This is a genomic window from Paenibacillus qinlingensis (assembly GCF_031455095.1).
GTDB lineage: Bacteria > Bacillota > Bacilli > Paenibacillales > NBRC-103111 > Paenibacillus_E > Paenibacillus_E qinlingensis_A.
The window spans coordinates 1,268,227-1,325,897 of record NZ_JAVDSB010000001.1 but is presented as its reverse complement, the minus strand read 5'-3'; the positions used below and the strand labels follow the sequence as shown (position 1 = coordinate 1,325,897).

Genomic DNA, 57,671 nt, shown 5'->3' with positions numbered 1-57,671 from the left:
ATCGAAATAGCGCGATACCCGATGCTTCAAGAACCTGTCGTTTTTCCTCATAGATAGGATCCTTATGCAGAAAGGCCGTATCATCATGATGCGAGAAGAAAGCTCCCTCGTGAGCAACGATGAGATTCGCCCCTCGCGCTTTAGCTTGCTCGATAACATATTGTGTAGGCATGAAGGCCGTAACGATGCCCGTCACCTCTGTGTCCGGATGGCCGAATTTCAACGTATCTACGGTCTGATCGAGCCTTCCTACTGGGGCAATTAACGATTCGATAACGGTTTGTATTTGAACACGCATGGATTGTCCCTCATTTATCTTGTATTTGCCGCATCGCACCAAGAACTAAATTGTACCCGTCTGGATCTTGTATGTAGGCATTTTTGAACTCCCAATTTCCATGTGCCCCCGTAAAGGGCTCCGTTGCAATCCTTCCACCTTTGCCACGCACTTCTTCAATCAACGCGTCCAAATCTTCCCAAGTTACATGAATAAAGGTATCCCATGCCTGGTCCGGGCCTTCCCATTCAGTCGGATAATCGGAACGCTTTTGCGATACACGATTTGGCTGCACATCTTCGATAGAAACGGCTTGTTGTAAAAGAAAGCACATATGATCGCGCTCAGCATGGCCCCATTCGTCAATCTTGCAACCCAGAACATCCCTGTAGTAGGCTTGCGATCTCCCTAAGTTGGAGACCAATCTAACCTGAATGGTTTGACCGAATTTCGCTCTCTGATTTACTGCAATCTGTTGTTCAAACATTGTCGAGTTCTCCCTTCGTTCTCAAAGTAAGTCGTAGCATAGTATATTCTGACTCATACCATAATTCCCCTTTTTAATCATAGATCCATGCTGCGATACAACTCCAAAAAAGTGGTTTATCCTGGTAATTACGATGCAACCCTCTGAAAACTGCAAACGAACAAGAATACTATACAGACGTGAATACCACCTCCAAGCTGCGCCTTACTACAATCTAAGGAGGAATAAGTAATGTTCAAACAGTTCGATAAATTATATGGGATTGATTTAGGTACTTCTAACACTGTTATTTTTGAAAAAGGAAAAGGTATTGTGCTCAACGAGCCATCCGTCGTCGCTTTTAACCTACAAACGGGTGAATTACTAGCGGCAGGAACGGAAGCACAAGCGATGATTGGTCGAGCACCTGCTCATGTGGAGATCACGTACCCTTTAATCAATGGCGTCATTGCTAATTTTGACAAGACAAGCATCATGTTGAAATATTTCATTAAAAAAATTCAAGGCAGATCCTCGTTTTTGCGCAGTTCACAGATTTACATCACAGTTCCTTGTGGTATAACAAACGTCCAGAAGCGTGCAATTGAAGAAACCATTGTTCACAAGGGAGCTAAGAAAGCGATCGCAGTTGAGGAGCCGCTTGCCGCAGCGCTTGGAGCTGGACTTATGCTCGAGGAACCCATTGGCCATTTGGTACTCGATATCGGTGGAGGCACCTGTCAAGTAGCCGTTTTGTCCCTTGGAGGTATTGTCGCAAGTCATACGATTAACCAGGGGGGGCTCTCGATCGATCGTGACATCATGGATTATGTGAAGCGGCAGTATAACCTAGAAATTGGAGAACGAACCGCTGAACAGATTAAAATGGAAATTGGAACTGCCAGCACTTCAACGGAGGAGCGAACGTTAGATATTCGTGGTCGTGATCTAGTTGATGGATTACCCCGTTCCATTCGATTGGTCTCCAGTGAAATTTACACCGTCGTCAATGAATTCTTAGGGTCACTTATTGAAGCGATTCGAGCTACCTTGGAGCTCTGCCCACCGGAGCTTGCGGGTGATGTCATGGAGCAAGGGATATTGCTTTGTGGTGGTGGCGCCTTGTTGGAAGGGATCGATGAACGGATTCGTGCCGAGACTGGCGTTGCCGTGCATATCGCGGATCAACCGCTCATCTGTACAGCTTTGGGGACAGGTCAGATGCTTGGCGTATACAAATCCAAAAGCAGACCCCTCACACATGAACGTGAACCTGAAGAAAAGATAGCGGTCAGTCAATAGAAAAAGCTTAGTCTGGAGGCATCTGCCTGTGGACTAAGCTTTTTTTGTTAATTACGACTTCCCATCCATAGTTTCTCCCGTCCAGAGTGGGATAATCACATTGATCTCGTACCTAGAAGTTGAGTTAACCCTTCATTCCTAATTTGGCAAGATTGTTATAGCTAATCTCCAAGCTTTCGAAAGGATTACGGTCATAACAGTCATCCTGCTCTACTGCTGCCCACTCTACGCCAATTTCCTCGCAAGCTTGAATAATGCCTTTGAAATTCATGTTTCCTTCACCAATCTCAGCAAAACGTTGCTTGCGATCATGGGTGATCATCATATCTTTGAAATGCACGACTTTCATTCGTCCATCCACTTTGCGGATCCACTCGATCGGATCTGCGCCGCCTGCTTGCACCCAATAGACATCTAATTCAAAATCCACAGCTTGTGGATCAGACTCTTCTAATAAAATATCCATGCCTGTTTTCCCATCATATTTGGCGAATTCGAAATCATGATTATGATAAATAAACTGTAAACCTGCACTTTTCAACTGTCTGCCAAATTCAGAGGCTTGCGTAGCAAATGTTGCGTAACCTTGTCTATTTTCCCGAAATTCCGTAGGTAAACCGCCTAACCCTACGTATTTGCAATCCCACGCCAAATGCTTCTCAATAACGGAATCCATATCATGTAACAAATCATTGTAACCGATGTGAGTTGCACAAATGGTCAGGCCTGCCTGATCCGTAAGCGCTTTAAATTCATGAATACCGATGGGACCAACACCTGATGCTTGTACGGAATTGTACCCCATTTGCTTTACTTTCTTCAAGCTCTCACTAATGGTCTCTGGTGTTTGTAGAAAGCTGCGAAGCGTATACAGTTGTGTTGCGATTTTCATTTCTCTCACTCCATTCAATTAATTTAGTTCTCTACATATATATCATGGAATGAGAGGAAGGGCTATATAAATCTATTAACTTTTTTAATTTACATATTCCTGCGGTACTGCCCTCCTATTTCATATAATGTTGCTGTAATCTGTCCTAACGAAGCAACTTTAACCGTTTCCATTAGTTCTTCAAAAAGGTTCCCCTGTTGACACGCTGCTAGCTTTAATCGTTCTAGTGCAGCCGGGCAGAACGATTGGTGTTGCTCCTTGAAAGCTTGCAAGCCGAGAATCTGTGACTCTTTCTCCTCCATCGTTGAGCGTGCGAGTTCAATTTCAACTGCAGAACTATCCAAATGAGGTTTTACGAATGTGTTTACGCCAATTATCGGCAACTCTCCAGAATGTTTCTTGTGTTCATAGGTGAGCGATTCATCTTGAATTTTACCACGTTGATAGTGTGTTTCCATGGCACCAAGCACACCGCCACGAGCATGTATGCGCTCAAATTCAGCTAAAACGGCTTCCTCCACGAGATCGGTCAAATCTTCTACAAGATAGGCTCCTTGCAGCGGATTCTCATTCTTCGTTAATCCAAACTCCTTATTAATGATCAATTGGATTGCCATGGCTCTGCGGACTGAATTCTCAGTAGGCGTCGTAATCGCTTCATCATAGGCATTCGTATGCAAAGAGTTGCAATTATCGTAGATGGCAATGAGTGCCTGTAGACTTGTTCGTATATCATTAAAATCCATTTCTTGCGCATGCAAAGAGCGTCCAGATGTTTGAATATGGTATTTCAGCTTCTGACTTCTTTCATTGCCGCCATAACGATATCGAACGACAATTGACCATATGCGACGCGCGACTCTCCCCATGACCGTATATTCAGGATCAAGACCATTACTGAAAAAATAAGAAAGATTCGGCGCAAAATCGTCAATTCGCATGCCACGGCTCAAATAATATTCCAAATAGGTAAAGCCATTGGCCAATGTAAAAGCTAACTGTGTGATGGGGTTCGCCCCTGCTTCCGCAATATGATAGCCGCTTATGCTTACAGAGTAGTAGTTGCGCACATGATGATCAATGAAATATTGCTGCATATCACCCATCATTTTCAAGGCAAACTCAGTTGAAAAAAGGCACGTATTCTGACCTTGGTCTTCTTTTAAAATATCGGCCTGGACAGTCCCTCGAACCGTTTGGAGTGTCCACGCTTTGATTTGCGCATACTCCTCGTCACTTGGTTGACTACCCTTATGTTGAACAAACTTCTCCACTTGCTGCCCAATCGCCGTATTCAAGTACATGGCCAAAATTATGGGCGCCGGTCCATTGATGGTCATTGATACGCTTGTAGATTGATGGCACAAGTCGAATCCATCGAACAGCTTTTGCATATCCGGTAACGTGCAGACATTTACACCGCTATTTCCGATTTTCCCATAAATATCAGGGCGGTAGTCCGGATCTTGGCCATATAATGTTACACTATCAAAAGCCGTTGATAATCGTTTCGCCTCCTCATTTTGGCATAAATAGTGGAATCGACGATTGGTGCGCTCAGGCGTACCTTCTCCGGCAAATTGGCGTTTTGGATCCTCACTCGTCCGTTTAAATGGAAATACACCAGCTGTATAAGGAAAGTAGCCTGGCAGATTTTCCATCAACAGCCATCGAAGGAGATCCCCGTCATCTGCGTACCGAGGTAAACTGACTTTTGGAATCTTTGTTCCGGAGAGTGACTCGGTATACATCGGTACTTTCAGCTCTCGGTCGCCAACCTTGCTGATTCGTTCATCTTGCTGATAGGATTGTCGAATTTGCGGCCATTCTTGAAGCAGCTTGTTGCAAGCAGGATCCATCAGGCTTGTATAATGAGCAATGCGTTCCTCCAGCATGTTCATGAACAGCAGTGAATCTACTTCTTTTCCTATAAGATCAGACATTAGTACGTCTTTTGTTCCACGCAGCTGGTAGAGCTTTCGGGCTACTTTCGTCTGCTCATCTGTGAACTTTTTATATTGTCGGATCGATTGCACAATCTCGCTGAGGTAGCCGGCGCGGTCTGACGGTATGATAACATTCTGTGTAGTAGCAGGCTGCCTATTCGTAATTTCGGTCACTGGCCAATCGCCGCTTGTTTTACTAGAGATGACCTTCATGAGTTTGGCAAATAACCTATGTGTACCAGGATCGTTAAATTGACTAGCAATCGTACCGAATACAGGAAGTTCATGGGCGGGTGTGTGAAATAACCCATGGCTGCGCTGAAACTGCTTGCGAACATCGCGCATAGCATCTTCCGAGCCGCGACGGTCGAACTTATTGATGACAATGATATCTGCGAAATCGATCATGTCTATTTTTTCCAACTGCGTTGCGGCGCCAAATTCACTCGTCATTACATAGAGTGACACATCGCATAGCTCAACGATTGCTGAATCGCCTTGCCCGATGCCGCTCGTTTCCACCATCACCATATGGTAACCGGCAGCCTGGAGGACTTGTATGGCTTCTTTCGTAGCTAGACTTAATTCTGACTTAGCCCCCCGAGTTGCTAAGCTTCGCATATAGACCCGTGGGCTGTTGATGGCATTCATTCGGATTCGATCACCAAGAAGAGCGCCGCCCGTTTTCATTTTCGAAGGATCAATAGAGATGATCGCAATGCTTTTATCCGGGTATTGCTGCAGATAGCGCCTTACCAGCTCATCCGTTAATGTACTTTTGCCTGCTCCACCTGTCCCCGTAATCCCGATAACAGGAGCGATAGCGGCTGACGTTTGTAAGTTGCTTAAAATAGGTAACATTGGCGCTATGGGTCCACTTCCAGCGCCTTTTTCAGCTGCCGTAATGGCACTGGCCATGACTGCCCATAAACTTTCTAAGGGTATCGGGAGTTCCTCCGGAAGTTGCCTTGGTGTTAGCTTGTCTACGGCTAGAATCATGTAATTGATCATGCCTTGTAATCCCATTTCCCGGCCATCATCTGGTGAAAAAATTTTAGCAATCCCATATTGCTCTAAGAATCGGATCTCAGAGGGAACAATGACACCTCCGCCACCTGCAAAAACTTGAATATGGCTTGCACCCTTTTGCTGAAGAAGATCATACATATACGTCAAATATTCCATATGTCCGCCTTGATATGTGCTAATTGCGATCCCTTGCACATCTTCTTGAATCGCAGCGTGGACAACCTCATCAACCGATCGATTATGACCTAGATGAATCACTTCAACGCCTGATGCTTGCAAAATCCTTCGAATAATATGAATGGTAGCATCATGTCCATCAAACAAAGCCGCCGCCGTAACAAACCTTACTGGATTCTTGGGCCGATAAACGTGTGTGTTCACAGGAAACCCACCTTCTCAGTGTGACGTCGTAGTCTTCTAGATTATGTTTTATCCGATTTCTATGCAGTTTACCTAAGATTCATGTGCTTACTTACTACCACGGGCAAGCAAATCTCTTGTTCGTTCAAGGTCATTTTTCTTGGTCACCACTCATAAGCTGTTAATTGAACCACGGAACCACTCTTCATGAGGCGGGTGAACATAATGTCCAAGCATGATGATCATGGTGCGAAGTATTTTGAGAATATGTTGAATATCATTGATGTCGGTGTTCATCTGATTGATAACAAGGGAATCACTATTTTTTATAATGAGAAAATGGCTGAAACGGATGGTTTTAAGCGTGAACAAGTTGTGGGGAAGAACGTCTTTGACCTCTTTCCCTCACTCACGAATGAAACGAGCACTTTTATGAAAGTACTGCAAACTGGCATTGAAATACGGGAGAAAATTCAAACGTACGTGAGTGTAACAGGGAAACGAATCACAACCATTAACAGTACGTATCCGATCATCGAGAACGAAGAAATCATTGGTGCCTTAGAAGTGGCCAAGGATATCACCAGCATTGTCCATTTGCACGATCAGATCCTAGATCTCAGGCATCAAATTTACGAATCCCCGTCCAAAGATAAGAAAACCACGAGTTCTGCTCGCTACCATTTCAGTGACTTAATCGGCACAAGTGACTCCTTCCAGCAAACCATTGCTTTTGCCAAAAAAGCTTCCCGTACTAGCTCACCTGTGCTCCTGTCGGGACCTACTGGCACGGGGAAGGAATTGTTCGCTCAGAGCATACACAATGCCGGTGCCCGTCGCAGCAAACTGTTTATTGCTCAGAACTGTGCTGCAGTTCCAAATGAACTGATGGAAGGTATTATGTTCGGCACAGCTAGAGGCGCATTTACTGGCGCTATCGATCGTGCGGGATTATTTGAACAAGCGAACGGTGGCACGCTTTTCCTCGATGAGTTGAATAGTCTTGATTTATTCCTGCAAGCCAAATTATTGCGTGTTCTGCAAGACGGGCTCGTTCGCAGGGTTGGTGGAAGTCATGAACAACAAGTTGATGTCCGTATCATCACAGCCATGAATATTGACCCTAAAGAAGCGTTAACCAAAGGATTACTAAGAAGCGATCTTTATTATCGGCTCAATGTCGTCAATTTGCAGCTCCCTCCACTCTTGCATAGAAAAGATGACATTCCACTACTCACTTCACATTTTATCGAAAAATTTAATGGGTTATTTGGCATGAAAATAAGTGGTATTTCCCCATCCGCATTGGCTCGCTTAATGAACTATCATTGGCCAGGCAATATACGGGAACTTAGTCATGCCATTGAATCCACCTACAATATGATGGAACTGGAATGTGAATGGATTGAAGAAGGGCACCTCCCTGCCTACCTCATGGGAAATGCTAGCTTAACCACAACGCTTTCCCTACCTGCCACGATGTGGCGTAATGAACCAGATGCTATCGCAACGGGCCGATTAACGGATAAAGTGAAGCAAATGGAAAAGGAGACCATTGCGGATGCGCTAGCTTTTCATCAATACAACATCACACTAACCGCGCAAGCGCTAGGTATAAAACGGCAAGCCTTACAGTATAAATTGAACCGTTATGGTATTGTGAGGAAACCTTCATTGGGAAACTGAATAGGAAGAATCTATGAAATTGCACAATGAATTAAGAAGAATATACGAAATTGCACAATGAATTAAGAAGAATCTATGAATCTACCAATCTTCTTCAAAAAAAATGCAAAACGACAACGATTTTCGAGCAACATCACTCTTCAAATCCTTTACGATATTAAAAAGGGATTCATAGAGAGACTAGATACTCTTGAAATCCATTCGTTAAAGGAGGAAGTAACGTGGCAACCAAAGTAATCAGTGATGAAGAATTGATGCTTCTGTTATCCCCCATTTGCCAAACCACTGCCAACGAATTACAAAAAAAGCCAAAACTTACAATGAAATTATTATATGAACTTATTAAAAAACTCAAAGAAGAAAACATGATCCTCACAGATCGTTTGACTGAATATGAACACAAAATCGATCTGTTGCTGGATAGTAAAAGCGAAGTTGCTGCCAGCCTAGCGTTGCCGCTTCTGGAAGAGCGTGGCACGGCAATTGAGATCAGCTCTCAACCTATTTCCGTACCACCGTCGAGTTATCTCGTCCCTCGTTCCATTCGTCACCCAGAGAAGAAAAAAACACCCATGTGGTTTTTATTTGTGAAATCGTCTGTTCGGTTTCTGTTTCGGCGACGGAGGGGCGTTCTTTTTTAGACATGTTGGCATAAAAGTATTGAACTCAAGTCAATGGGCTTGAGTTTTTTTTCATTTTCCCCGTGTTTCGTGGAAAGTTGGCATCCTTCTTGCATCTTACTCTACGTGAGAAGATATCCATGCTGGAGGTGCAATAATGGAACAACGACGTGACTGGAAGCACATTGCATTATGGCAGAACGTAACAGATGAACAATGGAATGATTGGCTTTGGCAGCTGACGCATACCATTCGCACGTTAGATGATTTGAAAAAAGTCGTCCATCTAACCCCTGAGGAAGAAGAAGGCGTTCGCATTTCGACGCAAACGATTCCTTTAAATATTACGCCTTACTACGCCTCTTTAATGAATCCGAATGACCCGCGATGCCCGATTCGCATGCAATCCGTCCCTATTTCCGCTGAATTATTGAAAACGAAATATGATCTTGAGGATCCACTTTTTGAGGATGAAGATTCCCCTACTCCAGGACTTACACATCGCTACCCTGATCGGGTGCTATTCTTGGTAACGAATCAATGTTCGATGTACTGCAGATATTGCACGCGTCGCCGCTTCTCCGGCCAAGTGGGGATGGGAGTACCCAAGAAGCAATTGGACGATGCGATCGCTTATATTCGCAATACGCCAGAAGTGAGAGATGTTCTGCTTTCAGGCGGGGACGGATTGTTAATTAATGACAATATTTTAGAGTATATTTTGAAAAATTTGCGGGCGATTCCCCATGTGGAAATCATTCGAATTGGCACTCGGGCTCCTGTCGTATTCCCGCAACGAATTACAGAAAATTTGTGTAACATCATTAAGAAATATCACCCTGTATGGTTGAATACACATTTTAATCATCCACTGGAAATTACGGAAGAAGCCAAAAAGTCCTGCGAAATGCTAGCCAACGCCGGCGTTCCGCTAGGGAATCAATCCGTGATTTTAGCTGGTATCAACGACAGCACCTATATTATGAAGAAACTTATGCATGATTTGGTCAAAATGCGAGTGCGCCCGTATTACATCTACCAATGTGATTTGTCCGAAGGTATCGGTCATTTCCGAGCTCCTGTTTCGAAGGGCCTTGAAATTATTGAAGCTCTCCGCGGCCATACTTCCGGGTATGCTGTGCCAACCTTATGTTTTATTTGACGCGTGAATGTCAAAAGAAAAAGCAACGGTTTTTAGTTGACCCGTTGCCCCGATTTATAAAGGTTTATAAGTGCTTGTGCAAATAGCTGATAGTTCGGTGTATTAATCTCTCTGACCGTTCCCTTGGGTCTCTGCTTGTTCATGATGCCACTCCCTTTCAAGGTTGGTAATATATGATATGAATTCAACAGTTTGTCTGATCACGCACCTTTGCATTTAGGACACTTCTTATCTTTCGCAGTCTTCTTATATGAGCAGAAATCCACCAGTTTCACTTGTACGTTTGCATTCATGTCGTCCCGCTCCCTCTGTCGTTTTGTCCCTCTATACAAACAATCACGACGAGAAAGGGATTTTCACAAAAGCAATGCGAAAAAAGCCCCTCTCCACAATGGGAAATAGGCTCTTCGAAAACTAAAAAGTTCTAATTCAATGAACTGTGTTAAAATGGAAATATTGTGACAGTAATTGGAGGATTTTCTTATGTACAAAAAACAACATTGGATTCCTCGCTGCTACCTTGAAGCTTGGTGTGATAGCGATATTCCTGACGGTTATGCCCCTTACGTATGGCTTTATTCTAGAGACTGGAATAGTTCAAAAAAGAAAGCACCAGAAAATATCTTCACCGAAAATGACATGTATACGATAAAGTTAGAAAACGGCGAACGCAATTTATCGATTGAACACGGACTCTCTGGTTTAGAAACTGAATTCGCAAAAGTAATCCAAAATAAAGTCTTAAGGAACCAACCACTCAACCTAGATGAACGTATGATTCTGTGTGCCTTTGTGTCAGCTACTCACGAACGAACCCCTTCAAAAAGGGATCATTTACAGAATCAGTGGCAAAAAGTACAAAATAAAATGGAAATCATTAAAAAGGGTTTCGAACAAGCCACTCCAGATCAAAAAAATGCAATGATGCAATTTGGGCGAGCAACTGATGGACCAAGTTACTCGATGGATGATGTTATAAGAATAGCAGAACATCCCCTTCAAGAGATGATGGTGCCAACAATACAAGCACAAACCTCGATATTGATGAGAATGAATTTGACTATTTTACATTCAATCAGCAAAGCCAGATTTTTAACGTCAGATAATCCATGCGTATTTTTTGATGCCGAGGCTAAAAATCGACCATTAATGTATAGAGGTGTGGGCTTAGGATATGAAACAGTAGAGATAACTTTGCCTGTAACTCCTCAACATGCTTTATTGCTTAGCTGGAGAGATATCCCCCAGAATGTAGAATTTACGAGGAAGAAAGTCGAAAGCTTAAATCAAAGAACTTGGCATTATGCCTCTGAATTTGTTGTATCTAATTCGTATTTACACAAACCCGAATGGATTGCTGAGGAATTAGGCATTTGACTGCTCAAACCTGACCCTAAATGGTTGGGATCTTTTTCATTATGCAATTGAGAATAATTCTCACAATTTGCGATTAAGGGAATTCTTTTTGAACGGGGTACAGAGTGCGGTGGTGGAATAGCCCCCCCTCTTTCGATATGAGGTGTAGGGGGGATGAAAGGCAAGTCACTCACTAATAGTAAGTGCCTGTCATCTTATGTGACATGCTTGACCCGATCATTTCTATGACTGTGTAAGGATTGCCAAGAGAAGCATGATCATAGCAGGACACTTTGTTAATGTGTAGACCCACTATTCCCATGCCCCTCCCAGTACCTTTGATCGTAACGACATTGTTCACATCACCTGTCTAGGTATTGGTATAGGTCAGTACTCCCCCTATACCCTACCTCGTACCACCTTATCAATTGCTCTACAGATAGCTTGCTTCTCAAGTTCTGTATCATGTTCCATAGCCATCCACGTCAACAGGGATGTCAAGCAGACAATAAGGATCCAAGTTATTACCATGCCCCATCCCACCCGCTCTCTTGATCGTCATATCTGTGCCTATCTTCCTCGTCAAAATCTGGCTTGTCTTCATCGTGATAGTAGTCACGGTTCACTTCTTGCTTATTCTCCTTTTCAAAAGCTAATTTCTCAAAAGCTAATCTCTCGAATATTAATCTTTCACTTATCAAATACTTTACATTGATCGTCATTGCCACGAACTCTCTAGCCATCGATACCACCCCTTTTTTGTGTTTTAAAACCCTTGCCACCCCTTGGAAGGGGATTGTGCCTATCTGGTCAAAAGTGATTTGAAAGTGCCGTATAAGTGCCCTCTAGAGGATGTTAAAATTTTCGCCAATGACCAGACCATCTTGTGCAAGGATCTTGACAATCTCTAGACAGCCCGCGTCAAAGGTCTGGGCAGTTGGATAAAAGTGGTGGATCTTACTTGTGCTGAAAATTAGAACCGATATCATCATTACTGTTGACCTCCGTTGATCAGAATTGTGAAGCCAGTTACAAAAAGTTTTTAAAACAAGTAGCACCCGAACCACGCTCTGGGCAAGGGATTGGGGCATATATGTTACTGATTACCAAAAGGAAGTATACTTTTAAATAAATAATATATTATAGGGGAGCGGAATACGGGAACGCTCTATAGAGACTCTCCAGACCTTTGTACTTCCTTTTTGTGAAATAGTTACAGAATCCTTGAAAGCCTTGTGGCAGTAGGTCTGTAGCCTGTTACCACCTTTGAAAACGAGTAAAAAGTATGCTGTAAATCACGATCTAACACTTGCCACAATGACATTGGAACAAGATGCTCTTGACCATTGAATACGGTGACAGGTAGTGTTCTTGACCGTGCGGGCAAGTGAACAGGTACTTCTCTTTCAAACCTTTCAAGATGCCCTTGCTGAAGTCCAATGGTTCTTCTTGTTTCAGCTTGTGACGTTTGACCTCTCTGTCAAAATCCTTGACCATTTGCTCATGTCCGTGGAGTCTCAACAGATGACATGTTTTGCATCCTGCTTTCTTGCTCACAAAGTCATTTGGTTTGATCTCAATGTCATGAGCATTTTTACACGTTCCTTTGATCTTCTGGGACGTTGAATGGTATGCGCCCACTAATATGAACCCAGTCTCTTCAAGACGATCACACAGTTTGTCAACAGCTTTCCTGACACCTTGATTGGTCATGTCAACAGAATTGACCAGTTTGATACCTCGATGATGAATCATAATCTCGTTCTCTCCTTTGATTTTGAATTGGCTGTCAGATGCCCTCAGATCAACGAAGTTGATGAAACGGGCACTAGGCTTACTTTTAAAAAGATAATCGATTGTAGGTCAACTCCCCATCGGAGAAGGTAGTATTCAAGAGCATTCAAGAGAATTCGGAAGTTAAAAATGCCGTTTTTCGGCTCACTCTCCACGGAGATGGGTCACTTTTTCGGCTTTTTCTCAGCTTGCGCTTTGGCATACTCTTCACGGGTCAAATTACCGTTGATCTTGGTTGCTTGGCTCATCTCTTGATCCTCCTCTGACTGTCTATTTCGGCTTGAACACAATTGATGCAGATCCCCTGCCTATAGCTGTCCATGTACTTCAATCTGTGTGTTCCATTGCAATGGAAACAGAACTCGCCTTTTATGGGATCCACTCCCCACCAACCATTTTTCCACTCGTCCTCGTGACGTTCCAGTTTGCTGACACTCATTGCTCAGAACCTCCAAGTAGTGCCTTGAGACGTGTATGTCTTTTCAAGATATACCCAACGTGCCCCTGAGTGACCCCGAACTCTTTGCCAAGTGCTGTCTGACTCTCACCCTTGTGACCCCGTGCGTAAATTTCTCTTACCTGCTCGTCTGTGATTTTGCAATTTCCGTGCAGTTTTTTTGCGTCCTGCCTTTTCGTCATTATCGTATCTCCTCTGTATGGATATCTTTGATTTTTGTGAAAATAAAGAGTCGACCCGTTGAAGGATCGACCCAGTGTGGAAATTACTTACCCAAAAGAACAGCAAACTTGGAAGGATCCCCGACCACGCTGTCTAGTTCTTGGAAGCACACGACACCCGTTTGGTAGCTATCCGCGTAACGCTCTTGAAGAACTTTCACTTGAACGTCAGTTGTGAACTTCACGTCAAGACCAGAGAAATCACCGTAGTAGATTCCGCGGGCATTTAGTGCCAATGTTGCAGGCATTTGGTCACTAAGCATGACGGGTTTCCCAAATAGGCGAAGACCACCATCTTCTGCAATACCGCTGTCATCACCACTGATCAGAAGCTGACCAGATGCACCTGTAAGGGAACGAATCGCAGTCCACACTTGCGGGGACATTAACCATGCGCTATTGGCTTGATGGATCTGAGGAACTTTCATTTGAAGACCGATCAAATCTGTGACAGTCTTTGCATCGATCACCGCTGTTGTGCTGTTGGTAGAAGTAGCTGTTACAGTAACACCACTCTTCAAGCCCTTCAGCTTTGCACCAGTCTCTTGGATGATCTCTTTTTCAAGAAATAGAGCCAATGATAAACCGATTTGACGGATGATGATCGGGACAACATCTAAATCTGTACGATTGATTAGGCTGTTCGAAACCTTTGTCAAAGCACCTAGAATGTAGTTTGTCAGCTTCGGCCCAGTGAATTGACCGCCTGTGTCATTTACTGGAGTACCTTCCTGAACGTACTCGAACACATGTGCAGTGTAGTCGTATGCAGGAAGCTGAAGATCACCCTTCACGTTCCAGATCGTAGCTTTTGCCAAGATCGGGGACACGTTCTTTGCTACTTCGATGATTCGATTTGCAACGGAAACAGGAATTACTGAACCATTAGTCCCTGCCGTCAATGCACGACCTTCTACCGCGTCTGTACGGTTCTTCTTAACCAATGCTAGGAATGCTTGGTCATCCAATTTACGTGCTTCTAGTTCTGCGTTCTGTGCTACATCTTTGACTACTGTCATGATTTCAAAACCCCTTTTCTCATCTTCGATTTGTAATTTGATTTCGATTTGTTCAACCGTTTCTAACAAGTCATTGCGACGTTCGTGTAATTCTTTGGCACTCATTTCTTCAATGTCTTTCATTTCCTTAACCTCCGTTGTTCTGATTTCGAGATCGTCCGAGCCATCTCGCTGCTCAATTGTGGTGCCGTAATATGCAGGAGTTACGTCCAAGATCGATACCTCGACCAAGTCCAAATCCTTCACATATCGGCGGTTAGGAGTAGAATTTTGCCATTCTGAATCCTTGGCGTGGAAGCCAAACGACCAACCTGTCAATTTCCCATCCTTTGCTCTCTGTACGACTTCCTCGTCTGTGACAGTGGCTTCGGCTCGTAGTCCGATCACGTCCTCGTAAAGTTCAAGAGAACCCTCCTGAGTGCTTCCTAATCGCCTATCCTGTTTATGGTTAAACAGTAGATCAACATTGGATGCTCTACTCAATGCTTGGTCAAATGCTTTGGGCATAATTTGCTCAATGAATTTCCCACGCTTTTCATCGCTCAATGTACGGCTGTCTCTCTGAGTTACATTGACGTAACCGGAAATCTTGACCGAATCATTTCTGATTTCTAATTTCACTTGCTCACCCCCGTGGTTCTATTTGCCGTGCTATTCGATTTTTTGTTTGCGATTGTCGGTTGAAATTGTATAGCGGTCTTTATCCGCTCCGTAACGGCACGACACTCTAATAGATTTGTCATGAATCGTTAGTGCAGAGGACAAATGCAGAAAGAACCCAATCCAATAAGGAATGAGTTTACAGAATTGCGTTTAAAAGAAATGACCCTCCAATGAATCCGAAGCACTGGAGAGCCGTACCTATTACTAGGCGATGAAAGTGGATGGTACGTTTTTATGACAAGGTGTACCAGACCTCAGGCATGTAAGCTTTCAAATATGGGAACATGCACTCAGAAAACCACCGTACGGGTCAGTAGGTGACGCCCGTCTGCCATCCGAACTAGGTGTCGGCTACCTGAGAGTTTTACTAAACACGGAAGACTCACAACATGTCCTACTATCGTGTAGGCAACGCTAATAGAAAAGACGCAACGCCTTTGACGAGATGGAAGACCGAGCGTAACTCAATACGCAGTCGGTATCCTTTCTGCTTCACTCTGTGATCTAGTCACATGTAGAGGTATCAGCGTAATCATCGAACAAAACCTAGTGGCGTACAAAGGTGGTGGATTCATGCCCACCATGGGTAAGCACCTTGGATCAGATGCTGACCTAGCTGGGGACAAATCTTTGAAAAGAACAAATTCACCCTTGAAGGTGGTGCAATGACAAGTCACACCCTACAAGACACCAGAAACTGATGTCCTGTTAGCTGAACGTCATTGTTTAGATCTCAGGAGCACCGTGTTCCCGTTGGTGGTCATTGATCACTCTAAGAAGATGTTCCAATCGATCGTACTTGTATGAAGCAATTGCATCGATCACTACTGCTCGAATGAAAGATGGAAAGTCAATGTATTGGTGCTTTATAAGGAACTCATCTATAAGAGCTTGGTCTTGCTCGGTCACTGCTCTGAACGTATATCGTTTACTGTTTGCCACGTTTATCACCTCGTATGTTGTTTGGTCATCCTATAATTTGTTATCGAACTAAATAGTCCATTTTTGCTTGAAAACCAGAAAATATTTAAAACTTTTTTCAATTCTCATATTTGAACTCGGTATCATTGGTCAGAAGATTCAATTTGCTACCAAAGAAATCAGCCTCACGCTTGTTAATAACGGTTCTCATAAACTTGACAAAAGGCTGATACGATCTGTCCAAGTCTGGGAACTCCTTATCATTGACTTTCCCGATCCATTTCCCGCGGTCAACATCACCGTTCAGCCACCTGACCAGTTCTTTGACAACTTTTGCCCGTAGATAGTAAGACATGGCAATATCGTTAAAATATCCGTTCTGATACTGACGAGTGGTGACTTTCAATTCATAACCATCTCGTATGGTTTCACCAAAGTATGTTGGTTCGAATTTGCCATGAACAATTCGCTTAGACTTGTGTACTGCACCTATATCCCGTTTAAATGCACGATCCTCAACACGCTTGTCTATCAGCTTTAAAGTTTCGTTGACACATGTAGCAATATAGAGATTACCGTCTATTGGCTTGACATCGACTAGTATGCAACGCATGAACTCCTCAGTCTCGAAACTACTCCGTTGCATGATGCTTCTTTGTTCCCGTTCACGTTCCCATAGTGGGATGCTCCACCATCCAATACGTCCTGTACTTGGTCTGCCTACTTTATTTTTCATGCTTGTTTCCCCCTCAGTTTAGTTTTGGTTCACTTGGTGATACCACTGCACTTATGCCTCTAGTGATAGCACTTTTGGGCAATATCCGAGCAATCTGCAAAAATAAAGTGAAAAAGTTGTCACAAATGTAACAGACCTGTGAACATCATTGGACAGGATCTGGACATTGACTTGTCGCGGCAATTAACAGATCTGTATACATTCCTCCTCCACTCAACTTAACACCCTCCTCTCCCGAGTAAATTTTATACACTGACCGCTCAACGTCGAGATAGAGAAGAGTGTTAACGTGTCAGGGGATTGGGCAGGATGGGACAAGGGGATCATCCTCTCGTGTATGTATCTACACAGACAATCACCACTGCTGCCCGATTTTCACAATGCTACCAAGGGAAATCAGGAAAGTAGCAAAAAGGTAAACACAAAAGCCAGATACACCAAGGGCTGTTACTTAATTACCTTGTTACTACTTTTTTATAAATGTATATATATTATATAAGGGTATATAAAGGGGTATATATAGAGAGAAAGGGGGAGCCAAATGGGGTAACAATGCCCGAATCGTCCAATCCCTTGCCCAGTGCGGGATACAGCCGTTTCCGAGTGCTTCCTGCTACTTTCGGAAATACGGTAACAGCCCTATTTTGACCCAATTGAAGGGTATTTTCCACCATTTTGATATTGTCCAGATCCCATTCTGACCCCTGCCTAGATCCGTGAAGGGGTGGTTTGTGACTGTCTCTGGTTAGTCTGTGGCTTCAGCCAATGTCAAAACTCTGTCAATGCCATGCTGAACCCCCTGTGAGATCCTCTCAAATCGATCCAATATTCCTGACCCGTACCATTACAAACCCCCGTTCGTCCTGTGACAGCATGTGAGCCACTCTGGGACATTACGCGTGCAATACATTGTATTACAGCACAAAAGAAAAAAACGACTTAAAATTGATTCTGAAGCGTCTCACGGTGTACGCCTAATTTTTCAGCAGCATGTATGATCGATTCTGTATATCGAATAAAGCCCCTATATGGCATTCACAGACCCTTGACAGCGTAGAGAGGTGAAACACCTTACCGCGCCTTACAAGGTCAGAAACATGCCATTAAAAGGGGTCTCAGGGAATGCAAAAAGGATGCCCCTCGCGGACACCCCTCTTGACTAAAAATATTCAATTGATAGATCGTAGGGAAACTCTCTTCTAATCTGATTCCGTGTCGATAGCATGCGGATCTCAAGTGGCATGTTTCGTGTGAAGTGGATCTTTTTGATGAACTGCTTCAATGCTCTGTTCTGTGCCTCCACTGGCAACGATTCAAAGCCGTTCAGTAATTTGAAGACCTGTGACATCCGTTCAATATGACTCGTGACGTTGATGGACTCACTCTGTTCTATTAACTTGTCACGGCTCTGTTCCAAAGCTTGTCCCATATCGATCAATGCTTGTCGTTTGACCTTTAATTCATCATGTGTGAAGATACCTGACACGGCTAGGTCGATTAATGCGGTTTGCTGTCTCTGATTCTCTGCAATTTGAATGTCAATATGTGCAAGCTTTTCTTTCAGATCGGATTCAATACTGGACAGATCTTGTTGCTCAAGCAGGGACAGTTCATGTTGCATCTGTTCCTCATGGGCTTTCAATGCGTCAATAATATCGGCTTCGATGTATTCTAACTTGATCCCGTTGTTGGTACATTTCTCAGCACTATTGGGCAGTTGATATTCACAAGGTTTGATGCTATAAGTCCCATTTAGCTCTTTCCTTATGACTAGTTTCCTGCCACAGAGACCACAGTAGAGCAAGTCCTTCAACATCGTTGTTCCCGTCTTTGGCGCGGGTTTGTCTCTGTAAACTCTCGCTTGATCTGCACGGATAGCTCGTTCTCTGTTTGCATTATCCCATTGGTCAACGGAAATAATAGGCTCGTGGGCATCGTGGGACTCGATTGTGTTCACGATCTTGAAAACGAATTTGCCATTCTCTTTAATACGTTTCCGATCTTGGAACACGACTGTCCCTTTGTAGGCAGGATTTTGGATGATGCGTTTCACTGTAGGCAGTTGGAATGCTTCAGATCGTTGTGGTTTGTAGCCTTCGCGGTTCAATGTATCAACGATCTTGCGACTTCCCAAACCTTCACTGTGAAGCTGAAAGATATAACGTACCACCTGTGCTTCTGATTCGAAGATCTCAAGCCGTTTCGTACTGTCGTTTCTTCTGTAACCGAACGGGATCCCCCCAGAAATATGTAGCCCCTGTTTTGCCATTGAAATCTTGTTGTTCTTGGAACGCCTACCAATGAGTGCATGCTCTTGTGAAGCAATCAGAGATCCGAATTTGTACATTGTTTCGTCCGTGCTACTATTTGCCAAGTCATAAACCTTGTCTGGAGTCAGGATGGGCTTGTCATAGTCTTTGCAATATTGCAGTACCGTTTCAGAGATGAGCCCATTACGGCTCAAACGGGACAATTCAATTACTAGTATTCCGTCAAATCGTTCAATATTGTCCAGTAGCCTTTGAAGCTGTGGACGCTGTTCCATATCGGACGCACCACCGCTGAGAACTTCTGAAAACTCCTCAAAGGTATGTCCATGTTTTGTGCAATACTCTATCAGTATGTTCCTATGATTCAAAAGCGTTTCGACGCCCTCTGTCTTTTTCTCTTGTGAAATCCGTAGATACATCCCCAAGTGCATTTGGCTCACCTCGTTAAGTAGTTGAGACCCTAGTATATCATACGTCATTTAAGAAACACAGTACCTACCTTTGTTGTTGATGCACCAGGCGGAGGCGGAAAAATTGCACTGCAGCCTAACTATCTCATCTCACAGAGTCAAGATAAAGTTATCCTGCGTAATTATGAAGGCGTCATCGTCGGCTATCCCGAGCCGAAAAACTACGTTCCCGGCCGAGCCGACGAATACTTCAATGAGATGTACGGCATCCAAAAACAGCCAGAAAGCACAGGCATTATCGCGCTCATGAAAGATGAAAAATTCAACTTAGTGCCAGAAAATTTGCGCCGAATCGGTCGAAGGAAGACGTATCAGGAAACACCGGAGCACATGTCACTCAAGGATCGACGGCCAGTGCGAGATGAAATGAAAGACAAATTAATCAAAGCACAGCATAAAGAGAAGATTGTGAGCGCTGCTGAGATTCCTGGGGAGTAATGAGGCGCTGGTGACGAAAGGCCGCGAGCTGCTGCCGTAACTCGAATTTTTCGAGTTGCAGTATCCAAGAGGCCGCGAACTGATGCTGCAACTCGAATTTTTCGAGTTGCAGCGTCCAAAAGGCCACGAACTGATGCCTTAACTCGAATTTTTCGAGTTGCAGCGCCTAAAAGGCCGCAAACTGATGCCGTAACTCGAATTTTTCGAGTTGCAGCGCCTAAAAGGCCGCGAACTGATGCCGTAACTCGAATTTTTCGAGTTGCAGCATCCAAAAGGCCACGTACTGCTGCCGTAACTCGAATTTTTCGTGTATCTCGTCGGCTTTCATCCTCGCGCGGCCGAGTATCTCCCCCCTCGCTAGCGTCCCAAAGCGCAGGCCCACGCCCCCAGCCGCCACAACAAAGAAGCTAAGCACAACCAGCTTAGCTTCTTTGTCCATCACTTTTTAAAACAAATCAATTTCATCTCCGTCAACTCGCGTATCGCATACTTTACGCCCTCGCGCCCTGTGCCGCTCTCTTTCACGCCTCCATACGGCATGTGGTCCACACGGAAGGTGGGAATGTCATTGATCATGACACCCCCTACCTCCAACGCTTCAGCAGCTGCGAGCGCTGTGCGGATATTTTCCGTGTAAATACCTGCCTGGAGGCCATATTTAGAATCATTAACCAAACGTATCGCTTCTTCGATCGACGAAACGCGATTAATCATGACGATCGGAGCAAATACTTCTTGGCACGAGACGCTTGCGGAAGAAGCAACGTTGAGCAAGACAGTCGGGTGAACAATATTCCCCTCTCTCTTGTTGCCAGTCGCGACAATCGCACCTAATTGCTCCGCTTCTGAGATCCATTGCATCGCGCGTTCAGCGTCACGAACACCGATTAATGCGGATACATCCGTGCCTTCATCCAAAGGATCACCTAGCTGAAGTGTCTCCGTCTGCTTTACGAATTTGTGGACAAATTCATCGAACAACTGGTCATGCACATAAATCCGCTGAAGCGAGATACATACCTGACCGGCATAGGAAAATGCCCCTGTAACCGCCCTGGCGATCATCGCGTCTACATCAACACCTTGATCTACAATGAGTGCTGAATTGGAGCCTAATTCTAAAATGACCTTTTTTAACCCCGCCTTATTGCGAATGGTGATCCCAACTTCAGGACTTCCCGTAAAGGTGGCAGCCTTGATTCTTTTATCCGTAACCAGCAAGTCGCCAATCACACTGCCACTGCCAGTTACCACATTTAAAGCGCCTGCCGGAAGTCCCGACTGTTGCATAAGCTCTGCCAAAAACAAGACAGATAACGGCGTTTGGCCAGCCGGCTTCAAGACAAGTGTATTACCTGCAGCAATAGCTGGGCCAACTTTATGTGCAACCAAATTCATCGGGAAGTTAAACGGTGTAATCGCCGCTACGACGCCCAAGGGTTGATGAATCGTGTACGCGACACGACCTTCCCCGCCAGGTGCCGCATCCATCGGTATCGTTTCACCCTGAATTCGCTTCGCTTCTTCTGCGGCGAATTGGTAGGTCGCGATTGTTCGCTCTACCTCTATTCTCGCCGTTGTAATCGGCTTAGCGGCTTCAAGCGAGATTAATCGCGCACATGCTTCCTTATTCTCTCGGATTAAAGCTGCCAGCTTCTCCAGTATGGATGCCCTCTGATGCGCCGACATCGCTGCCATGACTGACTTTGCTCGTTCAGCAGCTGCTATAGCAAGCTCGACTTCGGCTGCTCCTGCATAACCGATTTCAGCAATTTGTTCACCGTTGTAAGGTGAGAATAAGGGTCGATACCCACTCGCTTCCACCCAAGTCCCATCGATAAATAGCTGCTTCCTCATTCTGATCTCCTCCTTGCACATACGTTCAAGAAGATTGATTATAGCATGTCTTTACAGCCTGCTCTAGGACAACTAATGCCTCAGCGAGCTGTTCATCCGTTATGACCAACGGACTTAGGATTCGTATCACATTACCGTAAATACCTGCACTCATCACAATGACACCTTGTTGATGCGCTTCCTGCAAAATCCGCGTCGTCATCTCTTTATCCGGCTTCTTGGAAACCTGATCCTTGACAATCTCTATCGCGCTCATCGCACCTAACGTACGCACGTCCCCAATGCATCCTACTTCGTCCTGCAGACGTAGGAAACGCTCACTCACAGCAGCCCCAATGACAATCGCTCTTTCTGCAAGCCGTTCCTCCACGAGCATATCAATCACTTGTAATGCCGCTACACACCCAAGCGGACTGCCGCCATAGGTGCCACCGATTTCACCAATGCCTGGTGCATCCATTATTTCCGCCCGACCGGTAACGGCACTTATTGGAAGTCCAGCCGCAATCGATTTGGACATGGTCATTAAATCCGGTATAACGCCAAAGTGTTCCATGGCAAAGTTTTTCCCTGTCCGTCCGAATCCCGTCTGGACTTCGTCAGCAATCAGCAGGATCCCGTATTTCTCGCAGATTCCCTTCACACCCTGTACAAACTTAGCCGAAGGGATCACAAAGCCACCTTCTCCTTGCACCGGTTCCATGATGATCGCAGCAACGTCTTCTCCCGGCACCTCGACTAGAAAGAATTCCTCAAATTTTTGTAAAAGTTGCTCATCTACTTCATCTTGCGATAATCCGGATGGCGAACGGTAGTAGTACGGATAAGGCATTTTGTACGTATCCGGTGCAAAAGGACCGAAGCCATTCTTATACGGCTTTACCTTGCTAGTTAAAGACATCGCCATATAGGTTCTGCCGTGGAAGCCACGTTCGAAAGAAATTACAGCTTTGCGTCCCGTGAATTTACGAGCGATTTTCACCGCATTCTCAACCGCTTCTGCACCGCTGTTCAAGAAGAATGTTTTCTTCGGATGATCCCCGGGTGTCAAAGCATTGAGTTTTTCAGCCAGTGCTACATAGGGTTCATACATCATGACATGAAAGCAAGGATGCAGATAAAGATCCAATTGCGCCTTCAATGCCTCCACCACTTTGGGTGGACAATGGCCGACATTTAAGGAGCCAATCGCACCTGCCAAATCAATGAACGTATTTCCATCAACATCCGTCAGGAGTGCTCCTTCCCCTTTGGCCGCAAATGTCGCCATGGTATGAAAAGGCCCTCTCGGAATACTCGCTAAACGGCGTTCCAATAACTTTTGAGCCTGCGGCCCCGGAATTGCTGTTTTCATCTCAATATACGTCGTCTGTCTCGTATTTTGATCCATTCCTTATGCCTCCAAACCACACCAATGAATGATGGTCAATGCGATAATCTCAGCCGCTTCAAACATATGATCCAACACGATGTGCTCGTTCGGATAATGGGCAACCTGTGTGATGCCTGGGCCAAAAACGATACATGGCGTCTCACCAACCTGCGTGAGTAAACCACCGTCTGTGCCCCAAGGCGACGCTTCAATTGTGGGTTCATCTTGTTTAACCACGCGGTATTGCTGCATAAGTACCTTCATCAAGTCATGCTCAGGATCAACACTTCCCGGAACCCATTGTGCCCCGAACCATTCCACGTGAGGTGGATGCGATTCAAACCATGGGTCTTTCAAACTTAAACCCGCCATCCAATCGCTCATTTCCGCTTTAGCGGCTTCTAAAGTTTCCTCCGGGGCAACCCCCATGCGACCCTCTAGCTTCACGGTATCTGAAACAGACGAAGGCCAATTCCCACCTTGAATAATACCGATATTAATCGGGATCGGAATGGGATTTTTGGCATACAAAGGATCTATAATTCGGGCATTTCTAAGCTCCTCTAGCTCACGTATGTGCTGAATTACAGTCACACTTTTCTCTATGGCACTCACACCTTCATACCTCGTTCCCCCGTGAGCCGATCGACCTTTGACTTCAATTCGGAACCACATAGAGCCTTGTTGCTTTGGGAATATCCGTAAATTGGTAGGTTCGGGAATGAGAGCCGCGTCCGCCCGGTAACCTTTGACAATAGCCGCCAGTGTACCCGCTCCACCACTTTCTTCTTCAATGACACTTTCGAAAATCACATCACCTTTCAATGTCAATCCAAGCCCTTGAATCGCCTCAACAGCCATAAGAAGCGAAGCAGTGCCACCTTTCATATCCGTAGCCCCGCGTCCATACAGTTTCCCATCCACGACACGGCCGCTAAATGGGTCATCCTGCCATTGTTCACGATTCCCTTCTGGAACGACATCCATGTGTCCATTCAACAGCAAGGAACGACCGCCGCCCGACCCTTTTAATACACCAACCACATTCGGACTGCCTGTAAAATGACTACGCGGAGAACAGAAATAGGGATGGCTCTGAAGCGCATCTCCGTCAGGCTCCCAGACCTCAACATCGAGCGCTAACTCTCGCAATTTCTCAGCAATAAAAAGCTGGGCCTCCTGCTCATGACCTTGCGTGCTTGGCATTTTAACCAGCTGCTGGAGAAAAGATGTGCCAGCTTCTCGATGCTGACGGATCCAATCATGGATGGATGTGTGCAGTTCTGTATGTTCGTTTGACAAAGGAAACTCCTCCTTCCACACATGGCACAAGACGTCCTTCCTACCCTTTATGGGATATAGGAAATTGAACTAGGGATGAGTAAAGCAGCCTCTGTATGGCGGATAACGTCTTCAATCGTATAAGGCAACATGATCTCTCTCAAAACCAGACCCCCCTCCGTAACCTCCATCACGGCCATTTCCGTAATAATCAATTTCACACAGGCTACAGCCGTAAGTGGTAAGTCACATTGCTTTTTTACCTTAGACTCTCCCTGCCGGTTTACATGGTTCATCAGAACGATTACTTTTTTGGCCTTCTGCGCAAGCTCCATTGCCCCGCCGATACCTGCCACTCGCTTCCCTGGGACGATCCAATTAGCCAAATCCCCACGCTCACTCACTTCTAACGCCCCGAGTATCGTAATGTCGATACAACCTCTGCGAATCATAGCAAAAGCAATCGCGCTATCGCAGTAGGAAGCACCACTCGTTATTGTCATGGGATATCCGCCTGCGTTGCACAGAAAAGCATCTTCCTCCCCAGGAATCGGCGCACCGCCTGCACCCAGAATGCCATTCTCCGCATGAAAAACAACGTGAATGTCTTCAGGGACATAATCCGCAACCATGGTTGGGATACCGATGCCTAGATTAACGGCCATGCCGCTCTTTAGCTCTTGAGCAGCCCGCTTAGCTATCCGCTCGCGGATTTCTTTTCCCATACCCATTCCCAAGTCACCCCTCCGCTCAAGATCACCATATCCACGAATATTCCTGGCGTGACAATACTTTCGGGGTCCAGCTCACCTAATGGAACGATCTCATCGACCTCCGCAATCGTTATCTTCCCGGCCATCGCGACGAGTGGATTCAGATTTCTGCCGCTTTTATCGTAGATGAGGTTCCCGTAGGTATCTGCTTTCTTGGCATGCACAATGGCAACATCTGCCGTAAGGGCTGGCTCGACCAGATACGTTTTCCCATCCATGGATACGGTCTCCTTACCCTGTTCCATAATCGTGCCAACGCCGACATCCACTAAGATCCCGCCAAGGCCTACACCGCCAGCTCGGATTTTCTCACATAACGTACCTTGCGGGTAGAAAACCACTTCCATAGTGCCCTGCTCCATCATCTGACCAGCGTTAGGATTCGACCCAATGTGCGAAGCAATCACTTTCTTCACACATCCTGCTGTGACTAATCGGCCAATGCCGATATGCGGAAATCCAGTGTCATTTCCTATGATCGTTAGATCTTTGACGTCCTTCTGCCAAATACCCTCGATTAACGATGGCGGTGTACCAATGCCGCCGAACCCGCCGAACATCAATGTACAGCCATCCGAAATCATTTGAAGCGCTTCTTCCAGCGTCTTTACTTTGCTGGCCGCACCAGCAGGTGAGCTTTCATTGAGTACCATCATATCTCCTCCAATCTAGAAGGGGTAATCTCAGCTATGACTTCTTGAATGGATGCCTCTAATATCCCCACCAGTTGGTCGATTTCCTCCTCCGTAATGACCAAAGGCGGGGCGATGATAATCGCATCCCCTTCTCCATCTACCGCACCTGCGGCCGGATATACGAGCAGCCCTTTCTGAAAGGCTCTCTCAATGATCCGAGAGGTGACACCTAATCCAAATGGAAATGGTCGCTTTGTTGTCTGATCTGCAACAAATTCGATCGCTAACAACATACCTTGGCCCCTCACATCACCGATGCTCAGGATGCCATCTGCCATTTGCTGCAATTGGCCCATCAAATATTGCCCTTTGCTCTCGGCAGCGCTGACTAACTGATGCTTCTCGATATAGCTAAGTACCGCCAACGACACAGCTGCCGATTGCGGATTAGCACTATATGTGTGGCCAGACATAATACTTTTGGACCCCTTCAAGATAGGCTCCATCACCCGATCTTTTACTAACGTAGCTGCTATCGGTGTATAACCTGCGCTCATCCCTTTCCCCAAAGCAATAAGATCAGGTTCAACGCCGTAATGCTCCATTGCGAACATAGCCCCTGTTCGAGCTATCCCTGTCATGACCTCATCCGCGATGAATAAGATCTCATTCTGTTCACAGATGGCTTTAATTCTTTGGAAATAGCCATTTGGCGGAACAATGGCTCCCCCAGCAGCTCCGATGATCGGCTCTGCAATGAAAGCAGCAATATGCTCGGAACCTATTCGCTTGATCGCTGTTGCCAAATCATCTGCACACGCTAATTGGCAATTCGGCGAAGTTTTACCCAGTGGGCAGCGGTAGCAGTAAGGTGTAGCAACGACTGGAAAGTCTTCTAATAAAGGGATAAATCGTCTTCTACGCAGCACATGCCCTGACATTGAAAGCGCACCCAACGTAATGCCATGATAGCTCATTCTCCTAGAGATCACTTTATTCTTGCCATGTCTCCCTTGCTCTTGCCAATGCTGTATGGCTATCTTCATAGCCGTTTCCGTCGCTTCTGATCCGCTGTTCACGAAGAAGCTCCAGTAGTCGTTGCCGGGAGCTAAGTCACTTAGCTTTTCTGCCAGCTTCTCGCCAGGTTCGCTTGTAAACTGCGACCGATAAACGAAAGATACTTTGTTTGCTTGCTCAAGCATGGCATCAACGATATCTGGTACACCGTGCCCGATTCCAGCCGTCACAGCTCCCGAGCAACCGTCTATATAAGCTTTACCTTGATCATCGTACAGGAAGACACCTTTTCCATAGGCTATGGTGGGATAATGGTGATTCAAAACCGGCTTAATGACATGCTCCCGCTTCATAAGGCACCTCCCACTGCTTATTCACGTTAAGGTATTATTTAAGAAACATATTCTTGATGCGTGGAGCTTTCATCAGATCTTCATAACGAAATGCTGTTCCTAGCGCCGATACATCATGCCAATAGAGTGTCTCTTCAATTTGCTGTGCGGTGCTTTCTAAAACGTAAGTGCGACAGTTGGTGCACGTAATCGCAGGGACCTGTAAGATCTGAACGGCTAATCTGCCATCTGGCATGATCCAGTAGCAATCTTTTACACTTTCTTGAATGTCATCTCTTTCACACCACATGCAATTCATATGCATCCATCCTCCATCATATGGTATAGAACATTCTCGCAACGCTCTGTTACTCATGCAAAATTGATGCCAACTTTTTGAAAATGGGTATACGAGCGCCTATTAGTGTTAATGTCTTGGAAAAGCTGCCAGACTTTTGGCAGTTGGTCATTTTTTTGCAGCATAATGAGGAAGTAAGGGGGATGCTAGATGCCAAATGAGCTGCCAACCTATACGAATCATGTTGTTACAGGTACAGATTATTCGATCATGTGCTGTCTGGATAAGCGAAATAAAAGATTACGGGTGGATGATTATAAGGGGAATATCGATGCCATTACGTTGCGAATCCTCGAACTCGCTAAATCCCATGCTTTAACTAAAATATTTATCAAATCACACGAGAATGACTGGCAATCTTTTTTATCCAAAGGCTGGATGCTGGAGGGTATTTATAAGGGATATTTCAACGGAAACGATGCTTACTGTATGGCATTTTATGATGACCTGGAACGCAGAACCAGCGATTATTGGCTCGACGAAGATCACATTCTTCAGCAGGTATACACACTCCCTCTCAAGCCCGATCGTCCCTTGGTGCCGGCTCCGTTGACGCTGCGAATGGCTGAGGTCCAGGATGCTGAGCCTCTCGCCCAGTTATACAGTCACATCTTCCAAACCTACCCTACTCCGATGAATGAACCGAGTTATGTGGCGAAAACCATGGAAGAGGGCACGATTTATTATCTCGTTCAGGATCAAAACCAGTTGATTAGTGCTGCATCTGCTGAAATTAATGTTGCCTATGCCAATGCGGAAATGACAGACTGTGCGACGCTGCCGGCTTACCGGAATCAAGGCCTTATGCGACTGCTTATGCATGCTTTAGAAGAAGAATTGATCAGACGCCATATTACTTGCGCTTATTCCTTATCAAGAGCGCTTTCCTTCGGAATGAATGCCGTATTTTACCAGATGGGCTACCGATATTATGGCCGTCTTACGAAAAATTGCGATATTTATGATAAATACGAAGATATGAACTTATGGGTCAAACCATTAACATGATCCCCTTTCTCCTTGTATTTCAACTATATGCGTTTCCTTCGCACGGAAGAAGAAATCCCAAGCTCTTCTCTATATTTGGCTATCGTCCTACGAGATACTTTGAACCCTTCCTGCTTCATAAGATCAGCCAGCTTTTGATCCGAAAAAGGCCTGCGGGGGCTTTCGCTGTTAATCCACTCTTTGATTTTCAGCTTCATACGTTCCGATGAGGCGGAATCGCCCCTATCCATTTGCAGTCCAGATGGAAAGAAATATTTTAGTTCAAAGATCCCCCATGGTGTTTGAGCGTACTTCCCAGCCGTAGCGCGGCTGACTGTTGATTCATGTATCCCCAATTTATCCGCGATCTGCTTTAATGTCATTGGCTTTAGATGGCCACTCCCCTTCCAGAAAAAATCGGCCTGTTCCTCCACAATAGCTTGTGTTACTCGGAATATCGTTTTACGTCTTTGCTCGACGCACTTCATAAAGAACCTCGCCGCATGTAATTTATGAGATAGAAATTTCGCTGCTTTACTATACTCGGTGTTCTCTTTCACCATTCGCTCGTAATAACCATTCACCGAAAGTCTCGACGATGTTGCTTGATGCAGCAATACAATAAGCTGTTCACCTGCTTTCTCGATGATCACTTCAGGAATGATATATGGAACAGTCTCTATATGAAAAGCTCCGCCAGGTCTCGGATTCAATCCTTTGATGACATCGATCGCCGCCTGAATTTCCTGTGGAGCTACTTGCAGATTCGTTGCCAATTTCGAGATACGGTAATCAGCTATTTCGTTGAGATGACTTCGAATTAACAGAGAAACTAAGGGAAAACAGTCGGAGAGAGATTGAACCTGAAGGAGCAGACACTCCTGCAAGTTCCTTGCACCTATGCCGCGGGGCTCGAAACTTTGTAAAATACGTAAGGCATAGTTTGCGGATGTCATATCAACCTTACATATGTCAGCTACTTCTTCCAGTGTTGTTCCCAGATAGCCATTAGTGTCCAAATTTCCGATTAAAAAGGTAATTACTTTCCGAATGGTTTGCGGTATTTTTTTTGCAAAACTCAACTGCTCCTTCAAATGTCTTTCGAGTGAAACCTCATTCGAAGCAGCATGTAAATACGCGTCATAATTAGCATCTGGCGTAGCTGTGTGACGAAAAAACTTTGGCGACACATTATTGATGTGATAAGTATCCCAATCGTATCCGGCCATATCCAAGGCTGGGTTTTCGACTAACTCCCGCCTTACAACTTCATGTAATTCTGGTGTAGAGAGTTTGAGAATCATTATTGCTTTGCGCAGCTGAGGGGTAATACGCAACTTGGCCGTTTGTTGTTGAAACATCCCGTATCCTTGGCGCATGTGCATCACCCCATTCCGTTGTTATTTCTATATGTATTCAAGGTCACCAACATTTAACCAAAACTGTGTATATTGTATTTGAATGCGGACATACTAATTTACGACGGTGAAGCAGTGGTGAGGTGTTGTGTCGCAGACAATTTACACAAGGGAAGTTGTTCTTGAATCCATATGGAGGCGAGGAGATGTGCCGCATACCACTTACTGTAGTTTCCATACTGCAATGATGTGATGAGGTAGTTACCTAGCGAAGTAAGGTTCAAAGCAAGAGTACCATCAATTCTACTCACCGTCGAAGAAGACTCCGAAAGGAGTCTTCTTTTATTTTTTCCATATATTAGCGAACAAGGATACCCCCAAATACGGACTTAAAGGAAGTAGATTTTCTCGAATGATATAAAGATCACTATTATCAGAAAGTAAGAGGTATAACATCATGAGAATTAGAACTGGTCTCCTTTTAGGTGCCAAAATGACGATAGTAAGCCTACTGCTCCTTCATGGAACATCTGCTCAAGCTGCTGAGACTGTACCTGCACCGCCTACCGTGTATTTGGATGGGCATCCTCTCTCTTTTGAAACTCCACCCGTTATTGAAAATGGAAGTAGTCTTGTTCCCATGCGTGCGCTCTTTGAAGCTGAAGGAGCTACCATTACATGGGATGAGAATACACGAACCGTGACTGCTGTGAAAGCTGGCACGACCGTTACTTATCGCATCGGAGACATGTTCGCAACGAAAAATAAGGAACAGCTTGCGCTGCCCCTCCCTGGCAAAATTATCGATGGCTCTACCATGATCCCATTGCGATTTATAAGTGAAACACTAGGCAATCTTGTAAAATGGCACGATTACTCGCGCTCTATTACGATTTCATCTATTCATAACTATGAAACTACCATTCAATATGGCGTTAACTTGCGTGATATACCAGAGAAAGATGACGATACCTCTGTTCTTCGTATGCTTTCCAAAACAGACAAAATTCACGTCATTCGAGAAATCAACTCGAATTGGTTGGAGGTACAAACACAAGACAATACCATTGGCTTCATCTCTGCCGCCTCCATGTATACCGATTACACAAGTACGGGTCTAGCTGCGAAGCAAGCGGATGCCTTAATCGCTTTCGGGTCCCAATTTTTAGGTACGCCTTATGAATTTGGAGCCAAGCCTGGTCAAACCAAAACGTTTGACTGCTCTTCTTTCGTTAATTACGTATTTGACAAAGTATTGTCAATTGATTTACCGCGGGTTTCCTACGACCAAGCGCTGCAAGGGAAGGAAGTCGCGCTCAGCGACATTCGCAAAGGAGACCTCCTCTTTTTCACTGCGCGCGGACTCGATATCGGACATGTTGGGATTTATGCGGGAGACGGACGTATCCTTCAAACCTATTCGAAAGAGGATGGTGTTCACTTCACGGAATTCGATGAGAAGTGGAAGAAGCGATTTGTGACGGCTAGGAGATTATTCTAGAGAGGTGTGTGACGTAATCCGTTTAGTCCGACTTTGTCGACTTAAACTCGCTGTCCGCGTGGAAATTTCTTGATTAGTCCTAAAACACCCAACTAAATAAGCTAAAACCACCCTCAGGGAATGAAATTAGCTATTTAGTTGGGCAGAAGCTGACTATTGGCTTAATTTTTGGGGAGAGACTATATTTTGTTCGGCAATATCGGTCTAAACCTTATTCATATGGGAGCTAGTGTGACCACGATTGCACTAAAGAGAGAAGTTTTTCAATAGATGAACTAACTCCGCTTTGTACTCGGTTAGATCGTAGGAAGAATTATTAACTCTTTCGATGTTTATCTGTAATTGATCAAGCAAGTCATTCTCCCATGCTGACCTAGCCTGAAGGATCTGCAGCGTTCCAGCAAGTCCAGTGTAGCCTCGCGCTTTGCCATAGCCCTGTGTCGTATAATAGTGAATGAAACCATTGGACCATTGGGCTGATCTTTCATCAACGGCTTTGCGAAATGAATAATCCAGATCAGTTTGCTCGACATAAATCAATAGAGGATTTAATGGCGCGATGATCTCAGCTAGTCTCGTTACCTGCTCAATAACTTTATCTTTACTAGCATCATATTTGATCATGCCAAGTGTCACCGGATTTTGAATAAAACAACATTCAAAAATATACACAATCTCGTTACTTCTTGCCTGTTCCGCGAATTGCCTCCATCTCGCCGTTATTAATTCATTGCTGAGCTGCAAAGGTAACTCATAGATATCATGTTGGTGAAATGAGCTAGCTACTTCCGAAGGAATTTGGAAGTCTAGCTCATTTTCAATTTTCCGATAGGGTAATAAATAATACTCCCCTTGTTTAATGACACGATCCTCACGTATGGCTTTGAGGTGAAGTGGGCAGGTTGCCAGCACATCTCTGAATTCACTTTCGGAATAACAAGCGACTCCCTCATAATCCGCAGGATGATCCAGATCCCCTTCCGTAAATAACTTAGCCTCCACATTGAATTCCTTTAAAATATCAAAAACGAGTTGAGCTGTCGTTGACTTTCCAGACCCTGGTAATCCTTCAACGAGTATTAGTTTGGATTTCATAAATACGGATATCTCTCCTCTTTCTATTTGCGAGTGCGACATGCGTTAATGACCTAAGTCTTCTACTTCCATAATCAGATTAGGAAACTCATCTCGAAACAGTGACCAATCTGTCAGCATCTCAGCATCTGTTAATAAGCACTGATCAAGGGATGCCGTAATTTCAGTACGATTCATGTCCATACCGATGAATACAACTCTGTTGATCCTATCCCCATGAGTGTCATCCCAATGTGCCAGTAATTCGAATTCTTCTTCTAGGACGGCTGCTCTCTCCTCTTCAGGAAGGGCTGCAACCCATAAGCCTGCTGGTCCAAAACGGATCGAAGCACCTGCTTGACTGAGGTTTTGGGCATAATGATGACGAGAAGCCAGCCATACCATGCCTTTGGATCTGACGATCTCAGCTGGCCAATCTGACATCCATTGGTGTAATCTCGAAGGCTCGAATGGTCGATTCCGTTCATACACGAACGAGGAAATGCCGTATTCTTCTGTCTCTGGCGTATGAGCCTCTTTTTCCAATTCTCGCAGCCAACCAGCGGATGTGCTCACTTCATCGAAGTTAAATAGGCCTGTGTGCATAATGTCAGCTGGATCTACCTGTCCATGGATAGCGCGAATAAATTGGGCTCGAGGTTGCAAGGCACGCAGAACAGCTTCAAGTTCATCCAATTCATCTGATTCCAATCTATCACACTTATTCAAAATAAGAACATCGCAGAATTCAATTTGATCAATCAGCAAGTCCACAACATCCCTCGTATCGTCTTCCCCTACCGCTTGACTACGTTCCAGAAGCGTTTCACCACTGCTATAATCTGTCCAAAATCGGAAGGCATCTACCACCGTAACCATCGTGTCCAGTGTACAAAACTGGGTAAGATCAATGCCCTGTTCTTCGTCTTGATAGGTAAACGTTTGCGCAACTGGCAACGGTTCACCCACACCTGTCGATTCAATCAAAATATAATCAAATTTATTTTCCTTGGCAAGTCGTTCCACTTCTTTCAGCAAATCTTCTCGTAAGGTACAGCAAATACAGCCGTTCGACATTTCAATCAAACTCTCATCCGTCCGAGAAAAACCGTTTCCTTCTCTGATGAGATCAGCATCGATGTTAACTTCGCTTAAGTCATTCACAATAACAGCTACTTTTAAACCATCTTGATTATGTAGAATATGGTTTAGTATCGTTGTCTTGCCGGCTCCCAAATAACCGCTTAACACCGTGACAGGTATCGTTTGCATGAACAGCACTCCTTTTTTAATCGTAATAATTACTATATGACATCAAATAAAAAACAAACGCTCGTTTGTATCTCAACGCTGCTATTCATCTAATGCTTTCTTCAATGCGTGAAGATTGTTCGTCATAACGCCAATATAGTCTAGATTATTCTTTTTATCCTCCGCCGTTAATCCTTCAAGTGGATTCAACACATCTGTTTTGGCGTTGATTTCTTTAGCAATCGTTGCAGCAACCTTGGGATCCACTAATGTTTCAAAGAAGATCGTTTTTACTTGTTTCTCCTTGGCAAATTGAATAATATCAGCCATTTGAGCGGGTGATGGCTCTTCTTCAGGTGAGAGGCCTGAAATAGGGATTTGCGTTAAGCCATACGCCTTCGCCAAATAACCAAATGCCGCATGCTGGGTTACGAATTCTTTGTTCTTCACGTTCGCAAGAGTTGCTCGAAAGGCTTCATCTAACGCTTTTAGCTTACCGATATAGGCATCGGCATGCTCTCTATAATCAGCCTGATGAGCAGGATCTGCCTGTATCAAGCCTTGCGCAATTGCCTCTACTTCTTGTTGAGCTAAAGTTGGATCTAGCCATACATGCGGATCGGAGTCATGACTATGCTCATCATGGGCATGGTCATCATGCTCTGCTTCATGATCCTCATCCTCTTCCTCTTCTGTCGCACCTTGCATGAGCGCAATCCCTTTGCTTGCTTCAATGACGACACGCTTCGAATTTGCAGCGCTTTGCAACGCCTGTTCGGCCCATCCTTCAACAAGTCCGTTGTAAACAAATACGTCTGCTTCCTTGACTTTTTTCATATCCTTGGCGCTAGGCTCCCAATCATGGGGTTCTGTACCTGCCGGAACTAAGGCAATGACATTCGCATGTTCGCCTGCAATTTGCTTCGTGAATTCATACATCGGATAGAAGCTTGTCACAATATCGAGTTTACCCTCGCTAGTTACGGTTTTGGATGAGCATCCCGCCAAAAGTGCAAAGGATACTGCCGTAATGGCGATTGATTTGGCTATAACATATACGTTCATGCTAAAATTCCTCCTTGTAGGTTTGTAAGATAGGTACGGATACCTTTTCTTCAACTATGAATGGCTTCGTTGTTTTTCGTAAACTCATCATCACTTTCTGAGTACTCAAGCCAAGGATAAGTAGGAGCAAGAGGATGATTGCAATCGTTCCTCCTGGCGGTGTGCTCAATGAGTAAGATGCCGTAAGGCCTGAAAATACCCCCAGTAGTCCCACGCCAATTGCGATTAGAATAGCAGCTGTAAAACTAGACGAAATGCGGATCGCCAAAGCCGCTGGTAGAACGATAAGGGATGAAACGAGAAGCACCCCTACAATCGGCATCGCAGCGGAAACGATCATCCCCGTTAGTACACTAAAACAGAGTGATAGCCATTTCACAGGAATACCATTCGTCCTGGCGGTATCTTCATCAAATGTGATTTGATACAGTTGTCGACGGAAAAGGTAAAAGAATAAGATGCCAATGACCGTCACACTTCCCATAAGCACAAGTTCCGTTTCATTCACAGCTACAACGGAGCCGAATAAGTAGGCGGATAAACCTTTGTTCATGCTGGGACTTAAACTCATTAGAATAACAGCCGAGGACAGCCCGCCAATCATAATAATGGCAATCGAAATTTCACTATAAGACTTATAAGACCTTCTGACATATTCAACAATGACAGCACCTAGCGATGCTACCACAAAGCCAGCCAAGGTAGGATGAATATGGATAAAAGCACCACCTGCTACGCCGGCTAACGACACATGCGAAAGCATGTCAGCCATAAGTGCTTGGCGGCGTAATATGAGGTAAACGCCAAGTACCGATGCGATGATTGCGATCAGCCCACCGGCACAAAATGCCCGTTGCATGAAGTCGTAGTGCAGCATTTCCATCCGCCCTCCTCCTTTCTCTCCAAAGTTACAATTCTGTTTATGTAGGGTGTGACTTCCTCCAACTGATGCGTGACCATAACAACCGTTCGACCCATCTTCACTTGGTGATTCATAAGTTGATACAAGCCAAGGCGGCTTGCCAGATCCATCCCTGTCGTTGGTTCATCGAGCACAAGCATATCCGGCTCTTGCACTAAAGCCCTAGCAATGCAAATCCGCTGCTTCTGACCACCTGAAAGCTCGCCAATTCTTCGCTTGCGCAAATCCCACATACCCAATTGACGAAGAAATACTTCGGTCATCGTATCATCTTCTATGCGAAGCCTGCGCAGCCACGGTCCTTGGGCAAACCTGCCTGATCGTACAAACTCCCAAATGCTAGTTGGGAATCCGCTATTGAATGCAGCGATCTGTTGGGATACATAGCCTACGCGCAATTTATCTCCTTTCTCATTGGTCGGCGATAAGTACCTGTGGCCTTTCCACGGTGCAACCAAACCCAATATTAGTTTAAGCAAGGTTGACTTTGCGGCACCATTAGGACCAATCACAGCAACGAATTCGCCTGACTCAATGTCCACTTGAGCATCTTGGATGCAGGCGATATCCGTATATCCGAACTCCACCTGTTGTAAAGAGGCAAGTAGCATCATCTTCAACTCCCTTGTAATTAATACGTAAATTTTACGATTATAGCATAGAATGAAATCAAAAGAAGATTGACCGTGTGTTCTCGTTATCCTGTCTATTTTCTGCTCAACCGACGACTTAATAGTAAAATTTACGCTTTACTGAATGTAATATATCTTTCTTTTTCCACGGTGTCAAGATCCTGCTTGCAAGAATTCACTTCTTCGCATATGATTTTAATCGTAATATTTACTTTTAATTCAGTGGAACAAAAAGTTCAATAAAGGAGTTAACAGCCATGTTAAGTAACGTCTACCGTACAACCATGACCGTTCTTGCAACGTTCTGTCTCATTCTTCTTGTACTTCTTCTTAAAAGAATTGATTTCTTGTACAGCTTTTTTACAGTTGAGCATCTGCAATCGTTTAAGACCATCTTCATAAGCCTTATTCTTGAAGCATTACCGTTCATTTTACTTGGTGTCATTATTTCCTCCTTACTTCAATCTTTCGTGCCAGAGACAGCCATTCGTCGATTTATACCTCGAAACCCTGTGCTAGGCATCCTCTTCGCGTGTCTCTTAGGATTACTTTTCCCCATGTGTGAATGTGGCATGATTCCGATTGTTCGCAGACTTATTCAAAAAGGAATGCCTGTTTACATCGCTGTCGTTTTCATTGTTGCTGGCCCGATTCTTAATCCCATAGTCTTTGCAGCTACACTTATGGCTTTTCGCAACCAACCTTCGATTGCCTATTCTCGTATGGGACTTGCTCTAATCGTGACGATGATAATCGGTTTGATTCTCTATCGATTCGTAAGGCACAATCCGTTAAGGAGCGCTCAAGGTCATTCATTCCATCATCACCATCATAACCATGATCATGACCATGACCACCACGGTGGCATTTCAAGTAAAGTGACAACTTTCTTCGCACATACATCCAATGAGTTTTTTGATATGGGAAAATATTTAATCTTCGGCGCTCTGTTAACCGCACTAATTCAAGTCTTTATGCAGAGAGACAACCTGCTAGCCATCGGGCAAGGCCCCCTCTCTTCGCACATTTTTATGATGGGATTCGCCTATATCCTTTCTATTTGTTCGACCTCTGACGCTTTTGTTGCATCTTCCTTCCAGACTTCGTTTACATCCGGTTCTTTGCTCACGTTCCTAGTCTTCGGTCCAATGCTTGATTTTAAAAGTACACTCATGCTGTTATCGGTATTCAAAACTAAATTCGTCTTGTTACTTGCACTGTTAATTGCTTGCACGGTTCTTATATGTTCATTGCTTTGGGAATTTATTATGTAATCATTTCGGGGAGGAAATCGTATGAATCACATTCGAGTAACGAGCTTTCATCAAGTCTTTCGCACGCTGATTTTACTTGGCTTTTCCAGCTATATTGTTATCCTATCGAAATCAGATACATTACAGCTCTATATCGCTCCACGTATGATGATTTACGTTAAACTAGCTTCCGTTTTGTTGTATATCATTGCTTGTTCTCAGGGCTATATGGCCCTTCGTTCCTATTGGGGAAGACCAGTAGCCTGTGAGTGCAATCCATCAGAAACCCGCTCGCCCTTACGACATGTCATGGCCTATGGGCTCCTTCTTTTACCCTTAATTCTAGGCTTCCTTCTGCCAGACACAGCCCTAAACAGCACGATGGTAGCTGCCAAAGGAATGAATCTTTCCGCTGCTACATCAAGCATGGCTAGTACCCGAGTAGAGCACAGCACGCTACCTAGTGAACCTGAGCCTGTCACGAAACCAGCAAGTCCAGCCTCTCAAGCCGCTTCTCCAAAGGGACCGTTATCAGAGTCTGACATTGAGCAATTATTTAAAGCGCCTGACGAATGGAACGAGGATTTTGCCAAAATGGGGGTGATTCTTTATCATAAGGATCGAATTATTGTAGAGCCAGAAATCTATATGGAGATCTTGTCGACTGTTGATCTCTTCAAGGAAAACTTTATTGGGAAAGAGATTGAATTAACGGGTTTCGTATATCGCGAGGATAAAATGAAGACGAACCAATTCGTTGTTGGTCGATTTGCGATGAGTTGTTGTTCAGCGGATGCATCGCCTTACGGGGTATTGGTTGAATTCCCATCAGCGCAAACATTCCCACAGGATAAGTGGGTAAAAGTGACGGGAACCGTTCAATCTGGCAACTATAACAGCAACGAGATATTCACCATTGCGGCTACTCACATTGAGGAGATCACGGCGCCAAGCTCGCCATATGTGTATCCACATTTTGAACCCCTAACGGTACTCAAATAGTTAAGCTTATCAGCGGTCTTTGCGCAACCTCAATCTTTAAACAGCTCCTCTAGAATCATTTTCCGATTGTCTAGAAATCGCTTAGTAATCATGTAGTGCAGCGTTTCCTCATACGCAATTTCACTAATCGGTTGGTCATCGAAGCTAAGAATTTGTGCATCTGGATAGCCAAGCAATATCGGAGAATGGGTGGCGATAATAAATTGAGCCTCCTTCTCCAAATCTTTGATAACACGCATAAGGGCTAGCTGCCTTGCTGGAGAAAGCGCCGCCTCGGGCTCATCGAGGAGATATATGGCCTTTTTCCCAAATCGATGTTTAAAAAGAGATAGAAACGCTTCGCCATGCGATTGCTCATGTAACGAGCGTCCACCATAATAAGGTAAGCTTTCTGGAATCGTGTCTAAATAACTGGCAAAATTATAGAAGGTTTCGGCTCTTAGGAAAAAACCATTTGTTATTTTCGGCAACCAAGACAAGCGTAAGTGCTCCCCCAGAATAGAGTGAGCCGCATCGACGTCATACACATTATTTTTACCGCCACTGGCTGTGTTAAATCCGCATTGGTAGGCAATCGCTTCAAGAATCGTTGATTTCCCTGACCCATTCTCGCCAACGAAAAAAGTAACATTCTTCTCAAACCTGATGGAAGTCAACGATTGAATGGAGGGGATCGTGAAAGGATATTTCGATGCATCTATATTCGCTTGTTTTTGGATTTCTAGTCTTCTCAAATACATGATGTTCAACTCCAAATCAGATTTCGAAGCTCTCCTTCTATTGTAAACTTTTCTAACTCGAAGTAAAGAAATGCTGCAATCCACGATAGTTAATAGCATTAACTATTGATCGTCAGAACCTAGAAACACGGCTGCTCCGTCCTCGGAAAGTCAGAATCTATAAAAAGATGCGAATATGCATCTTTTCCTGCTAGAGAAGTCACGGTTAGTTAGAAAAGATGCGAATATGCATCTTTTTCCACCCCATTTATCCTTTTTAAGGAATATCGCTAAAAAAAGATGTATTTTCGCATCAATTCTTCGATAAACGGTCTATTCCCCTTAAAAAAGATGTATTTTTGCAGTTCTCTGCTCTGGCGTCAAAAAAAATCCCGATTCCTCAGGCTCTTTCAGCTAACTATTCGATTAAAACTATCCATTTCAACTATTTCGCGCCTTTTTGCAGGATGCCTATCGGCCCCGTCCATTTCGGAAACTCCAATTCATCCTGAAACACGCCTTGTTGAATAAGCTCTTTGCATGCAGGATCCGTCATTGTAAGAGTATAATCCTCGCCATGCTGACCGATTAGTCCCAAATGTCCCTTCGCTCGCAGAGAGACCTCATGTTGTAATAGGGCTTCGGCACTTTCTACGGCCAATGAGGATACATCAAACCAACGTATATCGCCCAAGGCGCCTGCTCCTCTTCCCCGCCTCGGGGTAAGACAAAAACAGAAAAAAAGCTAAGCGCTATTTACTCAGCTTAGCTCTTTTATGAATAATAAAGGGGGATCCCCTCATGTTTAAAGTTCAATGATCTTTGTTGCAACGTGATGGCAAAATTCGGCATCATGCTCAACGAAAAGAAGGGTTGGCGCGTATTGAATCAGCAATTCTTCAATCTGCATGCGCGATATAACATCAATAAAATTAAGCGGTTCATCCCAAATGTGCAAATGAACGTTTTGACTCAGACTTTTTGCAATAAGGACTTTCTTCTTCTGACCGCCGCTAAAAGCAGAAATATCTTTCTCGAATTGCACTCTGGCAAAATCCAGCTTTCTTAATATGGCCTTAAACAGACTCTCATCAATGCCATTTTGCTTCGCGAAATCCGTCAAATTGCCTTGCAAATGAGAAGTGTCTTGGGACACATACGAGATCTGAAGCTGACTACCCTTACGGAAGGTTCCCGAATAGGTAATGTCCTGACCGCAAAGCAGCTTGATTATACTTGATTTGCCTGAGCCATTTTGACCTGAAAGTGCAATTCGCTCGCCTTGCTCGATTGTAAAGCTGACATTCTGGCAAACGACCTTTTCGCCGTAATATATCGACACATTCTCAAGCTCAGCAAGTTGGTTTCTATGATAGGCAAGTTGAGATATCTTCAAATCATCTGAGCTTTCCATATTTCGAAGGAGCTTTGATTTCTCATCAAGGGCTGATTGTTGCCTATTCTCGATGGATTTAGAGCGTTTCATCATTTTTGCCGCTTTGTGACCAATGTACCCCTTATCCACCTTGGAGCCTGAATTTCGGGTACCATTTTTGGTTTTCTCGACTTCATGTGACCAGTCATTCGTTCGTTTCGCAGAATCGGATAGCCGTTTAATATCCTTCTTCAGCTTTTCGTTTTCTGCAAGCTCGTAATGATCCTGCCTCTGTTTATTCTCCCACCAATCGCTAAAATCACCTCTTTGAATGTCAATATTCGTCTTGTTGATGGAAAGAATATGATCGACACAGTTATCCAAGAAAGCTCTGTCATGCGACACCAAGATGAATCCGCTCTTGGATTTGAGATAAGCGCTGACCAGCTTTCGTGCTTTCATATCTAGATGATTGGTGGGTTCATCAATCAACAGAAAGCTGTTTTCCTTCAGAAATAGTGCAGCCAACAACACTTTCGTCTGCTCTCCATTGGATAATGAATCGAAGGATCGGTAAAGGACATCCTCAGAAACCTTCAATAAGGTAAGTTCACGCATTAATTCCCAATGTTGATAATCTGCTACGATATCGTTGATAATATCGATGGTATTATGTCCCTTATTGTTCACTTTAAAAGGAAAATATTCAAAACTGACATTTGCGGAAATATGTCCACTGTATTCATACTTTCCAAGTAGCAAGTTGAGGAAAGTAGTTTTACCCCTTCCATTTCTTCCAGTAAACCCTAATTTCCAGTCGGTATCAATTTGAAAATTGACATCCTCAAATATATAGTCATAGCTGCCATCATAGGCAAACGTGAGATTTGTAACTTGTATTAATGACATGATTGAATCCTCCTAACCAAGCGTGACGCTGTACCCATCATATCATAATAGGATTTACCATTTCGAAGGAAAGGATAACTATAGATAAACTATCCTTCCCCATTCAGATACATTTGTTTACATTCAGTTTAAAAAGGTACGTTACAATCACGTTATCAATTGTTCTTTAGGAGGAATTACATTGGATGCTTCACAACGAAAAGAATTCGCACAGCATGGCGATTGGGCTGTCGAAGCGAATGGACTTGTCAAAACGTTTGGAGAAAACCGAGCGGTAGATGGCGTGAACTTGAAAGTAAAGGCAGGCACGATTTACGGCGTACTTGGCCCGAATGGCGCGGGTAAAACAACCACCATCAACATGCTTGCAACCTTATTACGCCCCGATGCGGGATCTGCGAAAATCTTCGGATACGACGTCGTGAAGGAGTCCCAAATCGTACGTCAATTGATCGGCGTAACAGGTCAATACGCATCTGTCGATGAGTCGTTAAGCGCGACAGAAAACTTGATCATTTTCTCCCGTCTGCTTGGGCTCAGTCGTAAAGAAGCTCGTCAGAAGTCGGACGAATTGCTTGAGGAATTTGGATTAACTGAGGCTGCAAAGCGTCCGTTGAAAAATTTCTCCGGCGGTATGCGCCGCAGATTGGATCTAGCAGCAAGTCTTATTGCCCAGCCTCCACTCATCTTCTTAGATGAACCGACGACCGGGTTAGACCCGCGTACACGCGCTCAGATGTGGGAAACAATCCGTCGATTGGTAGACACAGGATCCACCATTTTGCTAACAACGCAATACCTGGAAGAAGCCGATCAACTAGCTGATCGAATCGCGGTCATCGATCGCGGACGTGTCGTTGCAGAGGGTACCGTGGATGAACTTAAAGCTTCTGTGGGGACGTCTTCCTTGCAGCTTACTGTCCAAAATCCACTAGACATTGAGCAAGCTCGTAGAACAGTTGAGCAAGTTCTCCACGTAGCTTCTACTGTGGTCGCTGGTCAAATCTCGGCACCTATGGCGAACGCCGATCGCGTCACAGACTTACTGATCTCCCTGCGCGAAGCTGGCATTCACTTGGCGGAGTTGAGTGTTCAGAAGCCGACACTCGATGAAGTATTTTTGACCATTACAGGCCATGGCGTCTCAGAGCAAGATTCCGAAACGTCTGATTCATCAAGTAAGAAACAGGAGGCACGTGTATGAGTACATCCATTAAACCCGTTTCCGAGCGCCATCTGCGAAACCACACCAGCTTCCGTCAGTCCGTACGTAATTCATTGACCATGGCTTACCGTGGATTGCTCAAGATCCGCCGTACACCTGAACAATTGTTCGATGTCACGCTTCAACCCATCATCTTTACTTTAATGTTTACCTATATTTTCGGTGGAGCCATTTCCGGTGATGTCGTGAGTTATTTACCTGTCATTATCCCGGGCATTCTCGTTCAAACCGTGATCACCACCTCCATCGTAACGGGTGTCCAGTTACGAGAGGACATGGATAAGGGTGTGTTCGACCGATTCAAATCATTACCCATTGCCCGGATAGCCCCACTTGCGGGAGCCCTATTAGCTGACACCATACGCTACACCATTGCGACGGTACTAACCTTTTCCATGGGCTTCATCATGGGTTACCGACCTGAAGGCGGATTGGCCAACGTTGCCATCGCCGCGCTGCTTGTTATTTTCTGCTCATGGGCCATTAGCTGGATCTTCGCATTCTTCGGCGTCATTGCACGTACAGCATCCAGTGTTCAAGGGATCTCGATGCTGGTCTTATTCCCACTTACGTTCTTATCGAATGCCTTCGTGCCGGTTGACACCATGCCGAACTGGCTACAGTGGTTTGTCAAAATCAATCCGATCTCACATCTCGTCTCCGCTGTTCGCCAGCTAGCGAATCAAGGAACCGTTGGCTGGGATCTAACGATCTCCCTTTTCGGAGCCATTGTGATTGTGGCGATCTTTGCACCTATCACAGTAATTGCTTATATGCGCCGGACTTAATCATTGTTGAACGAATGAGGCTGATTCAAAAGTCGATTTAGACTTTTTGAATCAGCCTCTTATCATTTCGTAGCTTCCCATTTATTTGACATGAATCATAATCTTCCCTACGTGACGACCTTCACCAAAATAATGAAGAGCCTGAGCTACATCACCCAAGGGGTAATGCCGATCCATTACAGGCACGATGTTCCCCGCCGCTCTTAGTTCCATTAGTTCATTCTGATCCTTCTTATTTGGCTTGTGCAACAGGAGGCCCATTTTCTTCGTGCCAAACATTGAAATCAAGGGTCCCACTAACATGACTTGCAAAATCCGATACATCGGACCTCCCACCATCACATATTGGCCTTTCGGATTTAAAGCTCGTTTGCAGTCGAGTATGGATCGCGTTCCTACGATATCAAGAATTAAGTCATACCGCTGACCATTTGCAGTAAAATCATCTTGGGCATAATCAATAACATGATCCGCACCAATCGATTGAAGATCAGCCAACTTCCCGAGACTATCTACACCCGTCACTTCAGCCCCAAAGTATTTGGCAAGCTGGATGGCAAAAGTACCGACGCCCCTACCTGCCCCATTGACAAGTACCTTATGTCCTTTCCGAATAAGTCCTTTATCTCGTAAACCTTGCAAAGCAAGGACTGCCGCTTGTGGCATTGCCGCCGCATCTTCAAAGCTTATGTGGGTTGGTTTCAGCGATAACGCCTTTTCGGACGCGCATACATATTCTGCAAACCCTCCCCAGTTGCACCCAGATAGGTCTCCAAACACCTCATCTCCAGGAACAAATTGTCTAACCTTTCTACCAACCGCTTCAACGCGCCCCGCTATATCTGCTCCGAGGATGTTGAATTTAGGCTTTCGCAAACCGCCAATCCGCACTAGGAGTGGCGATCCACGAAGAAGATCCCAATCCCATGAATTAATTGAAGCTGTATGTACGTTGATCAGGACTTCATCATCTTTGGGAATTGGTTTTTCCACTTCTTTGAAATTCAGTTCATCCGCTGTACCGTATCTATGATAAATGATAGCCTTCATAAGGATCCCCTCCCCTTGCCTGTAAGATGCGTATCTTATCAGCTTATGTCACGCTTACATGCTTAAGTATATGCATAGGTTACCGTAGAAATATAGCAAAAAAAGCTGAATCAAGGGCTACCCTTCATCCAGCTTAAATTTCTCGCTATTAATTCGCCTTATCACATAAGCCAGTATTCCGAGTGTCACAATCGCTCCTGCCAACGCAAGCCCCATGTCCTTATGAGAATCGAATACATCTCCTTGCATGCCCACGTATTCTTCTCCGTATTTCTCAACCGCATAAGCTGCACCCATTTCTACAATTTCAAAAAAAGCGCTAATCCCAAGGACAACCACTGTAGTTATGGCATATGACCAGAAGCCCAGCTTAATAGCGACCCGGGTAAGCAATTCGCGGAAGGGATAGGCCCAGAACAGTCCGAATGCGAAATGGACGACCCGATCATAGTAACTTCGCTGAGTACCAATCGTTGCTTTTAGCCAGGTATCGAAAGGTGTGGCCTGGTAAGTATAATGAGCTCCGTAGGTGTGCAAGCAGAGAAAAATAAACATGCACAGATACGATAAATTTGAGAATTTGAAAACTTGATAAGTGAAAGCAAGGACCAGTATAACGGCTACTGGAAGTATGCTCTCCATCAACCATTGCATACGATGTGTTGGTGAAATGGCTGTGATTACAAAATAAGCGAAATAAATGGAAAACATCACATGCAGAGGCCAATTACGTGAAAATGATACATCCTGTTTCGTCAGCATAGTAGCAGGCGACCTTCATTTTTAGTTAAGTTCGTGCATCTAGTGTTGGCAAGGATCCCCGATAGATATACATGAATTCAACGCGTTTACGATCCTACGGTTTCTTTTTTAACATCAAGGATTCGACCTGCCCGTCTTTGGTCGTCGCATTGATGCGCAATTCATACTCACCCACGCGGTAAAATAAACCCCAGACTCCATCTTCACCATTGATTTCACTACTAGGCAATCCTAAAGCTTTTTTCACCTCAGGTAAGCTGTAATCAACAGCCGCTCCAAGCACTCGAATGGCACCGATTCGTTGATCAGGCGGCCAGAAGTACATTTGATAGTGATGCCATCGCTGAAATTCGACTTGCCTCGTTCCTACTTCATGAGGTTTCCCCCATCGGGCTATCACCTCGTCCTCTGCGGTTCCGATACCGAATTCAACACCACTAATTTTCCCCGCAGCGGCTATCTCCAAAAACTTTGGATTAAGCACGATCTTGTTTGTCAAATGAACAATCGAACTTGCATCACCAGGCGCGGGCTCTTTGCCATCGACCAGTGAAAAGTTACTGTACGTATTCTGGAAGTTTACCTCCCTTATCCCGGAACCTTTTAATTCTAACAACACGTAATCATTGATCAGATCCTTATCACTACCCGCGGCATATTGATAGGACTGATAAGCAATAAAGGCTTCTCCCATTGAAACAGAGACATCTTCCAACTCCACGGAATCAGAATACGACGAGGAAGACTTGATTAAAGCATAAGTTCGATCACCGAAGGTTTGATATTCCTTTTTCCACTCAGGCTGCTTTAAGATCGTTTCCGCCCAAGTCTTCACTTCAACCGGAGCTTGAGCTAATGAAATTCGTGTATAGAAGTCGGGAACCGAATTCTCTCCAGGTGTATAATCCGTACACGCGTGAATGAGCCATATGCCATCATGGGTATAATCTTTTCTCATTGTGACCATATAAGCTACTTGATCCGTAGTGGTAACCAGCACGGAACGTGGATTTTGAGGTTTACCAATTGTTTGGAAGTTCCCAATTTCCTTCTTCAGCTGTGTCTGAACAAACTTCTGCAGTACGTGGACATAGTCTTTATTTGCAGGATCGGACTGAAGCACCTTGCGCTGATCTTCGGTGTATTCATATCCGACTGTGCTATCGTGAACTCTTGAAAGCTGATCTAACAACTTATCCCTATCCTGCAATTTGGAAATGGCTACAACGGGATTTGGGGAGGCTGTGTTCCCCTGATACGGCGTTGGACTCGGACTAACCGATATCTTCGCTTCTTTTGGAATTCTATAATTCGAGACTGAATACCCCACACCACCGCCTATTACCAATGCACATAGAACCACAAGCAGATATTTGATTGGCATCTATATCCCACCCTCTTTCACCCACCAGATCTTTCCAATTAGTTAGACGTAAACAGTGTAGTGAATGTTCTGTGGTTTTCAAATTTTAAGCTGCAATTCCCCCTTACATAAATCCACAATGTTTGTATCACAATAGCCTTGAGGTGTCGACATGTTATCCTTACGCATTAGCCATTATTTTGTTCTTTCTTTGTTATTTGGAAGTACTTTGTTGCAGATTAATCCCGAAGCAGAGGCTTCTAGTTACGTCCCTATGGAGTCTTCTGAAATGCCTTCAACACAAACAGATCAGTTCAAAAATAGACTTAAACAACTTGAACCGCCTCTTCCTATCCATATGGATGAATTGCCATTCCAAACTAATCTCAACAAACTATATCCGAAACATACGGTATCCCTGAGCGATATCATTCATAAAGGTAACCAAATTCCTTTTAACCGCATGACAAGTAAACCTGCTTATATTAGACCTGTCTATGAGCCGCACTGGCATAGTACCTATTGGGGTGGTAGATGGAGTTACGTACCTTCTCGCATTTATTATGCCTCTCATCGCCTCTTTCCCACTTATGATATCGGACTTTCAAATTGGATGAATTTCGAGAAAGAAATGGGTTTTCAGATTGACATGTTTCAAAATGAGACGGCTCTCGATATGTATCTCGTGGTTTTTCAAACGGAGGTTACAGCGGTATATACACAAGAAAATCAAATCGTTATTGTGGGTAATCCTAAGCGTGATGGTGTAGAAGTGATTACGATTAAAACGGGAGATCTTCGACCTGAAAATAAAAAAGACATGCTGCTCGTTCAATTATCCACTGATTCAGGTCATGAGTTAGATTATTCACTAATCAACTACGTGCCGCCTGATTTTTGGTTGCAACAAAAAGCTAAGCATAGTAAGGGGCTGTCCCAAAAACCTTAAATGACGCAACTGCTTTCAATAACGTTATGGGAAAACGCTAATCCGTGCTAATGGACCACCAGCTGAACAATAAAGTTATGCGCTAACGCTATAATCTCCAAAATCGAAGTTTCCTGCGTAATTCAAAGCTTTAGCGTTATACCATCACTTTATTTCCAGTAAAAATGAGAAAACACGCAAGATAAGAGGATGCCATCATCTTATCTTGCGTGGTCTTCCAAGATGCGGAAACTAAAAAAGGGAACTTAGCAGGACAGGCCCTTCGATTTTGTTTGTATTTGCTTTTTCAACAGCATGATTTGTCCGATATGGTACGCGTTATGGATACATAAGTTCGAAATCACACCCCACCACGGTGCTTCGAAATAGAAGGGTAATCTTTTCTCCAATTTCTCATCCTCACAACTCGTAATCGCCTCACGCCAAGACTCAAAACCATCGCTTAACTTCAGTATTGACGCCTTCCAATGCTCTTCATCTTGATATTGCCTTGTATCGAATGTTTCGATATTGGCTATGTCACTTTCTTCAAACGGAACATCTTTTACGAAGCGATTTAACCACATCTCGTTCCAAAATATGAGGTGATTCGTGATCTCCCAGATGGATTGCGAGTTATCCTCTGCTTTCCAAGCAGCCTCATCTATAGAGATATCCGATAAGATTTTTGTCGAAGATTTGAACCAACTCTCATCATTATGACATGCAGCTAATTGATCAAGTAGTACAAGTTTCACACTTGTCAGCATGATTACCTCCAAGGTATTAGGACTTCCACCCTAAAATAATTTTCAATTTCCAGTTATTACACCCTTCCATTTCACACTTTCATGACGAATTTATGTTTTAATTAAATAGTGAAAGTATTTTAGATGTAAAGGAGAGATACAAAGTGGAAATTAAATCGTTTTTGTTACCTAAGGACAAAGTCTCCTACCTAACGACAGCAGCTTCGATGAAAGAAGCGATTGAACGGCTGGAAGCCTGCCATTACACAGCGATTCCGATTATTGATGAGGAAGGAAAATATGTCGGCACGTTATCCGAAGGAGATTTGTTATGGAAGCTGAAGTGCACTCCGGGTCTGACTTTCGATAATATGCACGAAATTTCTGTGACGAATATCCGCAAACGAATTTATAATGAGTGCGTCGCTATCCATGCCCATATGGAAGATATGTTGGCACTAGCTGCGGATCAGAATTTTGTTCCCGTTGTTGATGGGGACCGTGTTTTTCTCGGCATCATTCGACGCAAGGACATCATAGCCTATTATACGAGAAATATTACCGATTAAATCAAGTCAATCATAACATGAAGCGAGGAAGATAAGTCAATTTCAAAAGGTGACTTGATCTTCTCACCTCGCTCGTTCGTAAGTACTCTAACGACAGGTCTAGAGGGAATGTGCGTATTATGTCGGCAAACAACACCGAGTTCACCCGTGCTTAATTTCACGCCTTGTCCAACTGGGAAAATGGCGACTTTATTCCGGAATTCCGTTACTTTCTTGATATCAAATAAGGTTCCGGCATTCGCATATAGGATTTCCAACGCGTAATGCGGCGCTATCGAATTCCGATAAGCTCTCGGATGGGTCATCGCATCATACGAATCGAGCATCCCGATCCAACGCGCATATTCATGAATTTGTGTTCCTTGAAGGTTATGAGGATAACCACTTCCGTTAATTCGCTCATGATGCTGTAAGGCACAGATCGCTGTCAACAATGGAATGCCCATATCCTCTTTAAGCATATGAAAGCCTAACTCTGTATGTTTCTGAATCTCCACAAATTCGCTAGCTGTAAGCTTCGTACGACTTAATAATAGCTTTGCTGGAAGCTGAATGTTACCGACGTCATGAAGTAAAGCACCTAGTCCTAATTCCGTTAACTCTTTCTGAGAATATCCGTGGAGCATACCAAGCTTCGTTGCATAGACGCAAACATGAATCGCATTTTGGCAAAAATGTTGTTCTAATGTAGTAGCAGGAACCATATTAAGAGTCGTAAGGGAGACCAAATTGTGTCTCCCTTTTCTCATATCTTCAATCACCCTAGTGATACCTTCAAACAGTAAAGTGGAGATTTCTGCCGTATTCGATGAACCATGCAGAGATGAGGTCGCACTGAATTTGCTGAAAATTTTACTCAACACGATGCGCAGCAATGCACGCGTCTCTTCGTGAATGGATTCTTCAATTGTAATGTCATCCGTTTCTCTATCCTCAATATACAAGAAGTCAAGTCCCATGAGGACTAACTTTCTTATCATGAATTGTGTAAGTTCTACGCCATATCCAATCATGACTCGCCCTTGTTCAGATAAAATGGCTTTACCGATCCGCATGCCCGGTTGGCATTGAGTCGTTGGAACTATAATCATGGTCTATACCTCCGCCGAAAGATACATTATGATCCCTGTATTCTTTCTCAGTATACGGAGTGAAATTCAAAAAAACTGTCGAAAGCACTGCAAGGATTGAAACAAAATCCCTTAAAATCTGACAACTGTTCCAACTTTATTTCTCGTTTTCCTCTTGCCCCAAGGCTTAAAAACGGATAGTACAAACATGGCCAGTAACGAAAGCAATTGGAGACCAATACCTATAAATAAATACACGGTATTCGTCACATAAGCTCCTTGATTCACGCCTTCTATACCTACATCCGTTAGTAATGTAATTCCTTTCAACGTCCACACATACATGCCAAAAGGCCCTAGGACTATAGCAATTAGTGTAAGTATTTCTTTGACAATAATCCAATTGTATTTCACCAAACCCCAATGCGTTCTTACTGAGAGCAGCACGCCTGTTACGACTGTCCCAATGAGCGAAGCGCGAACAGAACTTCCTGATAATACATGCATGGCCTTATAACAGGCAAGTACTAGGACGGAATCTTGGGTGCTTACTGCGGTTATACTCAAAATGAGAAACGTGACACTTGTCCCCAGCATGATGGCTGAGAATACAATGTGCAGGCTTAATAGCCACTTTTTATTCATCAAGCTCATGGTTTTCATCGTTCCACATTCTCCCTTGTCATCCTTCTTACATCTAAGATAATCAATGGAGATTAACTGGTTGTAAACCATTTCTTAAATATATCTAAACTGATGAAAACGTACCCCATTATTCAAAAAAAGATGTTCCCGCGCACATGGCAGGAACACCTTCGTTTCAAATATGATGACTTATTTAAGTCAGCAGCTTCAGCAAGGCATCTTTCACGGTTAACTCCACACTGTGATCGAAGCTCGCAGGCATTGCAAAGTAGAAGGTCGATTCGTGCGTCTCATAGCCACCTTCTTCCAGCTGTTGAGCGGTTGGGATGTAGCCAAACATGCCATTCGTATACCCGATTGGCAACATGCTGCCAGCTGTGATTCGCTTGATAAACAACCCGTAATCGACTACGACTTCAGCATTCATGCCAAGCAGTGAGAGGTTATCCGCGAGCTTTAATACCGTTAACTCAAGCGGTATGTAAGGCGTTAAATCGTCATATCGCTCCAGCATGAGGCGGCTCCATTCACCCAGCACGTCTGGCTTCAAGGCTGATTTCACTAGCTGAACACGATTTGGAAGATCAGCTAGCGGAAGTTCTACCACTATCTTACGCCACCCCACATGAGAAGAGGCAGCTTGACGCAAACGCATACGCAGCGTTTCAAGCACACAATCTGCAAAATCGATCCCGATTTGCACAACTACATCGTTGTTACCACGTATAACTTGCTTACCATCCCCAGGATTGATATCACCGCAAGTTCCCTGTAGAAAAGCAACGACTACCTCTTCGCCAACAGCTTGCTCCACCAACGTCATGGCAACCCCTGTATATTCCGATGACACCAAATTGTCCCTGGTAATAACGGGGTGACACGCGTAATGGACAAGTAGTCCTTTGGTGCCCCCGTCCTCTTTGACGAAACGAACGACACGCAGCTCATGATCCACAGGTCCCGTTTCTGGCGGCGAATGTGCAATACCACGTCGATTGATCCCTAGCGGAGATGAACCGCTTCCTTGCTCAATTCGAACAGGTTCAACTTGCAACAAGGCGGCTTCAATGCCTTCTATCACACGTAACTCCAGCGTATTCACATAATCTTCGTCCATGACACCCAAGTACGACGTGAACAAACCGCTCGTTTGGGGACCGGAATGTGTGTGAGTTCCGTGCAACAGAATTGCATCCTCAGCAATGCCGAATCGCGCCACAATGCGTTGCTTCAGTCCTGGAACTCGATCGCTTCCCCACCATAGCAAATCAGCCGAGATGAGAATTGCTTTGTCTTCTATTGAGCCATCAACAAAGACAAAGATACGAGCATATAACTTGTGCGAAATGCCTTCAAAGGGACCTAGCTCGCTTCGAACCGCGAATCCAGCAAGCGGAACAGGAAGAACGGGAGTAATATCTACCTTACTTACTCCAACTTGCAAGAATGGCTTCGACATCCTACTCACCATAACTCCCCTTTCCCTGTACACGCTCCTCGTGGTAACTAGGGTTATTAGTACGATTGGATGACTTTCTGGATCGCCGCAGCAACGTCATGCATGGCTTGCTCATCGGCGAGCAACACGTTCTGTCCAAGCCAGAGTACTTCTTTGTCACTTAACCGTTCGCTGACGGGACAAGCATATACTTTATCTTCTCCCGTCAAAACGCGTGTGGCATTCACAATCGCCTCGTTGCGATTCAGCGGCACATACCCATGACTGATCGGAATCCCTTCCGCATTCACTTTGCGAATGAAGTCGGTCTTGTCGATCTGATCAGTCATCGCTGACGCGATCCGGAACATGTACAGATGATTCGCATGTCGTGTAATGCGTGGATCCAATTTCAGCACCTCAATGCCTTCGATGCGACATAATAGTTCAGTTAGCAGCTTCGCATTCTTTTCCCTGAGCTGCATCTGCTCTTCCAATCGCGTCATCTGGGCAAGTACGATCGCTGCTTGCAGCTCAGTCATCCGGTAATTTTGCCCGATGCGATCATGCTGATACCAAGCTCCTGTTCGTGAGCGGCCTACATTGCACAGTGACCACGCGATTTCTGCCAGCTCATCATTATTGGTGAGGATAATGCCTCCTTCACCACTATTCAGGTTTTTGCTCGATTGCAAGCTGAACGTCCCGAAATCCCCAATAGCCCCTACACTGCGGCCTTCCCAGCTCGCACCAACGGCTTGAGCAGCATCTTCAATCACGCGCAGCTTATGAGCAGCAGCTATTTCATTGATGCGACTCATATTTGCTGGTGCACCAGCAAGGTGAACAGGGACGATCGCTTTCGTTCGAGACGTGATGGCTCCTGACACCTTCTCCGGATCGAGCAGGAGTGTATCCTCCTCGATATCTACAAAGACAGGAACAGCCCCATAGGCAAGTGCAGCGGCAGCCGTAGCAATAAACGTGTAAGGCGGCACGATGACTTCATCTCCAGGCCTAACACCAGCTGCCTGTAGTGCAACCGTAATGGCGACTGTGCCATTTACTACACTAATGGCATGTGCTGCCTGGTGCAATTCTGCGAATTTATGCTCCATCTCAGGGAGCTTGGGTGTGTATTCAAGCGAATGGACGACGCCTGTGCCTCCCCATTTTCCAGAACGAACAACCTCGAGAATTAGCTGCTCTTCCAGTTGCCCGAATATCGGCCATTTCGGGAATTCATCTATTCGAACCGGCGTCCCGCCATCCACGGCTAATGCTAGCTTCTCCATATCCTCACCTCTTCCTTTTATGAAACATCTACATTCGCCTGTAGGACAACTTTACGGCATGGGATACCGAAGTGCCGCTCATGTCCTTCATTAGGTAAGAATGCTTCCGAAGTCTGCATGGGCACCCAAACGACAAGTCCATCAACGGGATGATTTGCTAAAAGCTGAACATTTCCGTTATCCTCGCAAGCGGTAATCTGAACAGAGCGTCGTAAGCGCGTCCAATCTTGAATTTGTTTCGACGTCCAGAACGTGAAACCCATTTCTTCCGCTTTAGACACCAGTATCCGAATAACGTTCCGAACTTCCTCGCGCGTATAAATGTGAATCTGATGAAACAGAAAATGCGCAGCACCATTCACCGCAATCGCCTGTTCCAAAAAAGGTTCAATTACCGTATTGTCCGCCAAATGTCCCAGATCGAGATCCTGCGTTAAGAACCCAATCTCAAGCACATCGTAGAACCGATTATTCTCATCAAATAAAGCAATTGGAAAATACGGATGACAAGTGCCAAATAAGTAGCCAACATTTCCCTTTTTACTAGGGCCTCGCGTTTGGTCGCTCGGAATCCCGTTCCGTTCAAGCCACTGGAACAGCTCGCCCCAGCCTTCCGCACGCGTGTAATGGTTTTTGTTCGTCGTAATATGGTCCAACCCGACTGCTTGCTTTACCCAACTTACTTGACGATCAAACTCTTGAGCATCCCAAAAGCCATTGTCCTTCTCTAAGGCATTATAGTGAAAGGCGAGTTCATGACCCGCTTGTTTGACTTGTTCATAGATCGTGCCGCCGTAGCCAGGTTCAAGCATGCACCACGTTGTTTGAATTTGACATTCGGTAAGCAGTTGCAAGGCTGCAACGGCATGTTCATCTTTATTGGCATCACTATCGTGCGAAATCATCGCGATATGTTGGATGCCATCTGGCCAATACCCCGTAAACGGCAGTGTCAAACCTTTGTCCAACGCACATTGAACAACATGCTTCAACAGCGCTTCACGCCAATAATCCGCATATGGCCATGGGAAATAAGGGATGCCCGTTTCCGTCAATACGCGATCAAATGTCCAATCCATTGCAATGCGATCGTCTGCTTTTAATATATCTTCATTCACGTTCGCGCTTCCATCCGCTGCCGGTGGGCCATCATCCAGAATAGGCCCTGTCCCTTGCTGCATGTGCACGATTGTATGCGGAATATTAACCGACCAGCGATGCAGATAACCTTGCCCGATGTTAAACTTCTGAAGTGCAGCGCCTAGATCTGGACCATCAGGCTGCCCCTGCTTCATCTTGCCAGTGGACTGATACGGAGCCACTGTCTCTATGTCAGGACTACATTCGCCTGCTTCTGTCCATGGCACAGCTGACAAATAGCGTAGCGAACCAGGCTGTTTATCGCTTGTAGGCTCAATTTCTGCATAACCGATTCCAGCTTCTCCCGTCTGGATATAGCCAAGCTGAAGGGCTATCGCGTTGCATCCAGCATAGCTAATTATTGTGCCGCCTTGCTCCGCATATTCCCATAAAATCGATGCTTTCGCGCCACTCTCTTGCGCGCATGCAACAATCAATATATCGTATGGCTGCAGACTGCCCGCATCCAACTGGGATACCGTTTCAAATGGCATACCAACATGATGCAGTATTTCTTCCACATATTTTTCAAAAACGTTCAGTCCATATTTCCATTTACGTTCAGCTGCTTCGCGTTCCACGAGCACACCGACTTTGGCTATCTTCATCTCGTTTCCTCCATCCGCTGTCGGTGACTACACTTTCAACTCCGACTTCTTGTAATGGGCAGCCACTTTACGAATACCGGCAATGACCTCATCCCGATCTTGCTCCGTAAAAAACTCATTGACAGGCAAGCGAATCGCACTCTTCAAGATGTGCTCAGCTGCAGGACATAGCCCCTCACTATATGCAATATCTGTAAGATCAAATGGAAAATGACTGCCTGTATACGCTTCCTGATTTAGAAACAAAGGCTGCATATAGACGGGCTTAGCAATATAGCCAGCGGAGCAATCAATGCCTTCCGCTTGCAGCGCCTTGGCGAATTCATCTCTTGTACATGAGAATACGTCAGGATCAACCGTAAACATGTAGAACCAATACGTACACCGACTATCTACCGTCACTTCGTGTGGCATGATGCCAGGAATCCCCTGAATGCCAGCGGTAATTTGGTCACCATAGCGATTCCGTTGGTCACAAATCCACGTTAATTTGGCAATCTGCGCAACGCCTACAGCACCTTGAAGTTCCGTCATCCGGTAATTCGGAGCAAGCAATCCCATATCACGATTAACCTGATTACCGAAACGGCTGTAATTTTTGTCTGCAAACGCATGTGTGCGTTGAAAATCCGTCTCGTCCTGGGAGTTCACAACGACAATACCGCCATCTCCCGTCGAAATGTGCTTGTAATCATTCGTGCTAAAACAGCCATAATCCCCAATCGTGCCGACTAAGCGACCTTTGTAATAGGTCATGTAGCTTTGCGCACAATCTTCAATGACGATTAATCCATGCTCGCGCGCAACTTCCATGATCGGATCCATATCTGCTGGATTGCCAGCTAAATGTACGACAACAATAGCTTTCGTCCTAGGCGTGATGCGAGCCCCAATCGTCTCGGCCGTCATATTGTACGTATGCGGATCCAAATCAGCGAATACAGGGATTGCATTTTGATATAAAATGCCGATAACGGAGCCCGCATCTGTAATGGGGCTTGTAATGACTTCATCCCCAACGCTAATGCCCGCCGAACCGATTGCAACATGCAGCGCTGCTGTGCCCGATGAGGTGGCGACACTGTGCGTTACTCCATAAAGCGCATTAAAACGTTCAAGAAACAGCTTTACTTTGCGGCCCGAATGGTAAAAGAGTGTATTTTGCTCAAGCGCTTCGACTAACTCTTTGACCTCTTCCTCCCCAAATCGCTTGCCAGTTCCAAATGGCGTCGTCTTACTTTTGCTTCCACCGAGAATGGCCAACTGATCTTTGTCCATGCCAAACCTTCTTTCATGTTGATATGGGATATATTTATCTATATTTCAATAGGAATAATCAGATATAAAATCACAGCACGCCTCCGCGATTCATCCTGAATACACGGGAGGCATGCGAGATAGACTTACTACCGTTTAAAGATACTTTGAATTACGGATTCTCGGACTTAAAGACGACAGGCGTTTTAAATACTTGCGAAAGGGTCTTCGCGTAGTTATCGAAAATTTCTTTACCTTTGTACGTCGTCATCAGTTCTTTCCGATATTTTGGCCAGTTGCTTGCATCCTTCTCTTCGAAGAGAACTTTCACCATATACGCGCGCATTTGTGTACGGAAAGCACCGATATCATAACCTGTCGGAGGTGAGACGTTTGAGCCGAGTACTGGATACTTGTAGGTTTTCAGGATTGCAACAATAGCGCGGTCATGGTCCGTTTCACGCGGATCAATAATGGTCAGACCGATTGGACTTGGATCTTGAACGCCATAGGCAAAGATGGAGCTATACACATCGAAGAAATTGCCGTTTGCTTGATTGTCTTTCGTAATGGCTTCAGGAATAAGTGTGATTGTATTGCCATTTTTCGTATAGTTCGTGCCTTCTTTCCCATAGTGTGACAACAAGTAGCCTTCTGGGCTTGCTAACCAGTCCATGATCTCAATGCTTTTCTTGATTTTTTCTGGAGCTGTTTTAGCGCCAAACAAGAATGGCACACCTGGCAACGCTGCAAAGTTAACGGATTCCGGCGAAATATGGAATGGTACAAAGTCCGCCGTTTTGACGCCAGTAATATCAACCGTTTTCTTCTTCACGCTCGTTGCTACGTTATCAAAGGCCACTGTACGCAGCGAGCCCTGGAAAATGCCAACCTTACCAGCTTGAACTTTTTCAAACTCTTGCCCAGGTTTTGCTAAGAACCAGTCAGGGTCTACGATTTTGAGCGCGATGGTTGCCCGAATATCATCAAGTACTTTCCCTGCCCGAATATCGGATTGCGGATCGA

At 44.8% G+C, this 57,671-nt stretch carries 52 protein-coding genes and 2 pseudogenes (2 of these 54 only partly in view); 14 read left to right on the top strand and 40 right to left on the bottom strand.

Annotation, left to right across the window (positions count from 1 at the left end):
• Window positions 1–298, bottom strand: the 5' portion of a protein-coding gene (locus tag J2736_RS06035; RefSeq protein WP_310224404.1) for a Nif3-like dinuclear metal center hexameric protein. Its footprint begins 497 nt before the window's first position; 298 of the gene's 795 nt are visible here — the first part of the coding sequence; the start codon lies at window positions 296–298; the stop codon falls past the left edge of the window.
• 10 nt (window positions 299–308) lie between these two features.
• Complete coding sequence (locus J2736_RS06030; protein ID WP_310224403.1) at window positions 309–764, bottom strand: VOC family protein; 456 nt, start codon at window positions 762–764, stop codon at window positions 309–311.
• Between the two features lie 231 nt (window positions 765–995).
• Between J2736_RS06030 and mreB the strand changes: the two genes are divergently transcribed.
• A complete protein-coding gene (mreB, locus tag J2736_RS06025; protein ID WP_310224401.1) occupies window positions 996–2,045 on the top strand; it encodes a rod shape-determining protein in 1,050 nt (349 codons plus the stop codon).
• 124 nt (window positions 2,046–2,169) lie between these two features.
• Here mreB and J2736_RS06020 read toward each other — a convergent pair whose 3' ends face one another.
• Window positions 2,170–2,937 carry a sugar phosphate isomerase/epimerase family protein gene (locus J2736_RS06020; protein WP_310224400.1) on the bottom strand — a complete coding sequence of 256 codons (768 nt, stop codon included), beginning with the start codon at window positions 2,935–2,937 and terminating at the stop codon, window positions 2,170–2,172.
• Window positions 2,938–3,026: 89 nt separating this feature from the next.
• Window positions 3,027–6,293 carry a fused isobutyryl-CoA mutase/GTPase IcmF gene (gene icmF / locus J2736_RS06015; protein ID WP_310224399.1) on the bottom strand — a complete coding sequence of 1,089 codons (3,267 nt, stop codon included), beginning with the start codon at window positions 6,291–6,293 and terminating at the stop codon, window positions 3,027–3,029.
• 204 nt (window positions 6,294–6,497) lie between these two features.
• Here icmF and J2736_RS06010 point away from each other — a divergent pair, with 204 nt between their 5' ends.
• The 4 genes and pseudogenes from J2736_RS06010 to J2736_RS05995 all read left to right on the top strand — a co-directional run bounded on the left by J2736_RS06010 (window position 6,498) and on the right by J2736_RS05995 (window position 11,117).
• Entirely contained in the window at window positions 6,498–7,958 is a 1,461-nt protein-coding gene (locus J2736_RS06010) for a sigma-54 interaction domain-containing protein (protein WP_310224397.1), read from the top strand.
• A 221-nt stretch (window positions 7,959–8,179) separates the two neighbouring features.
• Window positions 8,180–8,599, top strand: coding sequence for a hypothetical protein (locus J2736_RS06005; protein ID WP_310224396.1), 420 nt, complete (start codon window positions 8,180–8,182; stop codon window positions 8,597–8,599).
• 136 nt (window positions 8,600–8,735) lie between these two features.
• Window positions 8,736–9,725: pseudogene (gene kamA / locus J2736_RS06000) on the top strand (lysine 2,3-aminomutase); the annotation flags it as partial.
• Between the two features lie 498 nt (window positions 9,726–10,223).
• Window positions 10,224–11,117 (top strand): DUF4238 domain-containing protein, encoded by an 894-nt coding sequence (locus J2736_RS05995; protein ID WP_310224395.1) that lies wholly within the window; start codon window positions 10,224–10,226, stop codon window positions 11,115–11,117.
• Window positions 11,118–11,620: 503 nt separating this feature from the next.
• Here the strand turns inward: J2736_RS05995 and J2736_RS05990 are convergent.
• The 8 genes from J2736_RS05990 to J2736_RS05955 all read right to left on the bottom strand — a co-directional run bounded on the left by J2736_RS05990 (window position 11,621) and on the right by J2736_RS05955 (window position 19,596).
• Entirely contained in the window at window positions 11,621–11,839 is a 219-nt protein-coding gene (locus tag J2736_RS05990; protein WP_310224394.1) for a hypothetical protein, read from the bottom strand.
• A 102-nt stretch (window positions 11,840–11,941) separates the two neighbouring features.
• Window positions 11,942–12,088: a hypothetical protein gene (locus J2736_RS05985; protein ID WP_310224393.1), complete on the bottom strand. Its 147-nt coding sequence runs from the start codon at window positions 12,086–12,088 to the stop codon at window positions 11,942–11,944.
• A gap of 310 nt (window positions 12,089–12,398) precedes the next feature.
• Window positions 12,399–12,851: a hypothetical protein gene (locus tag J2736_RS05980; RefSeq protein WP_310224392.1), complete on the bottom strand. Its 453-nt coding sequence runs from the start codon at window positions 12,849–12,851 to the stop codon at window positions 12,399–12,401.
• 203 nt (window positions 12,852–13,054) lie between these two features.
• Complete coding sequence (locus J2736_RS05975; protein WP_310224391.1) at window positions 13,055–13,180, bottom strand: hypothetical protein; 126 nt, start codon at window positions 13,178–13,180, stop codon at window positions 13,055–13,057.
• A gap of 145 nt (window positions 13,181–13,325) precedes the next feature.
• Complete coding sequence (locus J2736_RS05970; protein WP_310224390.1) at window positions 13,326–13,529, bottom strand: hypothetical protein; 204 nt, start codon at window positions 13,527–13,529, stop codon at window positions 13,326–13,328.
• Between the two features lie 83 nt (window positions 13,530–13,612).
• Window positions 13,613–15,208, bottom strand: coding sequence for a phage major capsid protein (locus J2736_RS05965; RefSeq protein WP_310224389.1), 1,596 nt, complete (start codon window positions 15,206–15,208; stop codon window positions 13,613–13,615).
• Window positions 15,209–16,289: 1,081 nt separating this feature from the next.
• Entirely contained in the window at window positions 16,290–16,907 is a 618-nt protein-coding gene (locus tag J2736_RS05960; protein WP_310224387.1) for a hypothetical protein, read from the bottom strand.
• Between the two features lie 1,159 nt (window positions 16,908–18,066).
• Window positions 18,067–19,596: a recombinase family protein gene (locus tag J2736_RS05955; protein ID WP_310225230.1), complete on the bottom strand. Its 1,530-nt coding sequence runs from the start codon at window positions 19,594–19,596 to the stop codon at window positions 18,067–18,069.
• Window positions 19,597–19,668: 72 nt separating this feature from the next.
• Here J2736_RS05955 and J2736_RS05950 point away from each other — a divergent pair.
• A pseudogene (locus tag J2736_RS05950) lies at window positions 19,669–20,085 on the top strand (lysine 2,3-aminomutase); the annotation flags it as partial.
• Between the two features lie 217 nt (window positions 20,086–20,302).
• Here J2736_RS05950 and J2736_RS05945 read toward each other — a convergent pair.
• Genes J2736_RS05945 through J2736_RS05910 form a run of 8 tightly spaced genes read right to left on the bottom strand, consistent with a single transcriptional unit; the run spans window position 20,303 to window position 27,671 of the window.
• Window positions 20,303–20,524, bottom strand: a complete 222-nt coding sequence (locus tag J2736_RS05945) for a hypothetical protein (RefSeq protein ID WP_310224385.1) — start codon at window positions 20,522–20,524, stop codon at window positions 20,303–20,305.
• Window positions 20,524–21,942, bottom strand: a complete 1,419-nt coding sequence (locus J2736_RS05940) for an aldehyde dehydrogenase family protein (RefSeq protein WP_310224383.1) — start codon at window positions 21,940–21,942, stop codon at window positions 20,524–20,526. The genes J2736_RS05945 and J2736_RS05940 overlap by 1 nt, the downstream gene beginning before the upstream one ends.
• 25 nt (window positions 21,943–21,967) lie before the next feature.
• Window positions 21,968–23,332, bottom strand: coding sequence for a 4-aminobutyrate--2-oxoglutarate transaminase (gabT, locus tag J2736_RS05935; RefSeq protein ID WP_310224381.1), 1,365 nt, complete (start codon window positions 23,330–23,332; stop codon window positions 21,968–21,970).
• 3 nt (window positions 23,333–23,335) lie between these two features.
• Complete coding sequence (locus J2736_RS05930; RefSeq protein ID WP_397340161.1) at window positions 23,336–24,616, bottom strand: peptidase; 1,281 nt, start codon at window positions 24,614–24,616, stop codon at window positions 23,336–23,338.
• Between the two features lie 47 nt (window positions 24,617–24,663).
• Window positions 24,664–25,326 (bottom strand): 3-oxoacid CoA-transferase subunit B, encoded by a 663-nt coding sequence (locus tag J2736_RS05925; RefSeq protein ID WP_310224380.1) that lies wholly within the window; start codon window positions 25,324–25,326, stop codon window positions 24,664–24,666.
• Complete coding sequence (locus J2736_RS05920) at window positions 25,293–26,024, bottom strand: CoA transferase subunit A (protein ID WP_310224378.1); 732 nt, start codon at window positions 26,022–26,024, stop codon at window positions 25,293–25,295. The genes J2736_RS05925 and J2736_RS05920 overlap by 34 nt, the downstream gene beginning before the upstream one ends.
• Window positions 26,021–27,373 carry an aspartate aminotransferase family protein gene (locus tag J2736_RS05915; protein ID WP_310224376.1) on the bottom strand — a complete coding sequence of 451 codons (1,353 nt, stop codon included), beginning with the start codon at window positions 27,371–27,373 and terminating at the stop codon, window positions 26,021–26,023. The genes J2736_RS05920 and J2736_RS05915 overlap by 4 nt, the downstream gene beginning before the upstream one ends.
• Window positions 27,374–27,407: 34 nt before the next feature.
• Window positions 27,408–27,671: a YokU family protein gene (locus tag J2736_RS05910; protein ID WP_310224374.1), complete on the bottom strand. Its 264-nt coding sequence runs from the start codon at window positions 27,669–27,671 to the stop codon at window positions 27,408–27,410.
• A 189-nt stretch (window positions 27,672–27,860) separates the two neighbouring features.
• Between J2736_RS05910 and ablB the strand changes: the two genes are divergently transcribed.
• A complete protein-coding gene (ablB, locus tag J2736_RS05905; protein WP_310224372.1) occupies window positions 27,861–28,718 on the top strand; it encodes a putative beta-lysine N-acetyltransferase in 858 nt (285 codons plus the stop codon).
• A 23-nt stretch (window positions 28,719–28,741) separates the two neighbouring features.
• Here ablB and rpoN read toward each other — a convergent pair whose 3' ends face one another.
• A complete protein-coding gene (rpoN, locus tag J2736_RS05900; protein WP_310224370.1) occupies window positions 28,742–30,058 on the bottom strand; it encodes an RNA polymerase factor sigma-54 in 1,317 nt (438 codons plus the stop codon).
• Between the two features lie 454 nt (window positions 30,059–30,512).
• On the opposite strand from rpoN, the gene J2736_RS05895 reads away from it, so the two are divergent.
• A complete protein-coding gene (locus tag J2736_RS05895) occupies window positions 30,513–31,556 on the top strand; it encodes a stalk domain-containing protein (protein WP_310224368.1) in 1,044 nt (347 codons plus the stop codon).
• A 246-nt stretch (window positions 31,557–31,802) separates the two neighbouring features.
• On the opposite strand, the gene J2736_RS05890 is transcribed toward J2736_RS05895, so the two are convergent.
• From J2736_RS05890 to J2736_RS05870, 5 genes are all read right to left on the bottom strand, one after another.
• A complete protein-coding gene (locus J2736_RS05890; protein ID WP_310224366.1) occupies window positions 31,803–32,651 on the bottom strand; it encodes a P-loop NTPase family protein in 849 nt (282 codons plus the stop codon).
• Window positions 32,652–32,696: 45 nt separating this feature from the next.
• Window positions 32,697–33,902 carry a GTP-binding protein gene (locus J2736_RS05885; protein ID WP_310224364.1) on the bottom strand — a complete coding sequence of 402 codons (1,206 nt, stop codon included), beginning with the start codon at window positions 33,900–33,902 and terminating at the stop codon, window positions 32,697–32,699.
• Between the two features lie 81 nt (window positions 33,903–33,983).
• On the bottom strand, window positions 33,984–34,946 hold the full coding sequence (locus J2736_RS05880; RefSeq protein WP_310224362.1) for a metal ABC transporter substrate-binding protein: 963 nt from the start codon (window positions 34,944–34,946) through the stop codon (window positions 33,984–33,986).
• A gap of 1 nt (window position 34,947) precedes the next feature.
• Complete coding sequence (locus tag J2736_RS05875; protein ID WP_310224360.1) at window positions 34,948–35,829, bottom strand: metal ABC transporter permease; 882 nt, start codon at window positions 35,827–35,829, stop codon at window positions 34,948–34,950.
• A complete protein-coding gene (locus J2736_RS05870; RefSeq protein WP_310225226.1) occupies window positions 35,775–36,479 on the bottom strand; it encodes a metal ABC transporter ATP-binding protein in 705 nt (234 codons plus the stop codon). Before J2736_RS05870 ends, J2736_RS05875 begins: the two co-directional genes overlap by 55 nt.
• Window positions 36,480–36,757: 278 nt before the next feature.
• Between J2736_RS05870 and J2736_RS05865 the strand changes: the two genes are divergently transcribed.
• Both J2736_RS05865 and J2736_RS05860 read left to right on the top strand, forming a co-directional pair.
• Window positions 36,758–37,774 carry a permease gene (locus J2736_RS05865; RefSeq protein ID WP_310224358.1) on the top strand — a complete coding sequence of 339 codons (1,017 nt, stop codon included), beginning with the start codon at window positions 36,758–36,760 and terminating at the stop codon, window positions 37,772–37,774.
• Between the two features lie 21 nt (window positions 37,775–37,795).
• Entirely contained in the window at window positions 37,796–38,755 is a 960-nt protein-coding gene (locus J2736_RS05860; RefSeq protein WP_310224357.1) for a TIGR03943 family putative permease subunit, read from the top strand.
• 29 nt (window positions 38,756–38,784) lie between these two features.
• Here the strand turns inward: J2736_RS05860 and J2736_RS05855 are convergent, their stop codons facing one another.
• From J2736_RS05855 to J2736_RS05845, 3 genes are all read right to left on the bottom strand, one after another.
• Entirely contained in the window at window positions 38,785–39,495 is a 711-nt protein-coding gene (locus J2736_RS05855) for an AAA family ATPase (protein ID WP_310224355.1), read from the bottom strand.
• 424 nt (window positions 39,496–39,919) lie between these two features.
• Window positions 39,920–40,168: a hypothetical protein gene (locus tag J2736_RS05850; RefSeq protein ID WP_310224353.1), complete on the bottom strand. Its 249-nt coding sequence runs from the start codon at window positions 40,166–40,168 to the stop codon at window positions 39,920–39,922.
• A gap of 111 nt (window positions 40,169–40,279) precedes the next feature.
• Complete coding sequence (locus tag J2736_RS05845) at window positions 40,280–41,758, bottom strand: Lsa family ABC-F type ribosomal protection protein (RefSeq protein WP_310224351.1); 1,479 nt, start codon at window positions 41,756–41,758, stop codon at window positions 40,280–40,282.
• A 181-nt stretch (window positions 41,759–41,939) separates the two neighbouring features.
• Here J2736_RS05845 and J2736_RS05840 point away from each other — a divergent pair, with 181 nt between their 5' ends.
• Both J2736_RS05840 and J2736_RS05835 read left to right on the top strand, forming a co-directional pair.
• Entirely contained in the window at window positions 41,940–42,962 is a 1,023-nt protein-coding gene (locus J2736_RS05840) for an ATP-binding cassette domain-containing protein (protein WP_310224349.1), read from the top strand.
• Window positions 42,959–43,771: an ABC transporter permease gene (locus J2736_RS05835; RefSeq protein ID WP_310224346.1), complete on the top strand. Its 813-nt coding sequence runs from the start codon at window positions 42,959–42,961 to the stop codon at window positions 43,769–43,771. The genes J2736_RS05840 and J2736_RS05835 overlap by 4 nt, the downstream gene beginning before the upstream one ends.
• An 81-nt stretch (window positions 43,772–43,852) precedes the next feature.
• Here J2736_RS05835 and J2736_RS05830 read toward each other — a convergent pair whose 3' ends face one another.
• From J2736_RS05830 to J2736_RS05820, 3 genes are all read right to left on the bottom strand, one after another.
• Entirely contained in the window at window positions 43,853–44,821 is a 969-nt protein-coding gene (locus J2736_RS05830; protein WP_310224344.1) for an NAD(P)-dependent alcohol dehydrogenase, read from the bottom strand.
• Between the two features lie 117 nt (window positions 44,822–44,938).
• Window positions 44,939–45,583, bottom strand: a complete 645-nt coding sequence (locus J2736_RS05825) for a DUF2238 domain-containing protein (protein ID WP_310224343.1) — start codon at window positions 45,581–45,583, stop codon at window positions 44,939–44,941.
• A gap of 94 nt (window positions 45,584–45,677) precedes the next feature.
• Window positions 45,678–46,967: a DUF4309 domain-containing protein gene (locus tag J2736_RS05820; protein ID WP_310224341.1), complete on the bottom strand. Its 1,290-nt coding sequence runs from the start codon at window positions 46,965–46,967 to the stop codon at window positions 45,678–45,680.
• Window positions 46,968–47,118: 151 nt separating this feature from the next.
• On the opposite strand from J2736_RS05820, the gene J2736_RS05815 reads away from it, so the two are divergent.
• Window positions 47,119–47,895 (top strand): hypothetical protein, encoded by a 777-nt coding sequence (locus J2736_RS05815; protein ID WP_310224339.1) that lies wholly within the window; start codon window positions 47,119–47,121, stop codon window positions 47,893–47,895.
• A 245-nt stretch (window positions 47,896–48,140) separates the two neighbouring features.
• Here the strand turns inward: J2736_RS05815 and J2736_RS05810 are convergent, their stop codons facing one another.
• On the bottom strand, window positions 48,141–48,644 hold the full coding sequence (locus J2736_RS05810) for a DinB family protein (protein ID WP_310224337.1): 504 nt from the start codon (window positions 48,642–48,644) through the stop codon (window positions 48,141–48,143).
• 143 nt (window positions 48,645–48,787) lie between these two features.
• Here J2736_RS05810 and J2736_RS05805 point away from each other — a divergent pair, with 143 nt between their 5' ends.
• A complete protein-coding gene (locus J2736_RS05805) occupies window positions 48,788–49,192 on the top strand; it encodes a CBS domain-containing protein (RefSeq protein ID WP_310224335.1) in 405 nt (134 codons plus the stop codon).
• On the opposite strand, the gene J2736_RS05800 is transcribed toward J2736_RS05805, so the two are convergent.
• The 7 genes from J2736_RS05800 to J2736_RS05770 form a co-directional block, all read right to left on the bottom strand.
• Window positions 49,189–50,283 (bottom strand): HD-GYP domain-containing protein, encoded by a 1,095-nt coding sequence (locus J2736_RS05800; RefSeq protein ID WP_310224333.1) that lies wholly within the window; start codon window positions 50,281–50,283, stop codon window positions 49,189–49,191. The two genes, J2736_RS05805 and J2736_RS05800, sit on opposite strands and share 4 nt — an antisense overlap.
• Window positions 50,284–50,394: 111 nt before the next feature.
• Entirely contained in the window at window positions 50,395–50,925 is a 531-nt protein-coding gene (locus tag J2736_RS05795) for a hypothetical protein (RefSeq protein ID WP_310224331.1), read from the bottom strand.
• 175 nt (window positions 50,926–51,100) lie between these two features.
• On the bottom strand, window positions 51,101–52,366 hold the full coding sequence (locus J2736_RS05790; RefSeq protein ID WP_310224329.1) for a neutral/alkaline non-lysosomal ceramidase N-terminal domain-containing protein: 1,266 nt from the start codon (window positions 52,364–52,366) through the stop codon (window positions 51,101–51,103).
• Between the two features lie 56 nt (window positions 52,367–52,422).
• Window positions 52,423–53,640 (bottom strand): DegT/DnrJ/EryC1/StrS family aminotransferase, encoded by a 1,218-nt coding sequence (locus J2736_RS05785; protein WP_310224327.1) that lies wholly within the window; start codon window positions 53,638–53,640, stop codon window positions 52,423–52,425.
• 17 nt (window positions 53,641–53,657) lie between these two features.
• Window positions 53,658–55,388 carry a polysaccharide deacetylase family protein gene (locus tag J2736_RS05780; protein WP_310224325.1) on the bottom strand — a complete coding sequence of 577 codons (1,731 nt, stop codon included), beginning with the start codon at window positions 55,386–55,388 and terminating at the stop codon, window positions 53,658–53,660.
• 27 nt (window positions 55,389–55,415) lie between these two features.
• Window positions 55,416–56,666 (bottom strand): DegT/DnrJ/EryC1/StrS family aminotransferase, encoded by a 1,251-nt coding sequence (locus J2736_RS05775; protein WP_310224323.1) that lies wholly within the window; start codon window positions 56,664–56,666, stop codon window positions 55,416–55,418.
• Window positions 56,667–56,817: 151 nt separating this feature from the next.
• Window positions 56,818–57,671, bottom strand: the 3' portion of a protein-coding gene (locus J2736_RS05770) for a type 2 periplasmic-binding domain-containing protein (protein WP_310224321.1). 769 nt of this gene lie beyond the right edge of the window; 854 of the gene's 1,623 nt are visible here — the last part of the coding sequence; the start codon falls outside the window, past its right edge; it ends in the stop codon at window positions 56,818–56,820.

Bases quoted from the DNA above. Each gene is read 5' to 3' on its own strand.
- J2736_RS06030 (WP_310224403.1), bottom strand. From the start codon at position 764: ATGTTTGAACAACAGATTGCAGTAAATCAGAGAGCGAAATTCGGTCAA.
- mreB (WP_310224401.1), top strand. From the start codon at position 996: ATGTTCAAACAGTTCGATAAATTATATGGGATTGATTTAGGTACTTCT.
- J2736_RS06020 (WP_310224400.1), bottom strand. From the start codon at position 2,937: ATGAAAATCGCAACACAACTGTATACGCTTCGCAGCTTTCTACAAACA.
- J2736_RS06010 (WP_310224397.1), top strand. From the start codon at position 6,498: ATGTCCAAGCATGATGATCATGGTGCGAAGTATTTTGAGAATATGTTG.
- J2736_RS05995 (WP_310224395.1), top strand. From the start codon at position 10,224: ATGTACAAAAAACAACATTGGATTCCTCGCTGCTACCTTGAAGCTTGG.
- J2736_RS05990 (WP_310224394.1), bottom strand. From the start codon at position 11,839: ATGGCTAGAGAGTTCGTGGCAATGACGATCAATGTAAAGTATTTGATA.
- J2736_RS05985 (WP_310224393.1), bottom strand. From the start codon at position 12,088: ATGATGATATCGGTTCTAATTTTCAGCACAAGTAAGATCCACCACTTT.
- J2736_RS05980 (WP_310224392.1), bottom strand. From the start codon at position 12,851: ATGATTCATCATCGAGGTATCAAACTGGTCAATTCTGTTGACATGACC.
- J2736_RS05970 (WP_310224390.1), bottom strand. From the start codon at position 13,529: ATGACGAAAAGGCAGGACGCAAAAAAACTGCACGGAAATTGCAAAATC.
- J2736_RS05960 (WP_310224387.1), bottom strand. From the start codon at position 16,907: ATGAAAAATAAAGTAGGCAGACCAAGTACAGGACGTATTGGATGGTGG.
- J2736_RS05955 (WP_310225230.1), bottom strand. From the start codon at position 19,596: ATGTATCTACGGATTTCACAAGAGAAAAAGACAGAGGGCGTCGAAACG.
- J2736_RS05945 (WP_310224385.1), bottom strand. From the start codon at position 20,524: ATGGACAAAGAAGCTAAGCTGGTTGTGCTTAGCTTCTTTGTTGTGGCG.
- J2736_RS05940 (WP_310224383.1), bottom strand. From the start codon at position 21,942: ATGAGGAAGCAGCTATTTATCGATGGGACTTGGGTGGAAGCGAGTGGG.
- gabT (WP_310224381.1), bottom strand. From the start codon at position 23,332: ATGGATCAAAATACGAGACAGACGACGTATATTGAGATGAAAACAGCA.
- J2736_RS05925 (WP_310224380.1), bottom strand. From the start codon at position 25,326: ATGGGTATGGGAAAAGAAATCCGCGAGCGGATAGCTAAGCGGGCTGCT.
- J2736_RS05920 (WP_310224378.1), bottom strand. From the start codon at position 26,024: ATGATGGTACTCAATGAAAGCTCACCTGCTGGTGCGGCCAGCAAAGTA.
- J2736_RS05915 (WP_310224376.1), bottom strand. From the start codon at position 27,373: ATGAAGCGGGAGCATGTCATTAAGCCGGTTTTGAATCACCATTATCCC.
- J2736_RS05910 (WP_310224374.1), bottom strand. From the start codon at position 27,671: ATGAATTGCATGTGGTGTGAAAGAGATGACATTCAAGAAAGTGTAAAA.
- ablB (WP_310224372.1), top strand. From the start codon at position 27,861: ATGCCAAATGAGCTGCCAACCTATACGAATCATGTTGTTACAGGTACA.
- rpoN (WP_310224370.1), bottom strand. From the start codon at position 30,058: ATGTTTCAACAACAAACGGCCAAGTTGCGTATTACCCCTCAGCTGCGC.
- J2736_RS05895 (WP_310224368.1), top strand. From the start codon at position 30,513: ATGAGAATTAGAACTGGTCTCCTTTTAGGTGCCAAAATGACGATAGTA.
- J2736_RS05890 (WP_310224366.1), bottom strand. From the start codon at position 32,651: ATGAAATCCAAACTAATACTCGTTGAAGGATTACCAGGGTCTGGAAAG.
- J2736_RS05885 (WP_310224364.1), bottom strand. From the start codon at position 33,902: ATGCAAACGATACCTGTCACGGTGTTAAGCGGTTATTTGGGAGCCGGC.
- J2736_RS05880 (WP_310224362.1), bottom strand. From the start codon at position 34,946: ATGAACGTATATGTTATAGCCAAATCAATCGCCATTACGGCAGTATCC.
- J2736_RS05875 (WP_310224360.1), bottom strand. From the start codon at position 35,829: ATGGAAATGCTGCACTACGACTTCATGCAACGGGCATTTTGTGCCGGT.
- J2736_RS05870 (WP_310225226.1), bottom strand. From the start codon at position 36,479: ATGCTACTTGCCTCTTTACAACAGGTGGAGTTCGGATATACGGATATC.
- J2736_RS05865 (WP_310224358.1), top strand. From the start codon at position 36,758: ATGTTAAGTAACGTCTACCGTACAACCATGACCGTTCTTGCAACGTTC.
- J2736_RS05860 (WP_310224357.1), top strand. From the start codon at position 37,796: ATGAATCACATTCGAGTAACGAGCTTTCATCAAGTCTTTCGCACGCTG.
- J2736_RS05855 (WP_310224355.1), bottom strand. From the start codon at position 39,495: ATGTATTTGAGAAGACTAGAAATCCAAAAACAAGCGAATATAGATGCA.
- J2736_RS05845 (WP_310224351.1), bottom strand. From the start codon at position 41,758: ATGTCATTAATACAAGTTACAAATCTCACGTTTGCCTATGATGGCAGC.
- J2736_RS05835 (WP_310224346.1), top strand. From the start codon at position 42,959: ATGAGTACATCCATTAAACCCGTTTCCGAGCGCCATCTGCGAAACCAC.
- J2736_RS05830 (WP_310224344.1), bottom strand. From the start codon at position 44,821: ATGAAGGCTATCATTTATCATAGATACGGTACAGCGGATGAACTGAAT.
- J2736_RS05825 (WP_310224343.1), bottom strand. From the start codon at position 45,583: ATGCTGACGAAACAGGATGTATCATTTTCACGTAATTGGCCTCTGCAT.
- J2736_RS05820 (WP_310224341.1), bottom strand. From the start codon at position 46,967: ATGCCAATCAAATATCTGCTTGTGGTTCTATGTGCATTGGTAATAGGC.
- J2736_RS05815 (WP_310224339.1), top strand. From the start codon at position 47,119: ATGTTATCCTTACGCATTAGCCATTATTTTGTTCTTTCTTTGTTATTT.
- J2736_RS05810 (WP_310224337.1), bottom strand. From the start codon at position 48,644: ATGCTGACAAGTGTGAAACTTGTACTACTTGATCAATTAGCTGCATGT.
- J2736_RS05800 (WP_310224333.1), bottom strand. From the start codon at position 50,283: ATGATTATAGTTCCAACGACTCAATGCCAACCGGGCATGCGGATCGGT.
- J2736_RS05795 (WP_310224331.1), bottom strand. From the start codon at position 50,925: ATGAAAACCATGAGCTTGATGAATAAAAAGTGGCTATTAAGCCTGCAC.
- J2736_RS05790 (WP_310224329.1), bottom strand. From the start codon at position 52,366: ATGTCGAAGCCATTCTTGCAAGTTGGAGTAAGTAAGGTAGATATTACT.
- J2736_RS05785 (WP_310224327.1), bottom strand. From the start codon at position 53,640: ATGGAGAAGCTAGCATTAGCCGTGGATGGCGGGACGCCGGTTCGAATA.
- J2736_RS05780 (WP_310224325.1), bottom strand. From the start codon at position 55,388: ATGAAGATAGCCAAAGTCGGTGTGCTCGTGGAACGCGAAGCAGCTGAA.
- J2736_RS05775 (WP_310224323.1), bottom strand. From the start codon at position 56,666: ATGGACAAAGATCAGTTGGCCATTCTCGGTGGAAGCAAAAGTAAGACG.